A 55,218-nucleotide genomic window follows, 5' to 3' on the forward strand; every position below is an offset into this window, starting at 1 on the left:
CGCGATCCGCCGCTCCGGCATGGGCTGGACGTTCCTCCGCGACAACCTCTACCTCGACTTCCTGCCCGCGATGCTCGGCGAGGACGGCGCGATCCGCGGCGAATCGACCCCACCCCTCTCCCGTCGCGAGCTCCGCGAGCGCGAGCGCGCTCTGGCCCTCGCCTCCGACGTCTCGCTGGCGAGCGGCTCCGATGACCTCCTCGCGGCTCCCACGGCGGAGCAGCTGCGCGAGGCGGAGCGACGCGTCGCCTCGGTCCGCAGCGCCCCGGCCCCCGTCCCCGCACCGCGCGCGACGCCGCTCCGGCCCGTGCGCCGGGCCCGGGTCGGCGGACTCGTCGCCCTCTCGTTCGTCGCGGCCATCGTCGCGGCGACGTCGCTGCCGGCCACGTCGCTCCTGACCGCGGAGGACGTGCAGGCGCAGGGCCTCTCGACCCCCTTCGGCGCCGACGCCCGCCGCGGCGCGCAGTCGTTCGTCGCCGGCGAGGTCAGCGCCGAGACGGTCGCCCGCGACGGGTTCGGCGTGCAGGAGCGCAAGACGCAGACCAACGTCGCCGACATCGTCCGCACTTCCGACACCGGCTTCACGAACGATCCGAACGCGTCGATCCAGTGGCCCTTCGCCGTCGGCGTGCCGGTGGGCGACCGCTTCGGCTACCGCAACTGCGCGGGCTGCTCGGTGAACCACGGCGGCACCGACTTCAACCCGGGCGACGGCTCGCCCATCCAGGCGATCGCCGACGGCGTCGTGCGCACGGTCATCGACGGCGAAGGCTCGCTCGGCGTGCACGTGATCGTCGACCACGAGATCGACGGGCAGCTGGTCTCGAGCGTGTACGCGCACATGCAGCACGGCTCGGCGGCCGTGAACGAGGGCGACCCGGTCAAGGTCGGCCAGCTGCTCGGGCTGGTGGGCACGACCGGCATGTCGACCGGCCCGCACCTGCACTTCGAGATCCGCCTCGACGGCGTGACGAAGGTCGACTCCTACCTGTGGCTGAAGGCCAACGCCGGGCGCTGACGTCGGCAGGACTCGCGTGCGGTGTGCAGGGCCGTGTGCGGTCTCGCGTGCGGTGTGCAGGGCCGTGTGCGGTCTGCAGGTGATCTGAGCGTGATCGTCCGCATCTCCAGCCGCGCCGCTCGCTGAGGCGTTCTTCCCCTGCAGACGGCACCGCTGCTTCCTGCAGACGGCACCGCCTCGTGCAGATGGCACCACATCCTGCAGACGGCACCGCATCCTGCAGACGGCACCGCTGCCTCCTGCAGATGGCACCGCCTCCTGCAGACGGCACTCTCTCCTGCAGTCGGCACGGCCTCCTGCAGATCGCACGCAGCCCCCGCGGAGCCGACGCGCCGGCTACTCCGCGCGCAGCCAGACCGTGGTGTCGGCGGGCAGCGCCGGCTCGTGCAACTCCTCCGAGCACAGCACCACGGAGCCGACGGGCAGCTCGACCGGAGCCTCGCCGAGGTTCGCGATCACCGTGACGGCTCCGTTGCGGAACGCCACGACGTCCTCCGGGTAGCCCTCGAGCCACTCGACGGCGCCCGAGCCCAGGTCCTCGGCGCGGCGCACGGCGAGCAGGGACCGGTACAGCTCGAGCGTCGAGCCCGCGACACCGCGCTGGCGGTCGCGGGCGAGCGGCGCCCAGTCGCCGGGCTGCGGCAGCCAGGAGTCGCCGGAGCCGCTGAAGCCGTACGCGGGCGCGTCCGCCTCCCACGGGATCGGCACCCGGCAGCCGTCGCGGCCGTAGCGCTCGCCGCCGGTGCGGAACCAGGTCGGGTCCTGACGCGCCGAGTCCGGCAGGTCGATCGCCTCGGGGAGCCCGAGCTCCTCGCCCTGGTAGACGTAGGCGGATCCGGGGAGCGCGAGCATGAGGGCGGTCGCGGCGCGAGCGCGGCGCAGCCCCAGGACGGGGTCGGGGAGTCCGGGCGTGCGCGGGCCGATGCCGTAGCCCTGCGGGTTGTCGGACGTCAGGGCCAGGCGGCTCGCGTGGCGCACGACGTCGTGGTTCGACAGCACCCAGGTCGACGGGGCGCCGACCGCGGCGAAGGCTTCGACGGAGGAGTCGATGATGTCGCGGAGGGCGGGTGCGCTCCACGGGGTCTCGAGGTAGGCGAAGTTGAAGGCCTGGTGCATCTCGTCGGGGCGGACCCAGCGGGCGAGCTTCGAGAGCGGCTGCACCCACGCCTCGGCGCAGAGCACGCGGTCGTCCGGGTACTCGGCGAGCAGGGAGTGCCAGTCGCGGTAGATCTCGTGGACGCCGTCCTGGGCCCAGTAGGGGGCGGTGGCGGGCTCCGCGCCGTCGGCGGGCGCGACTCCGCCCATCGACCCGCTGTCGGCGGGCGGCGTGTAGTCGGGCAGACCCTCGGCCTTGATCATCCCGTGCGCCACGTCGACGCGGAAGCCGTCGACGCCGCGGTCGAGCCAGAAGCGGAGGACCTCGCGGAAGCGCTCGCGCACCCACTCGTTCGTCCAGTCGAAGTCGGGCTGCGAGGTGTCGAAGAGGTGAAGGTACCACTGACCGGCCGAGCCGTCGGGCTCCATGACGCGGGTCCACGCGGGGCCGCCGAAGACCGACTCCCAGTTGTTCGGGGGCAGCTCGCCCGACTCGCCCCGGCCGTCGCGGAACAGGTAGCGCGCCCGCTCGGCGCTGCCCGCGGGAGCGGCGAGCGCCTCCTGGAACCAGCGGTGGGCGCTGGAGGAGTGGTTGGGGACGAGGTCGACGATGATCCGGATTCCCAGGGCGTGAGCGCGGGCCAGCATCGCGTCGAAGTCGGCGAGGGTGCCGAAGAGCGGATCGACGTCGCAGTAGTCGGCGACGTCGTAGCCCGCGTCCTTCTGCGGCGAGGTCATGAAGGGGGAGAGCCAGATCGCGTCGACGCCGAGCTCGGCGAGGCTCTCGAGGCGCGAGGCGATCCCGGGCAGGTCGCCGATGCCGTCGCCGTCCGCGTCCGCGAAGGAGCGCGGGTAGATCTGGTAGATGACGGCGGTGCGCCACCACTCGGCTCCCCGGCGGTGCTCGGCCTCGGAGTCGGGGCCGGGGGAGTTCTCGGGCGCGCCGGAGAGAGCGGAGTCCAGGGTCATGGGCCGAGTTTATCGGGCGGCCCGGGGGCGCCGGGGGCACGCCCCCCGCCGTCCCGTACAGTCGACGGGTGATGGATGAGACGCCGGACGAGGCCCGGGCCCGACGCCGACGGGCGCTGCTGTGGGTGGTGCCGGTTCTGGTGCTGCTCGTCGGCGGCCTGGTCGCCGTCACCCTCGCGATCGGCGGATTCGCCCTGCGCAGCATGACCGGCGCGACCGCCGTGCAGCTCGTCCTCGCCGCCTAGGCGGTCGCGGCCGGGCCGTCCTCGTCCTCGGGCGGCGGTGCGGAGGAGGTCCGTGCCCGCTCCTCGGACGCGTGCGCGGTCTCGGGCCCGGTGGCGCGGGCCTGCTCGTCGGCGCGGGTGACCGCCTCGGCGAGCTCGTCGGCGACGAGGTGGCCGGGGGAGACGGCCTCGGCCCGGTAGGCGGCCCGGCCCACCATGTGCGCCGAGACGGGCACGGTCAGCAGCTGGAAGCCGATCACCAGCACGATCGTCCCCGCTGCGGCGAAGCCGGGGTTCCGGATGGCGACCGCGAGCATCACGCAGATCAGGCCGAGCACCTGAGGCTTCGTGCCCGCGTGCATCCGGGACAGCAGGTCGTCGAAGCGCAGCAGGCCGATGGCGGCGACGAGCGAGAGCAGGGCGCCGGCGACGAGCAGCACCGCGGTCAGGACGTCGAAGAACAGGTCCATGTCAGTCCTCCTCGCGGTTGGCCATGAACTTGGCGACGCTGATCGAGCCGAAGACGGCGAAGAGCGCGAGCCCGAGCACGACGGGCAGGGTCCGCGCGTGGTGGTTGACGGCCATCTCGGCGCCGATCCCGCAGATGATCGTCGCGACGAGCACGTCGGCCGCGACGACGCGGTCCAGAACGGAGGGTCCACGGAGGATCCGCACGAGTGCGAGCAGGCAGGCGGCGCCGAACACCGGCACCAGGATCCAGATCAGCCAGTCGATCACCGGACCACCCCCGCCCCGGCCTCGATCGGCCGGTTCACCCTCTGCACGTCCTCGCGGGAGCCGATGGCGCGGACGATGCGGGCCTCGGTCTCGAGGACGGTCCGGCGCACCTCGTCGATGCGCTCGCCCTCGTCGTGGAGGACGCCGAGCACGTGCAGGTAGAGCACGTTCTTCTGGGGGTCGACGTCGATCACGAGCGAGCCGGGGACGAGGGTCACCGCCTCGGTGGTCCAGACCAGCATCCCCTCGGAGCGGCTCCGCAGGTGCACGGCGACGATGGCGTTGTGCACCGGCACCGGCAGGGTGAGGATCTGCCACGAGACCCGGACCGAGGCGACCGCGATGTCGTAGACGAGCCGCGCGAGGAAGACCAGCACGAACCACGGGTTGATGCGGTTCGAGAACTCGACCGGCGGCAGGTAGAACACCCGGGTGATCAGCAGGGCGACCAGGAAGCCGGTGACGATCGACAGCACTGAGACGTCGTCCCAGAGCAGCACCCAGATGCCGACGAGAGTCACGAACATCGCGACGCGGTTCCAGATGTCGACGCGGCGGCGGGGGCTCATCGCGGCCCCTCCTCTCCGAAGGACGAGTCGCGGTAGACGGTCGCGATGTAGGTCGCGGGGTCGGCGACCGCGGTCGCCGCGCGCTCGCTCGCGTCGTAGAGGGGACCGGCACCGACGGTCAGCACGACGCCGACCACGACCATCCCCGCGGTGGCCAGCACCATCATCGGCGGCGAGTGGCGGGTGCGGATGCTGCCCGTGTCGTGGGGGTCCTCCTGCAGCTGGTCGATCAGGGGCGACTCGTAGCCGGGCACCTCCTCCTGGCGGCGCCAGAAGACCATGTTCCAGACGCGCGCGACGGCGTAGAGGGTCAGGAGCGAGGTCACGGCCCCGGCGGCGATGACGGCCCAGATCAGCCATGAGGGCTGATCGACGGCCGACTCCGTGCCGGCGACGAAGAGCCCCACCTTGCCGAGGAAGCCGGTGAACGGCGGGATCCCGCCGAGGTTCATCGCGGGGATGAAGTAGAGCAGCGCCAGCAGCGGCGAGGCCTTGAGCAGCCCGCCGAGGCGCAGGATCGAGGTGGTGCCGCCGACGCGCTCGATCAGGCCGGTCGCGAGGAACAGCGTCGTCTGCACGGTGATGTGGTGGATGACGTAGAAGATCGTCGCCGCGTAGCCGGCCGGGGTGCCCACAGCGATCCCGAACACCATGTAGCCGATGTGCGAGACCAGCGTGAAGGACAGCATCCGCTTGATGTCGGCCTGCGCGACCGCGCCGAGGATGCCGACGATCAGCGTCAGCAGCGCCACTACCAGCAGCACCTCGCTCAGCCTCCCGCCCGGGAAGAGCAGGGTCTCGGTGCGGATCAGCGCGTACACGCCGACCTTGGTGAGGAGTCCGGCGAAGACGGCGGTGACCGGCGCCGGCGCCGTGGGGTACGAGTCCGGGAGCCAGAACGAGAGGGGGAACACGGCCGCCTTGATCCCGAAGCCCAGCAGCAGCACCACGTGGAGCACCAGCTGCACGTCGGCGGGGAGCTCGGCGATGCGGATCGAGAGCTGCGCCATGTTGACCGTGCCGGTGGCGCCGTAGAGCAGGCCGATGGCCGAGAGGAAGAAGACGCTCGAGACCAGGCTGACGACCACGTAGGTCGTGCCGGCGCGGATCCGCGGCGCGGTGCCGCCCAGGGTGATCAGCACGTAGCTCGCGGCCAGCAGGATCTCGAAGCCGACGTAGAGGTTGAAGAGGTCGCCCGCGACGAAGGCGTTGAGGATGCCCGCCGAGAGGATCAGGTAGGTCGGGTGGAAGATCGTGACCGGCGTCTCGCGGTTGCCGTCGACGAGGCCCTGGCCGACCGAGAACAGCAGGACGCCGAGCAGGGTGATCGAGGTGATCACGAGCATCAGCGCGGCGAGCGGATCGACGACCAGCACGATGCCCCACGGCGGCTCCCAGCCGCCCACGTAGACCGCGCTGCCGCCTCCGTCGCCGGTGAGGACCAGCACGAGCATCACCGAGGAGATCACCAGCACGCTCGAGAGCGTCACGATGTTCACGGTGATCTGCGCGCGCCGGTGGCGTCCGAGGATCAGCGCGACGGCCGCTCCCAGGAGGGGGAGGGTGACGACGAGCGGGATCAGGGCGTTCATCGGTCCTCCTTCCTGTCGTCGGTCATGGCGCTCTCCCCGTGCTTGGCGGCGGTGCCCTCGTCGCTGGACTCGAGCAGGACGTCGAGCGCCCGGTCGTCGGCGGTGGTCTGGGCCGAGATGCCCGCAGCGTCCTCGCGGACCGAGGCGTCGGTCTCGTCGTCCTCCACCTGGTCGGCGTTGGCGAGGCGCCAGCGCCGGTAGATCATCGCGAGCAGGAAGGCGGACACCCCGAAGGTGATCACGATCGCCGTGAGGATCAGCGCCTGCGGCAGCGGGTCGGCCATCTCGGCGGCGATCTGCTCGTAGGAGCGCCCGTCGTCGGTGACGAACGGCGCGATGCCAGAGCGGCCGGCCATCAGCAGGATGAGGATGTTGGTCGCGTTCCCGACGAGCAGGAACCCGATCAGGATGCGGGTGAGGCTGCGCTCGAGCATCTGGTAGACGCCGGCCGCGTACATCACCGCCATCACGACGACGAGGACGAGGGTGATGCTCATGCGCCGTCCCCCCTGCCCGGCCCGCCGACGACGGTGGCGCCGGTGGGGAGCGAGGTCTCGAGCCCGTCGACGGTGCCCTGGCCGGGGCCGGGGGTGCTGTCCGTCGAGTGCGTGACGCCGTCGCCCGAGGGGGAGCCCTGCTCGGCCTCCTCGCCGTGGCGGTCGACCTCGCCGCCGAGGCTGCGGAGGATGTCGAGGGCGAGGCCGATCACGATCAGGTACACCCCGATGTCGAAGAGGGTGGACGTGCCCAGGTGGAGCTCGCCCAGCACCGGCACCTCGAGGTCGAGCCAGCTCGACTCGAGGACCTCGAGGCCGAAGGCCAGGGAGGAGACGGCGGTGCCGACGGCGAAGAAGAGCCCGAGTCCGAGGACCTTGCCGGCGTCGATCGGCGCGGCCTCGCCGAGCTCGAAGCGGCCGCCGGCGAGGTAGCGCGCGACGAGGGCGAGTCCGGCGAGCAGACCGCCCGCGAAGCCTCCGCCCGGGGTGTTGTGGCCGGTGAAGAGCAGGTAGACCGACACGATCATCGCGGGGTGGAAGAGCAGGCGCACCAGCACCTCGAGCACGATCGAGCGGTTCTCCGGCCGCAGCGTGCGTCCGGCGACGAGCCAGGAGCCGCGGTCGCCGTCGCGCTCGGCGTCGGCGGAGGAGGCGGTCAGGTCCATCGCGCGCTCGCGGCGGTCGTCCGCGCTCTGCGACTCGAGGCGGGGTGCGCCTCCGGCCCGGCTGGAGAGGAAGATCAGGCTCGCGACGCCGGTGGCGACCACGACGAGGACCGAGATCTCGCCCATCGTGTCCCAGGCGCGGATGTCGACGAGCAGGACGTTGACGATGTTGCGGCCCTTGCCCTCCTCGTAGGCGAGGCGGGGCAGCTCGGCCGAGATCGGCGTCGCGGTCCGGGCGCCGAGGGCGATGGTGGCGGCGAGGGCCATGACCGCTCCGACGGCGATGCCGATGACAGCGCGCAGGCGCTTGCGCATCGGCTGGTGCTTCGCGGCGATGCGGGTCGGGAGGCGGCGCAGGACCAGGACGAAGACCACGAGGGTCACCGTCTCGATCAGCGCCTGGGTGAGGGCGAGGTCGGGCGCGCCCTGCAGGGCGAAGAGGGCGACCATCCCGTAGCCGGTGGCGCCGGCGAGCAGCACGGCGGCGACGCGGTTGCGGGCGATCGCGCACAGCACCGCTGCGAGGATCATCACGGCCGCGACCGCGAGCTGGCCCGGGCTGTCCCAGAAGACGAGGTCGCCCGGCCAGGTGCGGTTGAGGGCGGCCGCACCGCCGACGCCGAGGACGAAGACCGCGAAGATCACCGTCAGGTAGCGGGGAAGCGAGCCGCGCTGGACGAACTCCGTGACCGTGCTGGCGACGCTGTCGAGCCAGCGGACGGTGGCCCAGTAGCCCTCGGCGGAGTCGATCCGGTTGGGCAGCATCGACTGGGCGCGCGCGACGGCGACGCGCTTGGCGAAGAGCAGGAGTCCGACGGCGATCACGAGGGCGCTGAGTGCCAGCGCGGGCTCGAAGCCGTGCCAGAGCGCGAGGTGGTAGCCGCCGTGGTCGGAGGCCTCCGCTGCGGCGGCCGGCTCCGGATCGGCGTCCGGGGCGGCGGAGCGGAGGGTGTCCGCGTAGACGGCGACGAGCGGGTCGAGGACGGAGGCGGCGATCCCGCCGATCACGCTGGCGGCCGCCAGCAGCACCGGGGCGGCGGTGAAGGTCCACGGCTCGGCGTGCAGGTGCGTGTCCTCGAGCCCCTTCTTGCGGGCGAAGGCGCCCCAGAAGAAGCGGGCGGAGTAAGCCGCGGTGAGGATCGAGCCGAGGACGAGGCCGACGAGCGCGACCCAGGCCCAGAACGAGCCCTGCTCGATCGCCGAGATCAGGCTCGTGAACACGGCCTCCTTGGCGACGAAGCCCAGCAGCGGCGGGATGCCCGCCATCGACAGCACGCCGACGAGGGCCGCGCCCGCGAGCACCGGCGCCTGCCGGCCCAGGCCGCTGAGCTTGCGGAGGTCGCGCGTGCCGGCGCGGTGGTCGACGATGCCGACGGTGAGGAAGAGCAGCGCCTTGAAGAGGGCGTGGGCGACGAGCAGGGTCAGCCCGGCCAGCGCGGCGTCGCGCGAGCCGAAGCCGACGGCGACGGTCAGGAAGCCGAGCTGGCTGACGGTGCCGTAGGCCAGCACGAGCTTGAGGTCGTACTGCCGGAGCGAGCGCCAGCCGCCGACGAGCATCGTCCAGACGCCGACGCTCACCACCACGGGCAGCCAGACGGAGTCGTCGGCGAAGCCCGGCGCTAGGCGCGCGACGAGGTAGATGCCCGCCTTCACCATCGCGGCGGCGTGCAGGTAGGCGCTGACCGGCGTCGGAGCGGCCATCGCGGCCGGCAGCCAGAAGTGGAACGGCACCAGGGCCGACTTCGAGAACGCGCCGAGCAGCACGAGCACCAGCGCCGTCGACACGATCGGGCCGGAGGGGGCGGCGGCGACGATCCCGGACAGGCTGGTGGTGCCGGCCTGCACGATCAGGACGATGATCCCGACCAGCATCGCCAGCCCGCCGAGAGTCGTGACCAGGAGCGCCTGGAGCCCGGCGCCCCGGCTCTCCTTGCGCCCGCTGTAGTGGCCGATGAGGAGGTAGGAGAGGACGCTCGTCGCCTCCCAGAAGACGAAGAGGATGATCACGTCGTCGGCCGTCACCAGCCCGTACATCACTCCGGCGAACGCGGACAGGAGCGCGGCGAACCGGCCCAGCGAGGGCTCGTCGCGGCTGAAGTACGTCGCGCAGTAGGCCAGGACCAGGGCGCCCACTCCGCTGACCACGAGGGCGAGGACGATCGAGAGCGCGTCCAGGCGGAAGGAGAGGGCGATGTCCAGCGCGGGGATCCACGGCACGGTCTCGCGGATCTCGCCGCCGTCGAGGATCGTCGGCAGGGCGGTCGCGGTGGCGGCGAAGCTCGCGGCCGGGATCAGCGCGAGCGCGTAGAAGGTCTTCGGCCCGAACCGGTCCACCAGCCAGGGGGTCACCACGGCGATCGCGAACGAGATCACGAGGATGAGGAGCATCACATGTTCCTCCCAAGGTGTACCCAGCGCATAAGTCGGTCAAGAATAACGGAGCGCCCTCACGCGGAACCTGAGTACGCGGAGGCTTGACGGCCCCGTCGCGATCCGCCAGGGCCCTAGCGTGGGGAGCATGGCCCGCTCCCTCCTGCCCGACCAGCTCTGCCGACTCCGCGTCCACGACCTCGGGACGGGGGAGTCGACGACCGTCTTCGAATCCGACTCCGTCCTCGTGGAGGCGCCGAACTGGACCCCGGACGGCTCCGCCCTGATCGTCAACGGCGACGGCGGCCTCTTCCGGCTGCCGCTGGAGGGGACGGCAGCGCTCGAGCCGATCCCGCTCGACGGGGTGCCGGCCGAGCTCAACAACGACCACGTGCTCGCCCCGTCCGGCGGGCTCGCCTACGTCTCGGCGCGCGACGGGCACCTCTACGCGGTCGAGCTCGACGGCTCCGCCCCCGCCCGCCGCCTGACCGCCGAGCGCGAGGGCGCACGCTTCAAGCACTACCTGCACGGCGTCTCGCCCGACGGGGCGACCCTCGCGCTGATCGGCGGCGGCGACGCCTCCGGGCGGTGGCGGACCGACGTCTACACGATGCCGGCCGGCGGAGGCGCGCTGACCGCCCTGACCGACGACGAGCCCGCCGACGACGGCGTCGACGTCTCGGCCGACGGCCGCACCCTGGTCTTCAACTCCGAGCGGGCCGGAGGAGGGGCGCAGCTCTTCCGCCTCGGCCTCGACGGCTCCGGGCTCTCCCGCCTGGTCGAGTCGGACACGGTCGACTGGTTCCCGCACGAGTCGCCCGACGGCGCGCACCTGCTCTACCTCGCCTATCCGGAGGGGACGGCCGGGCACCCCGAGAACGTCGACGTCGAGCTGCGGCTGCTCGACCTCCCCGGGCGCGCGACGCTCGAGCCCGGCCGCGTGCTGGAGCGCCTCCACGGCGGGCAGGGGACGATCAACGTCTCCGGCTGGGCGCCGGACTCGACGCGCTTCGCCTACGCCGACTACCCGCGGCGCTGAGAGTCTGAGTCCTTGCCGCGCATGCGCGGGAGGGGGATCGATCGGGGCGGGGAGCGGGTCTTGAATCGGGGGATGAGCATCGACAGCGCAGCATCCTCCTCCGTCACCCGCTCGCCGCTCGGCGACTCCGGCATCGACGTCTTCCCGCTCTCGCTCGGCGGCAACGTCTTCGGCTGGACCGCGGGGCGGCAGACCTCCTTCGACGTCCTCGACGGCTACACGGCCGCGGGCGGCGACTTCATCGACACCGCCGACGCCTACTCCGCCTGGGTCCCGGGCAACACGGGCGGCGAGTCCGAGACGATCATCGGCGAGTGGCTCGCTCAGCGCTCCGGGAACCGCGACGACGTGGTGATCGCGACGAAGGCGGGCCGCCACCCGCAGCTCACCGGCCTCGCGCCCGACATCGTGCGCGCGGCCGCCCGCGCCTCCCTCGAGCGCCTCGGGACCGACCGGATCGACCTCTACTACGCCCACTTCGACGACGAGGCCGTGCCGATGGCCGACATCGCCGCCGTCTTCTCCGAGCTGGTCGACCAGGGCCTGGTCCGCGCGATCGGAGTGTCGAACTTCAGCCCCGAGCGCGTCGCGGAGTGGCTGCGGGTCGCGGGCGAGGAGGGCCTGCACGCGCCCGTCGCCCTCCAGCCGCACTACAACCTCGTGGAGCGCGTGATCGAGGCCGACCTGCTGCCCCTCGCCCGCGAGGCGGGGCTGGCCGTCGTCCCCTACTCCGCTCTGGCGTCCGGCTTCCTGACCGGCAAGTACCGCGACGGCTCGACCCCCGAGGGCCCGCGCGCCGACGGCGCCTCCCGCTACCTCGACGGCCGCGGCCGCCGGGTGCTGGCGGCGCTCGACGCGGCGGCGGAGGCGCACGGAGCCGAGGTGGCGACGGTGGCGCTCGCGTGGCTCCGCTCGCAGCCCGGAGTGGTCGCGCCGATCGCCAGCGCCCGCGTGATGGAGCAGCTGCCGGCGCTGATCGATTCGGCCTCCCTCGAGCTGAGCGCCGAGGAGCTCGCCGCGCTCGACGAGGCGAGCCGGGCGTAGCCGCAGACGGGCGGCCGCGGGGGCGCGTCCCCCGCGGTCATCGACGCTCCGCGGAGGTGCTATCGTCTAACGGTGCCAAATCGCGGGCACGTCCCGAGAGGGGCTGTCAGACCCGCGGGTGCGCCCCCTTAGCTCATTGGTAGAGCACTTCCTTGGTAAGGAAGAGGTAGTGGGTCCGATTCCCACAGGGGGCTCCGTTCCCCGCAGGCCAGGCCTGCGAAGAACGCGCGGCGGGGTAGCTCAGGTGGTTAGAGCACACGGCTCATAATCGTGGTGTCGCGGGTTCAAGTCCCGCTCCCGCTACAGCGAGAAGGCCCCGGTTCGCGCGTCGAGTCGGGGCCTTCGGCGTTCCCGGACCCGCGGACCGCGCGGCCCGCTCAGAGCCAGCCGTTCCGCTCGGCGATCCGCACGGCGTCGGCCCGGTTGCGCGCTCCGGTCTTGCCGATCACCGCCGAGAGGTGGTTCCTGACCGTCCCGGGGGAGAGGTGCAGCATCCGCGCGAGGTCGGCGATCGATCCGCCGGTACGCGCGGCGGCGAGCACATCGGCCTCCCGCTCGGTCAGCGGTGTGCCCCCCTGCGCCAGCGACTCCGCTGCGAGGGCGGGGTCCACCACGCGCAGCCCCTGCCCGACCCGGCGCACGGCGTCGGCCAGCCGGGCGGACGGGGTGTCCTTCACCACGAAGCCCGAGGCCCCCGCCTGCATCGCCCGGGTGAGGTAGCCGGGGCGGCCGAAGGTCGTCACGATCAGCACGCGGCAGGACGGCAGCGCATCGCGGAGGAGTGCGGCGGCGGCGATCCCGTCCAGGCCCGGCATCTCGATGTCGAGCAGCGCGACGTCCGGCGTCGAGGCGATCGCCGCCGCGACCACCTCGTCTCCGCGGCCGACCTCCGCGACGACGTCGATGTCCGGCTCCAGGGAGAGCAGAGCGGCGAGGGCGCCCCGCACCAGCGCCTGGTCGTCCGCGATCAGGAGCCGCAGGGCGCTCAACGTCCGCCTCCTGGGAGCGATGCCGTCAGGCGGAAGCCGCCGAGCTCGCTCCGTCCGACGGAGAGCCGTCCGCCCGCCGCCTCGACGCGCTCGCGCAGCCCCGCCAGCCCGGTCGAGCCGGTCCCGGCCGCCTGAGGACCCGCTCCGTCGTCGGCGATCTCGACCTCGCAGGCGGTGAGACGGATGCGGCAGCGCGAGGCTCCCGAATGGCGGACGACGTTGGTCGCTCCCTCCCGGATCACCCAGCCCACCAGCTCGCGGTGCTGCGGGAGCACGGTGTCGGTGGAGGAGGGCAGCTCGGCGGTGATCCCCGCTGCGGTCAGAGCGCCGCGCGCGGCCGCCAGCGCCCCGCTCGCCGTCGTGGCGCGGAAGCCCGAGACGGTCGCGCGGACGTCGGCGAGGGCGCCCCGGGCGAGGGTCTCCACGTCCGCGATCTCGGCGCGGGCCCGTTCGGGGTCGGCGTCGAGGACGCGTCCGGCCAGCTCGGACTTGACGGTGATGACCGTCAGCGAATGCCCCAGGATGTCGTGGATGTCGCGGGCCACCCGGCTCCGCTCGCGCTCGGCCGTCAGCACCTCCAGCTCGGCCCGGGTCTCACGGAGCTGGTTCACGGTGGCGATCGTGCGCGCGAAGGTGGCCATCATCAGCGAGATGGAGAGGATGATCACGGGCACCACGAACGCGGTCTCGGTGACGCCGTCGCTCTCGAGGCGGACGGCGAGCGTCACGAGCGCGAGAGCTCCGACGAGGACCACGGTGAGGCGCCAGGTGAACACGCACATGCCCACGAGGACCCCGACGTAGGTCCAGAGCCCGGTCACGTCGCGGCCGAGCCACGGGAGGAGCGTGAAGGAGAAGGCGAGCAGCCCGAGGCAGATCAGCAGCCGGCCCCGGGTCGCCAGGGTCCAGGCGAGCGGCGGGGCGACGAGGAACCCGGCGCTGAACGCGGCGATGAGGACGACGCCGGCGACGCGGCCGGGCCACTCCGGGTCGTCGAGGACCGACGGCACGGTCGAGTACACCCAGAAGAGCGAGAAGACGGCGCCGGTGTACCAGCGCAGCGCTCGCGGCGTCCACAGCGCCGTGCGCAGGGTCGCGCCCGGATCGGCGCCCGCCGCGGCCGGGCGGATCGGCCAGCCGGGCTCGCCGTGTCCGGAGGCGGTGGTGCTGCTCACGCGCTCACCCTAGGACCGAGGCGGCCCGCGCCGCGCATCCCTCATACCCGCTTCGTGTCGCGGCGGAAGAAGAACACCGTGCCGCCCAGGAGCAGACCGAGCCAGACGAGTGCGTCGACCAGGGCGCCCAGGTCGAACCCCTCGCCGGTGAGCGGCGCCCGCGCGAGCTCGCTGATCCCGTAGACCGGGGTCAGGGCGGCGATGCTCTGCATGAATCCGGGCATGCTGCTCACCGGGTAGAAGAGGCCGCCGAGGAACGCGAGGACCACGATGACCAGGCTCGTGATCTGCGCCGCGTTCTCGCCCGGCACCATGTAGCCGACCATGAGGCCGAGCGTCGTGAAGACGGCGCTCGCGAGCAGCCAGCCGGTCAGTCCGGTCGCGACCCACTGCACCGCCGAGAGCTCGATGCCGCTGGCGGCGCCGACCGCGAAGGTGGCGACGACGGCGAGCAGGCCCAGCACCATCCCGGCGATCATCTTGATCAGCACGTTGACCACGGGGTTCAGCGGGGTGAGCCGCAGCTGCCGGCTCCAGCCCTGCGCGCGCTCGACGGCGACGGCCGCCCCGGTCTGCGTGGCGGACATCATCGCCCCGTACATCGCCATCGACACCATGATGAACGCGGCGACCGAGACGCCGCCCGCCGCGATCGGGGTCGCGGTCAGCGGCTCGTCGCGGAGCGGATAGCCGACGATGAAGAACATCAGCACCGGGAAGAGGAGGGTGAAGAAGAGCGTCCGGCGGTTCCGCAGCCGCCGCAGGATCTCGATGCGCAGGTAGGTCGTGGTGAAGCCTCCCAGCGCCGGCGAGCGGCGGTCGAGGCGGACGCGGTCGGCGGCGGGGGTCGTGGCGGTCATGCGGACGCTCCTTCGGAGGTGAGGGCGAGGAAGACGCTCTCGAGGTTCTGGGCGGTGATCTCGACGTCGCAGGCTTCGGTGCGGGTGAGCAGGTGCCGGGCGAGAGCGTCGGAGTCGTCGGTGTGCACGGCGATCCGGTCGCCCTGCGCCTCGACGCTGGAGACCCGGGGAAGGGCGGCCAGGGCGGCGAGGTCGGCGCCGGGGAGGGTCGCGTGCACGATCCGGCCGGAGACGAGGTTCTTGATGCTGCTCGTCGTCCCGTCGGCGACGATCCGGCCGCGGCTCATCAGGACGATGCGGTCGGCGTACTCGTCCGCCTCCTCGAGGTAGTGCGTCGCGAAGAGCACGGTGCGCCCGCGCGCCGCGTCGGTGCGGATGGCGTGCCAGAACGCGCGGCGCCCCTCGACGTCCATGCCCGTCGTCGGCTCGTCGAGCAGGAGCAGGCCGGGATCCGGCAGCAGCGCCATCGCGAACCGGAGCCGCTGCTGCTGGCCGCCGGAGCACAGCCCCACGCGGCGGGAGGCGAGCTCGGCGATTCCGGCGCGCTCCAGCACCTCGTCGATCGGCCGGGTGTCCGCGAAGAGGCTCGCGGTCAGCTCCAGGGTCTCGTGGACGCTGAGGTCCTTGAGCAGGCCGCCGGTCTGCAGGACGGCCGAGACGAGTCCGTGCGCGACGGCCGTGCGCGGCGGGCGCCCGAACACCGTCACCTCGCCGGTGTCCGGGGCCGAGAGGCCCAGGAGCATGTCGAGGGTGGTGGTCTTGCCCGCGCCGTTGGGGCCGAGGAAGGCGACGATCTCGCCGGGGCGGACGGTGAGGTCCACCCCGGCCACAGCAGCGACGGAGCCGAAGCTCTTGGTGAGGGCGGTCGCCTGCACGGCGAGGTCGGTCGAGGTCATGTCCTCAGCCTGCCGAGGCGCCCGCCCGAGTGCCCCGGTCCTCTGTCACCGATGGGGCGTGACATCCGTCACCCCTCGTCCCGGCTCGGGCGCTGGGGCGGGCCCGGCCGGCGGGCAGCGGTCAGACCGCGCAGCCCGCGAAGAGCACGTCGTCGGAGGAGACCAGGTCGTGGAGGGTCAGCAGCCGGTCGAGGTCGTGCCCCGCGGCCAGCGCGTTCGCGCGCTCGGCCGAGGTCTGCGGGGCGAGGCGCCCCTCCATGACGCCGCCGAGGGCGCGGACGGCGCACGCGGCGACCACTCCCTCCGGGGTGCCGCCGATGCCGAGGACGAGGTCGACCCGGCCCGCGGGGTCGGCCGCCTCGATCGCAACCGACACGTCGCCCTCGCCGCGCAGCTCGAGCGCGACTCCGGCTCCGCGCAGAGCCGCGATCAGCCCGGCGTGGCGCGGCTTGTCGAGCACGACGACGACCAGCTCCGCGACGGGCTTCCCGAGCGCCGCCGCCAGCCGTGCGGCGTTCTCGGCCGGAGGGAGATCGAGCGAGACGGCGCCCCGGCCCGGTCCGGAGCAGACCAGCTTGTCCATGTAGAACACGTCGCGCGGGTCGAACAGCGTGCCGCGCGGGGCGAGCGCGATCACGCTCACCGAGCCGGGGAGCCCCTCCGCCGTGAGCCGGGTGCCGTCGAGCGGATCGACCGCCACGTCGCAGGAGGGAGCGGAGGCGCGGCCGAGGCGCTCGCCGTTCGCGAGCATCGGGGCCTCGTCCTTCTCGCCCTCGCCGATCACGACGACGCCGTCGAACGGAGCGTCGGCGAGCACGGCGCGCATCGCCGCGACCGACGCCTCGTCCGCCGCGACCTTGTCGCCGCGCCCGTACCAGCCGCGCGCCGCCTCGGCCGCCGCGCGCACGGCGGCGGCCACGGCCTCCTGCAGCTCGGCCGGGTAGGCGGGCGACGCGATCAGCCGCAGGCCGTTCATGCGCGGGCGGGCTGGGCGGTCGCGGTGCGGACCAGCCGCTCCAGGGTGCGCAGACCGTCGGAGGAGAGCACCGACTCCAGGTGCCCCTGCACCGACGCGACGTGCTCGCCCCGCAGGGCGTTGACCACTCCCGTCTCCGGGTCGACCGAGACCTCGAGCCCCAGCCGGGGCGTGCGCGCGACGCCGGGGGCGACGGAGGAGAAGGTGTTGTAGAAGCCGATGGCCGCGTCCTCGCCGAACACGTCCACCGCCAGGCGCACGCCCTGGCGGGGCGCGGGCAGCGGCTCGACCGGGAGGCCCGCCAGCAGCGACAGCATCTGGTGGCTGAGGCAGACGGCGAGCATCGGCCGCTCCGCCTCGAGGCGCGCGGTCATCAGCGCGCGCAGGTGCGCGATGCGCGGCTCGGAGGCGTCGCGGGGGTCGCCCGGGCCGGGACCGAAGACGACGAGGTCGTCGCTCAGCACGTCGGCGACCTCGGACCAGCGCTCGACCCGGGCGTCCATCCCGAGATGGCGCAGCTGGTGGGCGAGCATCGTCGTGAACTGGTCCTCGTTGTCGACGATCAGCGCGGTGTGCCCGGCGAGGCCGGCGATGTGCTCGGGCGCCTGAGGTCGGAGCCAGAACGAGGCGAGCCGCTCGTTGCGCGCCTCGAGCGCCTCCTGCACGCCCGGCTGCGCGTTCAGATCGATGGCCGGGGGCACGTCGCGGTGCGGCAGGAGGCCCAGGGCGGAGAGGACGCCCGACGCCTTCGCGCGCGTCTCGGCGACCTCGCCCTCGGGAGTGGAGTGGCGGACGAGGGTCGCGCCCGCCGGCACGGTGAGGCGGCCGTCCGCGCGGAGGTAGGCGGTGCGGATGAGGATGGGGGCGTCGACCGTGTAGCCGTGCTCCTCCGGCTCGAAGAGGGCGAGAACGCCGGAGTAGTAGCCGCGCGGCTCCTTCTCGTACTCGGCGATCACAGCGCACGCGTTCTCCATCGGCGAGCCGGTGACCGTGGGCGCGAACATCGTCAGCCGCAGGACCTCGCGCACGTCGAGTCCGGTGCGGCCCTCGAGCAGGTACTCGGTGTGGCTGAGCCGCGACATCTGCTTGAGGAACGGGCCGAGGATGCGGCCGCCGTCCGGGCAGACCGCGCTCATCATCTTCATCTCCTCGTCCACCACCATGAAGAGCTCCTCGCTCTCCTTGACGTCGGCGAGGAACGCGAGCACCTCCTCCCCGGTGGGCCCGGCCGCGGGGTGGCGGAAGGTGCCGCTGATCGGGTTCATCATGGCGACGCCGTCGCGCACCGAGACGTGGCGCTCGGGCGTCGCGCCGACGGCGGTGACCGTCTGCGCGCCGCCGACGCCGGGCGTGTGGATAGCGAAGGTCCAGTACGCGCCGGACTCGTCGGTGAGCAGGCGGCGGAACCAGGCCAGGACCGCCTCGACGGGCGGCGCGTCGGTCTGCGCGACGAACGCGCGGTTGATGACGAAGTTGGCGCCCTCACCGCGCCCGATCTCGTCCTCGATCACCCGGCGGACGATGTCGGCGTACTCGTCGTCCGGCACGTCGAAGCCGCGCTCCTCCACCGGGATCTCCCGCTCGGGCAGCAGCCGCAGCACCTCCGCCAGCGGGACGCTCTCGCGCTCGCGCACCACGAGGTTGCGCAGCGGGGCTCCGTCGTCCTTCGCCGCGAAGCCGCGCTCGCGCACCTGCCGGTAGGGCACCAGCGTCAGCACGTCGTCGCCGTCGAGCGGGATGTCGGCCAGGCCCTCGACGTCGAGCACGTCGCCCGTGAACACGTCGACGGCGTCGCGGCCCTGGCGGAGGACCACCGCGAACGGCAGCGTCCCGTCGGAGGCGAGGATACGGGAGAGGAGCGAGGTCATCGTGGTCCTTGAATCGGGTCGTGCCCCACCCGGGCCCTGACATGCAGAACGACCGCCCGGAGGAGGCGGTCGCGTGCGAGGGGTCTGCGCGTCGGTCCGCCTAGGAGGCGGGCCACCAGGGGCTTCGGATCGACGTGCGCACGCGGCGAGTCTAGGGGAGAGCCGGGCGGCGGCCAAGCGGTGTCAGGCGGCCGGACGCTCGGTCGGCTCGCCCCGCAGGGTCCGGAGCAGGAGGGTCGCGCCGGCCGTCGCAGCGGGGGTGGCGACGACGGCGCCCCCGGGGATGAGGAACGCGAGGTAGACGGCGATGCCGAAGCCGAGGGAGACCGCGCGGTGCTCGCCGAGGAGGCGCCGCCGGTCGCGGAGGGAGAGGCCGCGGGCGTCGCCCGCGAACCCGGTGAGCTCGAGCGCGAGGGCCCTCCCGCCGACCAGAGCGCCCGCGACGAGCCCGACGATCGAGCCGACCAGCGGCACCAGGCCCAGCAGCACCAGGACCACGCCGATCCCGAGGGAGGTGGCGACCAGCACGGCGGAGTCGCGGAGCCCGCGGCCGACCCCCTGCCAGAAGGTGCTCTCGCGCTCGTCGGGCACGCCGCCGAGGTCGTCCTCGACCCGCCGCCAGATCCGCTCGTAGAAGGGGTCGCCGACGAGCAGGGTCACCGCGGCGAAGAGGACCACCCCGAGGGCGAGCACGGCGCCGACCACCGCGATCGAGAGCACCAGGCGGACGGTGGAGGCCGTGCCCTCGTCCCAGCCGTCGGCGAACGGGGTGAGCGCGGTCACCGCGTCCTGCACCCGCGTGAGCACCAGGACCAGCACGCCGACGAAGACCAGGCCGACGATCAGGGGCGGGATCGCGCCGAGGAGCATCGCCCGCGGCGAGCGGACCCAGGTGCGGAAGCCGCGGAGGAAGAGCCGGGCACCGAGGCCGAGATCGCGGAGGACGCTCATCCCCTGATCCTCGCAGGTGGGCCCGGAGCGGTGGTCCGGCAGGACGCCCGACCGCACGGACCGGCGCGGAGCCTCACACCCGCTCGAACGGAGCGAGCAGTCCCGCCATCGCCTTCGTCCGCGGCGCCGCGTACTCGTCGCGCCGCGAGGTGCTGACGCCCATCGCGACGAGCCCCTCCACCAGGCGCACCGCTGAGGCGACTCCGTCGATCACGGGCACTCCCAGCTCCCGCGAGAGGTCGCGGCACAGGTCCGCCATCCCGGCACAGCCCAGCACGATCGAGTCCGATCCGTCGACGGCCAGCGCCTCGGCGCACTCCGCCAGGATCGCGCGACGGGCGCCGGAGCGGGGGTCGTCGAGCTCGAGCACCGGGATGTCGCAGGCGCGCACCTGACGGCAGGCGTCGCCGAACCCGGCACGGCGGGCGATGTCCCAGGCGCGGCCGCTGGTGCGCGAGAGCGTGGTGACGACGCTGAAGCCCCGGCCGACGAGCGCGGCCATGTGCATGGCCGCCTCGGCGATCCCCACGACCGGGCCGCTCGCGATCTCGCGCGCGGCGTCGACGCCCGGGTCGCCGAAGCACGCGATGACCGCGCCGTCGCTGCCGACCGCCTCCGCCCGGGCGATCTCGTGCAGGACGCCGGGGACGGCGAGCGCCTCGTCGTAGTGGCTCTCGATCGACGCCGGACCCATCGGCGGGGTGACGGCCGTGATCTCGGTGCCGAGCGAGGCGACGGAGCGGGCGGCCCGGCCGATCGCCGCGGTCATCGCGGTGCTGGTGTTCGGGTTGACGACGGTGATGCGCATGGCGGTTCCTCGGTTCGGGTGCCGGGAGGGGGGAGGGACCCGCCCGGCCGCCGGTCCGCGCGGTGCGGAGCGGACGGTGCGGATCCCTCCTCCGTTCCGATCGTTCAGACGGTCGAGCCGTCGCTGACGTTCTCGAGGTCCTCGTCGAGGCGCCCGATCCGCGGCGCGCGCCGCTCGAGCACGGCCATCGCGACGAACCCGAGCCCGCAGCCGAGGAACCAGCTGTAGTCGCCGAGCCAGGTGAACTCCGCGCCTCCCGCCTCCGCGATCCAGCGCGGCACGAGCACCGAGGCCACGGAGGGCACTCCGCCGATCACGGTCGCCCAGACGGCGTTGGGGTTGAAGCCGCGCGAGAACCAGTAGCGGCCCTTCTCGCTCATCGTGTAGAGGTCGTCGACCCAGACGCGCTGGCGGCTGATCAGGTAGTAGCCCGCGATGAGGACGCCGAACAGCGGTCCGATCAGCGCGCCGAGGATGCCGAGCGTGTAGTGGATGGCGGTGTCGTTCGAGTACCAGTTCCACGGAGTGAGCAGCACCGAGCCGACGGCGGCGATCATGCCGCCCATCCGCCAGCTGATCTTCTTCGGGTTGACGTTCGAGAAGTCGAACGCGGGGGAGATGAAGTTGGCGACGATGTTGATGCCGATCGTCGCGATGACGAAGGTGAGCCCGCCGAGGAGCACGGCGAACCAGGTGTCGATCCGCTCGACGGTCTCGATCGGGTCGGTGATCAGCTCGCCGAAGACCGGCACGGTCGCCGACGCGGTGATCACGGTGAGGAGGGAGAAGAAGAGGAAGTTGATCGGGAGGCCGAGCAGGTTGCCGCGCTTCACGGCGCCGTAGCTGCGGGCGTACCGCGAGAAGTCGCCGAAGTTGAGCATCGGGCCCGAGAAGTAGGAGACGACCAGGGCGACGGCCGAGATCATCACCGGCACCGCGGCGGCGAGGTCGAGCGGCTCGCCGGAGCCGAGGGTGAGCGAGATGTTCTCCCAGCCCGCCTGCGACACCAGGTAGACGGCGAGCACGAGCATCACCACGTAGACCGCCGGTCCCGCCCAGTCGATGAAGCGGCGGATCGACTCCATCCCCCGCCAGAACAGCGCGGCCTGCGCGACCCAGAGGATCGCGTAGGAGAGGTAGCCCAGAGCCGAGAGTCCGAGGAACGACGCCTCGGGCGTGTTCAGGGCGGCCATGCCCGGGAAGAACTTGAGGAAGACGATGTTCAGCGACTGCGCCGCCAGGTAGGTCTGCACGCCGTACCAGGCGATCGCGATCAGTCCGCGGATGATCGCGGGGATGTTCGCGCCGCGGACGCCGAAGATCGCGCGGTTGATGACGGGGTAGGGCACGCCGGTGACCTGGCTGGGCTTGGCGACCAGGTTGCAGAAGACCTGCACGATCACGATCCCCACCACCAGGGCGACGAGCACCTGCCAGCCGGCCAGGCCCAGCGCGAAGAGCGAGCCCGCGGTCACGTACCCGCCGACGCTGTGCACGTCCGACATCCAGAACGCGAAGATGTTGTAGCTCGACCAGCGCTGCTTCCGGAGCGGGGCGAGGTCCTCGTTGGAGAGGCGGTCGTCGTAGCCGGCGCTCGCCGCGGCGGCGGGATCCGGATCGACGGGGGGAGCGGTGACTCGGGGTGCGGTGACGCGGTCGGACATGGGTGGATCCACCTCTCGGGCGGTCGTGCGCGGAGCGGCACGGAGCGGATGTGTCAGGGTGGTCGGGGCGACCGGCCGAGGAGGCGGGGCGTCGCGGGGAGCGTTCCGAGTGAAGTGATCACTTCACGCGGGCCACGCTACGAGTCGGGAGGCCGCCGCTCGTTTCGGCTCCGTTACGGCTGTGTGACGATCCGCGAGAGGGGACGGGCGATGCCCTCCGACGACATCGCGCCCGACGAGGCGGCCGCCCGCGCGATCGCGGACGGGGCCGGACTCGGTGCCCGGCTGCGGGAGCTGCGGCTCTCGGCGGGCCTGTCACTGAAGGCTCTCGCCGGACGGCTCGGCATCTCCGTGAGCGCCGTCTCGCAGATCGAGCGCGGAGCGATGCAGCCCTCGGTCGGCCGGCTGATCGCGCTCGTGGACGCGCTGGGGGTCCCGCTGTCCGCCGTGTTCGACCAGGGCGCGTCGGCGCCGGTCGAGACCGCGGTCGTCCGGGCGCGCGAGTCGGCGCCCGTGGCGCTCGAGGGCGGAGTGCTGTTCCGCCGGCTGGCGCCGCGTCCGCTGGACGCCGTCGACTTCTTCGAGTCGACCTACCCGCCGGGCTCGACCTCGACGGCGCACCGGCAGCTGCTCCGCCACGACGGGTTCGAGATGGGGACGGTGACGCTCGGGGAGCTGACGGTGGAGTTCGAGGACGAGACGGTCGTCCTGGGGCCGGGCGACGCCATCACGTTCCCGTGCGAGCGGCCGCACCGCATGGTCAACACGGGCTCGACCACGGCGATCGCGACCTGGCTGATCGTCCACCGCTGACACCGCGCCGGTGCTTCGCGCCGGACCCCTGGTGGCACCATCTGGGTATGGGACTCTGGTCCTCGCTCCTCCACAACGGGCGGACGACCGTCTCCTGTCCACACCCCGGTCGGGATCGGGGCGCGCCGGGCCCTCGGTGTCGGTACCGCCTGGTGGGCTGGTCTCCTCGACCGAGGGGTGCGGAACGTGGAGGACCGGATGGACGGCAGGAACGACGAGGGGTGCCCGCGCTGGTGCGCGGGCGAGCACGACGAGCTGGTCGCGGCGGGGGAGCGTCTGCACCGCTCCGCGGCGAGCTCGCTCCCGGTGGTGCTCTGGGCGGGCGGAGACGGGGCCGCGGGTGCGACGGTGCACGTCTCCCTGTGCCGCCCGGGGGAGTCGGGGGAGGACAGGCTCCGCCTGGAGGCCGACGGGCTCGGCGAGGTCGACCTCGATCTCAGCTCGGGGTCGCGGCTGGCCGGCGCGGTGCTGCGGCTACTCGGCGCCTCGTGAGGTGCGCGGCGGGTCGGGCGGGAGGAGGTCCGTCAGCTCGATCTCGAGCGCCTCGCAGAGCGCGAGGAGGGTGTGCAGCGTGGGGTTCGCGGGCGAGCCGGGCTTCGACTCGCCCTTCTCGAACTTCTGGTAGGTGTAGCCCGCGAGCCCCGCCGCGTGGGCGATCCGCTCCTGGCTGGCGCCCTTGGCGATGCGGGCCCGGTGCATGTTGGTGCCGAGCTCGCGGGCGTAGGTCGCCCAGTCGCGCTCGGGAGTGGGTGTCGACATGCCCGCCAGCTTCGGAGAAGTTCGGCCGCGGGTCAGCCATACAGGGATGGGAAATTCGCGGTGGTCATACCCGGGTGGCCACCGGCGGGGCCTCCGGAGCCCCGAGGGCCCGCTGGCGGCAGCGCCTAGTATGGCCGGGTGCCAGTGAACCCCGAACTCGTCGGGCGCGTCTTCGCGCCCACGGAGCCCTACCAGGTGGGGCGCGAGAAGGTGCGCGAGTTCGCCCGCGCCGTCTCCGCGACCTCCCCCCTGCACCACGACGTCGAAGCCGCCCGCGCCGCCGGGCACCCCGACCTCGTCGCTCCGCCCACCTTCGCCGTCGTCGTGCAGGAGTTCACGCTCCAGCAGCTGCTCGCCGAGCCCGACGGCGGGATCGACTTCAGCCGCGTCGTGCACGGCGACCAGCGCTTCGTGCTGTCCCGTCCGGTCGTCGCCGGCGACGAGCTGACCGCGACACTCTCGGTCGCCGCCATCAAGAAGCTCGGCGCCCACTCGATGGTCACCACCGAGTCCCGCATGGTCGACGCGAGCGGCGAGCACGTCGTCACCGCGATCTCGACCCTCGTGGTCAGGGGAGACGAATGAGCACTGCACTGCCCGCCCTCGACGAGCTGAGCGTCGGCCAGGTCGTCGCCGAGAGCAGCTTCCCGATCGACCGCGGCACCCTGGTGCGCTACGCGGGCGCCTCGGGCGACTTCAACCCCATCCACTACCGCGACGACGTCGCCGCCGAGGTGGGCCTGCCCGGCGTGCTCGCGCACGGCATGCTCACGATGGGCACGGCGGTGCAGGTCGTCGTCGACTGGGTCGGCGACCCCGGACGCGTGGTCGACTACCAGGTGCGCTTCACCCGCCCCGTCGTCGTGGACCCGCGCGACGGCGCCGCGATCGACGTGGTCGCCAAGGTCGGCGCCGTGAACGCCGAGGAGGGCTGGGTCCGTGTCGACCTCGCCGTCTCGGTCGAGGGCCAGTCCGTCCTCGGCAAGGCCCAGGCCCGGGTCCGACTCGCGTGACCTCCGCGCCGCGGCTCTCCGCCCTGACCACCCTCCGCGTCGGCGGACCCGCCGAGCGACTCGTCGAGCCCGCCACCGAGGCGGAGCTGGTCGAGACGCTCGTCGGCCTGTGGTCGGACGACGAGCCGTGGCTGCTGCTCGGCGGCGGCTCCAACCTCCTCGTGGGCGACGACGGGGTCGAGGGCACGGTCGTGCGCGTGCGCACCACCGGCGTCGAGCGGCTCCCCGCCGACGAGCCGGGGCGCGTGCTCCTGCGGGTGCAGGCGGGCGAGTCCTGGGACGGCCTCGTCGAGACGACCGTGAAGCGCGGCTGGGCGGGCCTCGAGGCCCTCAGCGGCATCCCCGGCACCGTCGGAGCGTCTCCGGTGCAGAACATCGGCGCCTACGGCCAGGAGCTCTCGGACACGCTGGTCGCGGTGGACTTCCTCGACGAGGGCGCCCGCGAGCCCGTCCGGCTGACGGCGGAGGAGCTGCAGTTCGCCTACCGCACCTCCGTGATCAAGCAGGGCCGCCGCGGCGCGGTGCTGGCCGTCGAGTTCGCGCTCGAGGAGGTCGGCGCCGAGGGCGACGGCACTCCCGTCGCCTACGGCCAGCTGGCGTCGGCGCTCGGAGTCGCTCTCGGCGACCGCGTGCCGCTCGCGCGGGTGCGCGAGACCGTCCTGGCGCTCCGCGCGGGCAAGGGCATGGTCCTCGATCCGGAGGACCCCGACACCGCGAGCGCCGGCTCCTTCTTCACCAACCCGCTCGTCACGAGTGCGTTCGCCGACTCCCTGCCGCCCGAGGCGCCGCGCTGGCCGGTCGAGCCGACGGCGGAGGCGCCCGTCATCACTCCGCTCGCCGCGGTCGAGGCCGGAGCGCCCGTCGGGCTTCCCGTGCCTCCCCGCGCCGACGGTCTGGTGAAGCTCAGTGCCGCGTGGCTGATCGAGCACGCCGGCGTCTCGCGCGGGTTCGCCCTGCCCGGCTCGCGGGCCGCCGTGTCGAGCAAGCACACCCTCGCCCTGACCAACCGCGGAGGAGCGACGGCCGAGCAGGTCGCCGAGCTCGCTCGGTACGTCCAGGGGCGCGTCCTGGCGGAGTTCGGCGTGCTGCTGCACCCCGAGCCCGTGGTGGTCGGCATCGCGGTCTGAGCCCGCGGGGTCTGCGAGAGCAGGCCCCGTGCTCCTGAGGACGCGCGCTCCTCGGCCGCGGCCTCCTCCGCCTCAGCTGTCGCGGCGGATCCAGCGGAAGCCGAAGCGGCAGGCGACGAGTCCCACGACGAGCCAGATCCCGAGCACCAGCGCGACGCCGCCGAGGTCCCACGACCCGTTGACCTCCGCCTCCTCGAACCCGCTCGGCAGGAACACGGCGCGCATGCCCTGCGCGATCCACTTGAGCGGGAAGACGCTGGCCGTGTTCTGCAGCCAGTCCGGCAGCGTCGTGAACGACAGGTACGACCCGGAGATGAACTGCAGCACGAGCAGCGGCGGCACGATCACCGCGGTCGCGCTCTTGCCCGAGCGGGGCAGGGCGGAGACGGCGATGCCGAGGATGGCCGACGTCGCGACTCCGGCCAGGTAGACCCAGGCGAAGGTCGCCCAGCGCCCGCTGTCGGTGGGCAGCGCGACCGAGAACACCGTCGCCGCGACGAGGAGCAGCAGGGCCGTCTGCGCGAGGCTCGTCACGAGCACCTGGCCGAACTTGCCGATGAAGTAGCTGAAGACCGGCAGCGGTGCTCCCGCGAGGCGCTTGAGCGTGCCGTCGCCGCGCTCGACCGCGATGTCGACGCCCAGGTTCTGGACGCCCGAGAGCAGGATCCCGGCCGCGGCCAGGCCCGGCACGTAGTACTCCGCCATCGGGATGCCCGGGTCCTGGGGGTTCGCCTGCATCACCGCGGTGTCGCCGAACGCGACCGAGAAGATCGTCAGGAGCAGCACCGGGAAGAGGAAGGTGAAGAACACCTGGTCCGGAGCGCGGAAGTACGAGCGGATCTCGTAGCGGGCCCGGGCGAGTCCGAGGCGGACGGTGCGTCCCGGACCGGTGGAGAGGGTGCGGGGGCGGGTGGCGGCGGCGGTCACGCGGGCTCTCCGATCAGGTCGACCGCGTCGCGGTCCTCGCGGATGAGGTCGAGGTAGATGTCCTCGAGGCTGGGGCGGACGACCTCGAGGGCCGTCGGCTCCCCGATCCGGGAGTGGAGCTCGGCGACGGTCCGGGCGGGCTCGGTGGTGCGCAGCCGGTGCAGCACGCCGTCCTCGCGCCACTGCACGATGGGGACGCGCGCCTCGTCCCCTCCGATCGCGCTCATCGGGCCGAGGGCCAGGAGCCGCCCACCGGAGATCACGGCGGCGCGGTCGCCGAGGCGGGCGGCCTCGTCGAGGTAGTGCGTGGTGAGCAGGATGGTCGTGCCCTCGCTCTTGAGCAGGGCGATCAGGTCCCAGAAGGAGTGGCGGGCCTCGGGGTCGAAACCTGTGGTGGGCTCGTCGAGGAACACCAGCTCGGGGCGGCCGATGATGCCGAGGGCGACGTCGACGCGTCGGCGCTGGCCTCCCGAGAGGCGGCCGATGCGCGAGCGAGCCTTGGACGTCAGTCCGACGGCCTCGATGGTCTCGTCGACGTCGCGCGGTCGCGGGTAGAGGCCGGCGAAGTGCGCGATCTGCTCACGGACCGTCGCGTTGCCGGACTCGCCGCTGGACTGCAGGACGATGCCCAGTCGCGCCTTCCACGCCAGGTCGCCGTGGCGCGGGTCGACCCCGAGGACCGAGACCTCGCCGCCGGAGCGGTCACGATAGCCCTCGAGGATTTCGATCGTCGTCGACTTGCCGGCGCCGTTCGGGCCGAGGAGCGCGAAGGTCTCGCCCCGGTGGATGTCGAAGGAGACTCCCGCGACCGCCGGAGCGCCCCCGTAGTCCTTCCGCAGGTCGCGGACTCGGACGGCGTGGTCTTCGCTCATCGTCACAGCGTGCCCTGTCGAACCCCTCCGGCGACAGTGATCCCTGATTTCCGCCTCCCTCTTGCCCTGCCCGCCCCGAGATGGCAGGCACCCTTCATCTGTCGGACAGGCCGGGGGCAGTCCCCGCGATCACCGTGCGAGCGGTGACCGGCGATCCGCGTGTCAGCGGATCGTCGTCCGCGGTACGCATCCCGCTCTCTGCGACGCTCCTGCGTCGTCGAGCCGACCGCGGCCGATCGACGACGCAGGAGGAGAGGGTCTAATCGGTGCCGAAGAGCTTCTGCAAGCGGCGCACGCCCTCGAGGAGCGCGTCGTCGCCGAGGGCGTAGGAGAGGCGGAGGTAGCCGCTCGGTCCGAAGGCCTCGCCGGGGACGGTGGCGACCTCGGCCTGCTCGAGGATGAGGTCGGCGAGCTCGAGGGAGGTCGTCGGGGTGGTGCCGTTCCACTCGCGGTTCAGCAGTCCGTTCACGTCGGGGTAGACGTAGAACGCGCCGCCCGGGGTGGGGCACTCGATCCCGTCGATCGCGTTCAGCTCGGCGACGATGGTGCGGCGGCGGCGGTCGAAGGCCAGGCGCATCTCCTCGGCCGGCTCCTGCGGTCCCGTGAGGGCGGCGATCGCGGCGCGCTGCGAGATGTTCGAGACGTTGCTCGAGAGGTGCGACTGGAGGTTGGAGGCCCCCTTGATCGCGTCGGCCGGGCCCACCATCCATCCCACGCGCCAGCCGGTCATCGCGTAGGTCTTCGCGACGCCGTTGACGAGGATCGTCCGGTCGCGCAGGGCGGGCACCGCCTCGACGATGGAGGTCGCGCGCTCGAGCGGGCTCGCGTCGTCCTGGTCGCCGGTGGAGTAGACGAGGTTCTGGTAGATCTCGTCGGCGATGATCCAGAGGCCGTGCTCCTCGGCCCACTCGCCGATCTCGCGGGTCTGCTCGGCCGAGTAGACGGCGCCGGTGGGGTTGGAGGGGGAGACGAACAGGAGCACCTTCGTGCGCTCGGTGCGCGCGGCCTCCAGCTGCTCGACCGTGACCAGGTACCCCTGGTCGGCTCCCGCGAACACGTCCACCTGCACGCCGCCGGCCAGCTTGATCGCCTCGGGGTAGGTGGTCCAGTAGGGGGTCGGCACCAGCACCTCGTCGCCGTCGTCCAGGAGGGTCTGGAACGCCTGGTAGACGGCCTGCTTGCCGCCGTTGGTGACCACGACCTGCGACGGGTCGACGGCCCATCCGGAGTCGCGCGCCGTCTTCTCCGCGATGGCCGCGCGGAGGTCGGGGAGGCCCGCGGCGGGGGTGTAGCGGTAGTTCCTCGGGTCGAGCACGGCGGCCGAGGCGGCCTCGACGATGTGCTCGGGAGTGAGGAAGTCGGGCTCGCCGGCGGCGTAGGACACGACCGGTCGGCCCTGGGCCTGGAGGGCCTTCGCCTTGGCGTCGACCTTCAGAGTGGCGGACTCGGCGATGGCGGCGATGCGGGCGGAGATGCGCGTGGTGGAGGACACGACGGCCAGCGTATCCTGCGCGCGCACGGGGCTCCGAGGCCCCCCGCCGCTCGGCTGGACACGCCCTGCGGGTCCACGTACACTCGTCCGAGGTAGTCGATCTCTGCCCTCATCCACAGCGCCCGCGAGGGTCGCGGCGGTGGGGCGGCGGGTCGGTCTCCTCCTCGGATGCTCGCAACGGCATCCATAGGGCGGTGGCTCAATTGGTAGAGCAGCGGTCTCCAAAACCGCAGGTTGCAGGTTCGAGCCCTGTCCGCCCTGCACATCGATGCCCGTCGCACGCGGTCCCCGCGACGCTGCGGTCATCGGTCCAGGGCCGCCCATGACGGGCGGTCGGCCACACCGGAGGTTCCGGTGCGGGAAAGGTGCGTGCAGGTGGCCGGGAAAGCAGTCGACGAGCCGAGCGAGGACGTCGTCGCGATCGCCAATCAGCAGCGAGCCGCGCGGCGCAACCCGTTCGCGCGCATCGCCCTCTTCATCCGGCAGGTCATCGCCGAGCTGAAGAAGGTCGTGACGCCCACCCGCAAGGAGCTGGGCAACTACGTCGTGGTCGTGCTGATCTTCGTCGTCATCATGATGGCGCTGGTGTCCTTCCTCGACTGGGTGTTCGCCCTGGCCGTGACCTACGTGTTCGGCACACCCGCCGCCTGACCCGAGAGCATCCGGGCCGCGCGAGCGGAGGGTGCCGGCGACAGCGGGACGCGCCCCGAGGGGCGCGACCGATCGATCGAGAGAGAGTTGTGACGAGTGTCTGACAGAAACCGCGACGACGTCGACTGGGCGACGGCTGCCGAGCAGTCGTCGGAGGTCGAGGAGGAGCAGGAGGGCGACGTCCAGTCGCAGGCCGAGGACGCCGTCGAGCCCGCCGAGCAGGGTGCGCTGAGCATCATCGACGAGAACGAGTCCGAGGACGACCTCGCCTCCGACCTCGAGGCCGCGCTGGACGCCATCGGCTCCGTCGACGACCCCGAGGCCGACTCCGCGGTCGACGAGGCCGCGCACATCGACACCGTCGAGGAGGCCGAAGCGGCCCTCGAGGCCGTCGAGGACGAGGCCGAGGTCGCCGCCGAGGACGCCGAGTCCGCCGGAGAGGACCTCGCCGACATCGACCCGTACGAGGCCTTCCGCACCGAGCTGCGCGGCAAGCCGGGCAAGTGGTACGTCATCCACTCCTACGCCGGCTTCGAGAAGCGCGTGAAGTCGAACATCGAGAACCGCAAGGTCTCGCTCGAGGCCGAGGACTACATCTTCGAGGTCCAGGTCCCGATGGAGGACGTGGTCGAGATCAAGAACGGCCAGCGCAAGATGGTCACCCGCGTGCGCATCCCCGGCTACGTGCTGGTGCGCATGGACCTCAACGAGGACTCGTGGTCGGTCGTCCGCCACACCCCTGGCGTCACCGGCTTCGTGGGCAACGCCCACAACCCGACCCCGCTGCGCTTCGAGGAGGCCTTCACGATGCTGAAGAGCCTCGTCGAGATCAAGGACGTCGCCCCCTCCAAGACCGCCGGCGCCAAGGGCCAGAAGCAGGCCCAGCGCGTGCTGCCCGCCGAGGTCGACTTCGAGATCGGCGAGACCATCACCATCAAGGAGGGCTCGTTCGCGGGTCTTCCCGGCTCGATCAGCGAGATCAAGCCCGAGAGCGGCAAGCTCACCGTGCTCGTCTCGCTCTTCGAGCGCGAGACCCCGGTCGAGCTGTCGTTCGACCAGGTCACCAAGCTCTAGTCCGTCGGACCCGCGTCGACGCCCTCTCCGCTGCGGCGGAGGGGGCGTTCGTCGTCTGCGGCGTCGTGCCCGGAGCCGCCCGCGCGACCTGTGGTGTGTGCGATCTGCAGGTGTTCCGCGCGACCGGTGCGATCTGCAGGCGTTCCGCGCGACCGGTGCGATCTGCAGGCGTTCCGCGCGACCGGTGCGATCTGCAGGCGTTCCGCGCGTGGGAGCGCTTTCCTCCGCCTGAACGGTCAGCCGTGGTCGAGATCCCCTGCACACGGCACAGCCAGCCCCCTGCAGATCGCCCACTTACCTGCAGATCGCACGCACTCCTGCAGATCGCGCGCACCCCTGCGGATCGGACAGTTGCCCGCGGAGGGCGCCGCGGGCGGACGGTGCCCGCGCCCTGTCGGGGGTGGCCCCGCTCGTGTAAGCTCGTACGGGTTTTCGTGTCGGCGCCCGCCTCTGTGCGCGCCGGACGACCCTCCTCCACCGCGATCCGGCACCGTCGGATGCGCGGGAGAGCGGCCGGGAGCCCCCGACCGCTCGAACCCTGAGAAAAGGAATCAGAATGGCCCCCAAGAAGAAGGTCACCGGCCTGATCAAGCTCCAGATCAAGGCCGGCGCGGCCAACCCCGCGCCCCCGATCGGTCCGGCGCTCGGTCAGCACGGCGTCAACATCATGGAGTTCTGCAAGGCGTACAACGCGCAGACCGAGTCGCAGCGCGGCAACGTCATCCCCGTCGAGATCACCGTCTACGAGGACCGCTCGTTCACCTTCGTGCTGAAGACCCCGCCCGCGGCGGAGCTCATCAAGAAGGCCGCCGGCGTCGCCAAGGGCTCCTCGACCCCGCACACCGTGAAGGTCGCGAAGCTCACGCAGGCGCAGGTCCGCGAGATCGCCGAGGCGAAGCAGGTCGACCTGAACGCCAACGACATCGACGCCGCCGCGAAGATCATCGCCGGCACCGCCCGCTCGATGGGCATCACGGTCGAGTAGCGCGAAGCGCTGCTCGACGGCGGCAACCCCGCGCTCACCAGCGTGGACTCGCCGCGGAAGCCTCGAGAACGCGACCGCGACCCCTCACCGGTGTCGCGCGCTGCACCTCGAGGACCTCTGCGCACGCTCCGCCTCCCGCGAGCAGCACTCACGGCCGCGATCGCGGCACCACCAGAACTCCATCACCCCCGTGGGAGAGCCCGCCAGGCTCTAGAACCACATTCTCGTTTCAAGGAGAAACAACATGGCACAGAAGTCGAAGGCCTACCGGGCCGCCGCGGCCAAGCTCGAAGAGGGCAAGTTCTACACGGCCGACGAGGCCGTCGCGCTCGCCCGCGAGACCGGTTCCGCCAAGTTCAACAGCACCGTCGAGGTCGCCCTCAAGCTCGGTGTCGACCCCCGCAAGGCCGACCAGATGGTCCGCGGCACGGTCATCCTGCCCCACGGCACGGGCAAGACCGCCCGCGTCATCGTGTTCGCGACCGGTCCGGCCGCCGAGGCCGCGCTGGCCGCCGGTGCCGACGAGGTCGGCGGCGCCGAGCTCATCGAGAAGGTCGCGGGCGGGTACACCTCGTTCGACTCCGCCGTCTCGACCCCGGAGCTCATGGGCCAGGTCGGCCGTCTCGGAAAGGTGCTCGGCCCCCGCGGCCTCATGCCCAACCCGAAGACCGGCACCGTGACCCCGGACGTGGCGAAGGCCGTGACCGAGATCAAGGGCGGAAAGATCGAGTTCCGCGTCGACAAGCACGCCAACGTGCACCTCGTCGTGGGCAAGGCCGCGTTCACCGAGGAGCAGCTCCAGGAGAACTTCAAGACCGCGCTCGACGAGATCCTCCGCCTCAAGCCGTCCTCCTCGAAGGGCCGCTACATCCAGAAGGCCGCCGTCTCGACGACCTTCGGCCCCGGCATCCCGCTGGACGTCAACGTCCTGGCCTGAGCCCGACACGCACCGACGTGAGGAGGGGGTCCGCTTCGGCGGGCCCCCTCCTTCGTCGTCCCGGCATACTGGTCCGGTGATCCGCCTCTCTCCGCCGCGCCTCGCGTGACCGTCCGCCGGGCGTCTCCCGCCGATGCCGCCGCCCTGGCCGAGCTGGCCGCCGCGACCTTCCCGCTGGCCTGCCCGCCGCACACGACGGAGGAGGCCAAGGCCGAGTTCATGCGCACGGTCCTGTCGGTCGAGCGCTTCCGCGACCACCTCGTCGACCCGCTCCGCTCGCTCCTGGTCGACGACGACTCCGGGGTTCTGACCGCGTACGCGATGCTCGTGCGCGGGGAGCCCGCCGATGCGGACGTCGTCGCGGCGATCCGGGTGCGTCCCACCGTCGAGCTCAGCAAGTTCTACCTCCTCCCCGGCAGGCACGGCTCCGGAGCGGCCTCCGCGCTGATGGGTGCGACCCTCGACGAAGCGCGTGCGCACGGAGCCGCCGGCACCTGGCTCGGCGTCAACGAGGAGAACGCGCGCGCTCAGCGCTTCTACGCCAAGCACGGTTTCGAAGTCGTCGGCCGCAAGCGCTTCCTCGTCGGCGCCCGCTGGGAGGACGACTTCGTCCTCGAGCGCCCGCTCGCCTGACCCCCTCCCGGCGAGATGCCACTTCGGTACGCGACACGCCGAGCTCAGCGTGCTGAAGTGGCATCTCGCGGAGGACGCGGAGGAGGGGGAGGAGCTCAGCCCTCGGAGACGGTGAGGACGATCTTGCCGCGGGTGTGGCCCGTCTCGAGCTGCTCGTGAGCCTCGCAGGCGCGGGCGAGGGGGAAGATGCCGTCGATGAAGACGCGGACGTCGCCCGACTCGAGCAGGCGCGAGACCACGCCGAGGGTCGCCCCGTCGGGTGCGACGCGGTAGGTGGAGGCGCGCACGCCCGCTGCGGCCGCCTCCTCGAAGAACCCGGGCCAGCTCCCGGTGGGCGCGTTCACGATCAGGCCCCCGGGCCGGAGGACACTCAGCGAGCGCGAGCCCGTGTCGTCGTGGACGTTGCCGACCAGATCGATGACCACGTCGACGCCGGACAGCAGCTCGTCGAAGCGCTCCGCCGTGTGGTCGATCACCTGCGCGGCGCCGAGCTCGCGCAGCCACTGCAGGTTGCGGGTCGAGCCGGTCGCGATCACCGAGGCGCCGAAGTAGGCGGCGAACTGCACGGCGAAGTGGCCGACTCCGCCCGAGCCGGCGTGGATCAGGATCCGCTGACCCTCGTGCGCCTTGGCGAGCTCCACGACCATGCCCCAGGCGGTGAGCGCCGCGAGCGGGACGCCGGCCGCCTCCACGTGCGAGAGCGTCGACGGCTTCCGCGCGATCGAGACGCTCGGCACGCTGACGTACTCCGCGTAGGAGCCCGAGTAGCGCGGCACCATGACGAAGCCGTACACCTCGTCGCCCGGCCGCAGCGGATGCGCCGGGTAGGGGCTCGAGACGACGACGCCCGAGAAGTCGTGGCCGAGGACGGCCGGATAGGAGGCGATCTGCGAGGCGACCCCCTGGCCCGCGCGCGTCTTCGCATCGAGCGGATTCACGCCGGCCGCGACCACCTTCACGGTGAACTCGGCGTTGATGGCGGAGGGGGTCGGCACGGTCGCCAGGTGCAGGGCGGAGGCGTCGCCCGGCGCATCGATCACCGCCGCCGTCATCGTGTCGGGGAGGACGACCTCCTCCGGGATCTCGCCGATCGCGAGGCCGTGCCCGAGCGCGCTGGTGTGCATCGTCGCCTTTCCTGTCGCTGAGGCGTGCGGGTGGAGCGTGCCGAGGACGTCGCCCCCGATCCCGCATCCGACGCCGCGTCCAGTCAACCGAGGCAATGAGTCGGCGCTGTTACGGGGGTGTCACCCTCGGGAGAAGATTGGCGCGCGGAGTCGCGGGCGCCCGGTCTGGCACGATGAGGGGATGCGACGCCGACGTTCCCTGCTGGTCGGCGGTGCCCTCCTGGTCCTGGCCGGGCTCGTGGTCCTCCTGGCCGCGCGGATCAGCATCGGCACCAGCCGCTGGGTCTACGTCAGCGAGATGGGCGCGCCGGACCTGCCGACGGCGGGCGCCTTCGAGGTCGCGCTGCTGCTCGTGGCGGCCGGCGGCGCGCTGATCGCCGCGGGCGCCTGGGCGGTGCGCGCCCGCCTGCTGCCCGCCCTCCGCCCGGCCGCGGCGATCCTCCTGGCGGCCGCCTGCTTCGCGCTCGCCTCGCAGGTGACCTGCACGGCGGGCTGCCCGCTGCCGGTCGGGCCGGCCTTCCAGTGGCAGGACCTGATCCACACCTCGGCCGCCGTGCTCGGCTTCGGCGCCGCCTGCGCCGCGATGCTCCAGCTGGCGACGGTGCGGGGGCGCCCGGCGGTCGCGCGCCTCTCGCTCGCCGCCGGGATCTCGGTGGCGGTCGTCGCCGGGACCGGCGGGATCCTGTCGCTGCTGCGCGTGTGGCTGCGGCTCGGCGGGACGCTCGAGTTCGTGGCGACGGCGATCGCGGTGCTCTGGCTCGCGTTCGTCGGCCTGGTGCTCGCGCTCGAGGACCTCAGCGCCGAGCGAGCCAGTCGCGGACGTGCCCGCGGATCCGGTCCTGCTGGGCGGCGAAGCCCTCGTCCCGCGACGGCACCCGCTCGCAGTCCGCATCCGGAAGAGCCCTAGCCCACGCCTCCGCGACCTCGACCGGATGCACGGGGTCGCGCTCCGCCGCGATCACCAGGGTGCGCGCGATGACCTCGCCCAGCTCTGCGGAGTCGCGGTAGGCGGCGTTCCGCGGGATCTGGGCGAGCCGGACGGCACGCTCGGCCGCCCGCGGGGAACGGAACTGCAGCGTCAGCGCCTCCGCCGACGCGGGGGACACCTCGGCGGCGCGCGCGAACAGGCCCGAGGCGCGGAACATCCTCTCGCCGCGCTTCGCGCCGTGGTCGTGCAGGAGCTGCGCGATGACGGGGAACACGGTGAGGTTGTCGGGAAGCGGCTCGGCGGTGAAGGCGGGACGCACGAAGACGGCGCGGTCGATCGGCAGCACGCGTCGGACGGCGAGGCGCAGGGCGATCGCGGCGCCCATCGAGATGCCGAGCACCGTGAGCGGCTTGTGCGCGGCTCCGGCCCGCACGACCTCCTCCGTCACCTCGTCGGCCAGCGCCTCGAGCGCGAAGTCGCCGGGCGCGCCGAGCAGCTCGGAGGCGCCGTGGGCGCGGACGTCCGGAGCGATGACCTCGCTGCCGGCGGGGAGGGCGGAGCGCAGCAGCCCCAGCGGCTGGGAGCGGTCGCCGCCCAGGCCGTGCAGGAGGAGGACCGTCACCGGGCGCGCGTCCGCTCGTGCAGCTCGGCCATCAGCATCCCCGCCAGCCGCACGAGGATGTGGATCTCGTCCTCGTCGCGGTCCACCCAGCGGGAGTTCGGCTCGCCCTCGATGGGCACGAAGTCGCGGTGCTGCTCCCAGACGACGAGCGTGCGCTCCGCGCCGAGGACGTACTGCTGCCAGAAGACCTGCCGCAGGTAGTGGCGCGGGATGCTCCGCCACGGCTTCGTCGTGGTCTTGATCTCGCACAGTTCGAGCCGGCCGTCCTCGCGGAGGCCGATGCCGTCGGGAGTGGCGAGGTGGCGCCGCTCCTGACTCGCGTGGAAGAGGGTGCTGCTGGGCTCGATCGCGTGCTCGCTCCGCACCCAGGCGGCGATCTCGGGTTCGCGGGCGCGGCCGTGGTCGGTGAAGGCGTTGCCGCCGAAGCCGGTGCCGTAGAGCTTGTCGAGCGCAGCCCTGCCGATCGCAGCGGGGGAGGAGAGGCGGGCGACGTCGGTCGCGGTGATGCCTCGCGAGCGGGCGCGGAGCCAGGCGACGCGGTCCGAGGAGTCGGCGACGACCCTCCGGAGGTGCGGGGGCTCGGCGTCCGTGAAGACGGGCTGCGTCTCCCAGGGGAAGGAGAGCTGCAGGTCGGGCACCGATTCATTCTCTGCCCCCTGCGGCGCCCGGTCGAATCGGCACGCCGACGCGCGGCGTCCCGCCGGTGCGGGACTGCTCGCGACAGCGGCTCAGGCGTCGAGGAAGGCGTCGACGTGCGCGGGGGAGAGGAGGTGGCGCCGGACCATCAGGGCCGCACCGCGGACGCCTCCGCCCTGGGCCGCGGCCTGCACGATGTCGAGCGCGCGGGTCGCCAGGGGGAGGGAGCGGCGGTAGACGACCTCGCGGACCCCGGCGAGGACCTCGTGGCTGGCCTGGGCGATGCTGCCGCCGACGACGATGACGGAGGGGTTCAGGAGGTTCACGCAGGTGGCGAGCACCTCGCCGATGTCGCGGCCCGCGGCGCGCGTGAGCTCGACGGTGGTGGGGTCCCCGCCGGTCAGCAGGGTGACGACGTCGGAGGTGCTGGCGGCGTCGATCCCGGACTCGGTCAGACGGCGGGCGATGGCCGAGCCGCTCGCGATCGCCTCGAGGTCGGCCTCGCCGCGGTCGCCGGGGACCTGCACGTGGCCGAGGTCGCCCGCGGCGCCGAGGGCTCCGCGCTGCAGGGCGCCGCCGCTGACGATCCCGGCTCCGATGCCGGTGGACACCTTCACGTAGAGGAGGTCGTCGACGTCGGCGTAGTGGTCGGCGTGCTCACCGAGCGCGAGCAGGTTCACGTCGTTGTCGACCAGGACGGGCACGGGGAGGCGGCGGCCGACGAACTCCGGGATGTCGAAGCGGTCCCAGCCGGGCATGATCGGCGGCTTCACCGGGCGGCCCGTCGCGTGCTCGACCGGGCCGGGGACGCCGACGCCGACTCCCGCGAGCGGGCCGGCAGCCGGAGTCCGGCCGAGCAGGGCCGCGGCGACGTCGAGGGCGTGGCCGAGGACGGCGAGAGGGCCGTCGGCGATGGCGATGCTCTCGCGGCGGCGGGCGAGGACCGTGCCGTCGAGGTCGGTCAGGGCCACGACGGCGTGCGCCGCGCCCAGGTCGACGGCGAGGAGGCTGCGCGCGCGGGGGTCGAAGGCCACGCGGGCGGCGGGGCGGCCGCCGGAGGAGGGGGCGTCGTCCTGCCGGGCGACCAGGCCGGAGGCGGTCAGGACGTCGAGCTGGGCGGAGACGGCCGCGCGCGGCAGGCCTGTCTCGGCGACCACGTCTGCCCGCGTCCGGGGCGCCCCGTCGGCCAGCAGGAGCAGCAGCTCGCCGACCGCGCTGACGGTGATGCGGCGGCGCGGGGACATGGCCAGAGTCAACCACAGCGCCCGCGCTTCTGCGCGGTGGGCGCCCGACTCGGCGGGCGTGCAGGGCTAGTTTTGCTTGTCCGTGAGCAAAAGTCCGCGTAGGGTTCGAGGCACACCTTCCGATGCGATCAGGAGCCCCACCGGTGGCCACACCCTCAGACCTCTCTGTCCAGCTCTACTCGGTGCGCGAGCCGCTCGCGGCCGATCTGCCCGCCACCCTCGACCGCCTCGCGGCGATCGGCTTCACCACGGTCGAGCTCTTCGGGTTCGTCGACCTGGCCGACGCCTACCGCGCGGCACTGCCCGCCAGCGGACTGCGCGCTCCCAGCGCCCACGCGCGCCTCCTCGGCCCGCAGGGCGACGCCACCGTGGACGAGATCCTCGACACGGCCGCCTCGCTCGGCGTCGAGACCGTGATCGACCCCTTCGTCGATCCGACCCGCTGGACCACCGCGGACGACGTCGCCCGCATCGCCGACGAGCTGAACGCGCTGGTCGACTCCGCAGCCGCCCGCGGCCAGGTGCTCGGCTACCACAACCACGCGTTCGAGTTCGAGAACCGCGTCGACGGCCGCAGCGCCTTCGAGCACCTCGCGGGCCTGCTCGACCCGCGCATGGTCCTCGAGCTCGACACCTACTGGGCGGCCGTCGGCGGCGACGACCCGGTCGAGGTGCTCGGACGCCTCGGCGGCCAGGTGCGCTTCCTGCACGTGAAGGACGGACCCGTCTCGGCCGACACCCAGGAGCAGCTGCCCGCGGGCGAGGGCGCGATGGACGTCCCGGCGATCCTCGCCGCCGCTCCGCAGGCCCTGCCCGTGCTGGAGTTCGACGCCTACGCCGGCGACATCTTCGAGGGCCTGGAGTCGGCCCACCGCTACGTCTCGGGGCTCGGCGCATGAGCGGCACCGGCCGCGTGGGCGTCGGCGTCATCGGCGCCGGCAACATCAGCACCCAGTACCTGACCAACCTCTCCGTCTTCCCCGACCTCGAGGTGCTCTTCGTCGCCGACATCGACCTCGAGCGGGCGAGGACCCAGGCCGAGGCGTTCGGCGTCCCCGCCTCTGGCACCGTCGAGGAGCTCCTCGCACACGAGGGCATCGAGATCGTCGTGAACCTCACGATCCCGGCCGCCCACGTCGAGGTCGCGCGCCGCGCGGTCGAGGCGGGCAAGCACGTGTGGACCGAGAAGCCCTTCTCGCTCGACCGCGACAGCGGGATCGAGCTGCTCGCGCTGGCGAAGGAGAAGGGGCTGCGTGTGGCGACCGCTCCCGACACCTTCCTGGGCGCGGGCCTCCAGACGGCGCAGCGCGTGATCGAGAGCGGAGCCATCGGCACGCCGCTCTCCGCCCTCACCCTCTTCCAGGGCCCCGGCCCCGAGTCGTGGCACCCGAACCCGGAGTTCTTCTTCGCCGAGGGCGGTGGGCCGCTGCTGGACATGGGCCCGTACTACATCACCACGCTCGTGCAGAACCTCGGCCCCGTCGAGAGCGTCACCGCCGTCTCGTCCCAGGCCCGCGCCACCCGCGTGGTCGGCTCCGGCCCGAAGGAGGGCACCGAGTTCCCGGTGACCATCCCGACGCACATCGGCGGGCTGCTCCGCTTCGAGTCCGGGGCCTCGGCCCAGGGCGTGTGGAGCTTCGAGTCGAGCCTGCCGCGCACCGGCTTCGTCGAGATCAACGGCTCCGAGGGCACCCTCGTCCTTCCCGACCCGAACCAGCACGACGGCGAGATCACCCTGCACCGCCGCGGGTCCGCCGAGCCGGAGGTCCTCGCGGCGACCGGCTCGACCGCCTCCCGCGGCACCGGCGTGCTCGAGCTCGCCCGTGCGATCCGGGCCGACCGCCCCGAGGCCGCCTCCGGGGACCTGGCGTACCACGTCACCGACGTGATGCTCTCGCTCCTCGAGGCCGCCGAGACCGGCGAGAAGGTCCTCGTCACGAGCTCCGTGACGCCCCGCCCCGCACTTCCCGAGAGCTGGGACCCGACCGAAGCGACCCTCTCCTGATGCCCGCACCCCTGCGCGTCGGCGTGCTCGGCGGCGGCTTCATGGCGGCCGTGCACAGCCGCGCGGCCCGGAGCGCCGGAGCGGTGCTCGCCGGCGTCGCCTCCTCCACCCGCGAGAAGGGCGAGCGGGCGGCGGCCGAGCTCGGCGTCGAACGCGCCTACCCGGACGCCCGGGCCCTGATCGAGGACGACAGCATCGACCTCGTGCACGTCTGCACCCCGAACGCCACGCACGCCGCACTCGCGCTCGCGGCGATCGAGGCGGGCAAGCACGTGGTCTGCGAGAAGCCGCTCGCCGCGACGCTGCGGGAGGCGGAGTCGCTCGCCGCGGCCGCGTCCTCCGCCGGCGTGGTGGCGACCGTCCCGTTCGCCTACCGCTTCCACCCGATGGTGCGCGAGGCCCGCGCCCGTGTCGCCTCCGGCGAGACCGGCCGTCTGGTCACGGTCCGCGGGAGCTACCTCCAGGACTGGCTGCTGGGCGCCTCCGACGACAACTGGCGCGTCGACCCGGCCGCCGGCGGCCGCTCGCGGGCCTTCGGCGACATCGGCTCGCACCTGGTCGACCTGCTGGAGTTCGTCACCGGCGACCGGATCGACTCGCTCGCCGCGATCACGAGCACGGTCCACGCCGAGCGCGGCGGCCGCCCGGTGCGCACCGAGGACGTGGCCGGCCTGATCGTCCGGCTCGAGGGCGGCGCCGTCGGCACGCTCCTCGTCTCGCAGGTCACCGCGGGCCACCGCAACGAGCTGGTGCTCGAAGTCTCCGGGCTGGAGGAGTCGCTGCGCTTCGAGCAGGAGCTCCCCGAGACGCTGTGGGTGGGACGGCGCGACAGCGCCCTGCTGGTGCCGCGCGACGCCTCGATCCTCGCGCCCGACGCCGCCCGGCTCTCGATCGTGCCGAGCGGCCATCCGATGGGCTACCAGGACGCCTTCACGGCGTTCGCCCGCGACACCTACGCCGCCGTGGCGGGCGCCGACGTCGAGGGTCTGCCGACCTTCGACGACGGCCTCCGCGCGGCGCGCATCACCGAGGCCGTGCTCGACGCGGCCGAGACAGGCGCCTGGGTGACCGTGCCCGCCGCCGACGACCGGACGGAGATCGCCGCATGAGCGACGAGAAGACCTACCCCGCCACCCGTCCCGTGACGCTGTTCACCGGGCAGTGGGCCGACCTGCCCTTCGAGGAGGTCGCCCGCCTCGCCGCCGAGTGGGGCTACGACGGACTCGAGATCGCGGCCTCGGGCGACCACCTCGACCTCAAGCGCGCGGACGAGGACGACGCCTACGCCGCCTCGCGCCTGGAGGTCCTCGACCGCTACGGCCTCGAGGTCTTCGCGATCTCGAACCACCTCACCGGCCAGGCCGTCTGCGACGACCCGATCGACTTCCGCCACAAGGCCCTCGTGCGCGACTACACCTGGGGCGACGGCGACGCGGAGGGAGTGCGGCAGCGCGCCGCCGAGGACATGAAGCGCTCGGCGCGGGTCGCCCGCAAGCTCGGCGTGGACGTCGTCGTCGGCTTCACCGGCTCGAAGATCTGGCCCTACGTGGCGCAGTTCCCGCCGGTGCCGGCCTCCGTCATCGACGAGGGCTACGAGGACTTCGCGACCCGATGGAACCCGATCCTCGACGAGTTCGACGCGAACGGCGTGGTCTACGCGCACGAGGTGCACCCCTCCGAGATCGCCTACGACTACTGGTCGAGCGTGCGCACCCTCGAGGCGATCGGGCACCGCCCGGCCTTCGGCTTCAACTGGGACCCGTCGCACATGATGTGGCAGGACATCGACCCGGTCGGCTTCATCGTCGACTTCAAGGACCGGATCTACCACGTCGACTGCAAGGACACCCGCCTGCGCGCGAAGAACGGCCGCGCGGGCGTGCTCGGCTCGCACCTGCCCTGGGGCGACCCCCGCCGCGGCTGGGACTTCGTCTCGACCGGTCACGGCGACGTCCCGTGGGAGGACGCGTTCCGGGCGCTGGAGTCGATCGGCTACTCCGGCCCGATCTCCATCGAGTGGGAGGACGCCGGGATGGACCGCCTGCACGGCGCGAAGGAGGCCGTCGGCTTCATCCGCTCGCTGCTCTGGAAGACCCCGACCGCGTCGTTCGACGCGGCGTTCTCGAACCAGTAGCCGGCGGCCCTGCTCGGAGGGACGCCGCCTCGATCCGCAGCGCACTGCGCGGACCCTGGCGGCGTCCCTCCGACGAGGAGAGGGAGCGTCAGCCCGCGGCCTTGGCGGCGCGCTCGGACTTGATGCGGGCCTGCTCGCGGCGGACCTCCGCATAGCGGTTCTGCTCGACGCGCAGCCACTCGGGGACCTCGTCGAGCAGGGCCTGGATCTCGGGAGTGGTCAGCGCCTCGGTGACGCCGCCGCGGGCGAGCCCCGAGATGGAGACGTTCAGCCGCGAGGCGATGACGGAGCGGGGGTGCGGCCCCTCCTCGCGCAGCTGCACGAGCCAGGCGGGCGGGTTCGCCGCGAGCTCGTCGTACTGCTCCCGCGTGATCGCCGACTCCTGGAACTCCTCCGGGGTCGCGGGCAGGTAGACCTGCAGCTTCTTCGCCGCGGTCGCAGCCTTCATCGTCTGTGTCGCCTTGGCCATGCGGCAACCCTACCGGCGCGGCGCGGACCACCTACCCTGAGGGGATGAGCGAGCAGCCCGAGACCGTCGACCCGCAGGCCGCTCCCGAGGCGGAGGGGCGTCCGGAGGGCGCGGCGGGCGCAGTGGACGCGGTCGGCGCCGAGCCGGACGACGCCGACGTCGAGGACGCCGACGTCGAGGACGACGACGCCGAGGACGCCGACGCCGTTCCCGCCGGCCCCGTGCTCGCCGTCGCCCTCGTGCCCGGCGTCACCCCCACCAAGTGGACCCGTGTCTGGGGCCAGCGCCGCTCCGATCTCCCGCTGCGCATCACCGTCGTCGCCGAGCGCGAGCAGGAGCGGGCGCTGCTCGAGGGCCGCGCGCAGCTCTCGTTCGTCCGCGGCGACGTCTCCTCCTCCGCCCTCAGCTCCATCCACCTCTACGACGAGCAGCCCGTCGCCGTCCTCGGCCGCGAGCACGCCCTGGCCGCCGCGGAGGAGCTCGACATCGCCGAGCTGGCCGGCGAGCACCTCCTCCAGGACCCGGAGGACGTGCCGGAGTGGGCCGCGGTCGCCGAGGAGCTCGCCGACGGCTCGCGACGCCCGCTGCCGCGCATGGCCGGCCTCGACGACGCGGTCGAGCAGGTCGCGGCCGGCGTGGGCGTGCTGATCCTGCCGCAGTCGGTGGCGCGCGTGCACAGCCGCAAGGACGTGACCGCGGTGCCGGTGACCGGCGTCGCTCCCTCCTCCGTCCGCCTGGCCTGGGTGACGGACGACAAGGGCGACGACGTCGAGGACTTCATCGGAGTCGTCCGCGGACGCAGCGCGAACACCACCCGCGGGACCGCCGCGACACCGAAGGTCGAGTCGCGCGCGAAGGCCGCCAAGGCGAAGGCGCGGGAGGCGCGCGAGAAGGCGGAGAGGGCCGGAGGCGGCAAGAAGAAGCCGGCACGCGCCAAGGCGGCCGCGCCGGCCGTGCGGCGGACCCGCAAGCCGCGCGGCCGCTGACCGTGGCCGACGACGCCGGCTGGTCGCTCCGCCCCGCGACCGCGGAGGACGCCGCGGCGATCGCCGAGCTGCGCGCGGTCGTCATGCGCCCGTCGCTCGAGACGCTCGACCGCTACGACGAGCACCGCGTGCGGCACCGCTTCCTCGACGGCTACCGGCCCGAGCTCACCCGGGTGATCGAGCTCGACGGCGCCTTCGCCGGGAGCATCGCCGCGCGGGTCGAGCCGGACGCGGTCTGGATCGAGCACTTCTACCTGGCGCCTCAGGTGCAGGGCCGGGGGATCGGCGGCGCCGTCCTCCGTCGCGTGATGGCGGAGGAGGCGCGGCCGGGACTGCCCTTCCGCCTCGACGTGCTGAAGCGCAGCGACGCCCGGCGCCTCTACGAGCGGCACGGCTTCCGGTTCGAGCGCGCTCTGGAGTGGGACGACATCCTCGTCGCGCCGCCCGTCTCCTGACCCCTGATCGGGGAGGGCGACGGGGCGCGGACCGCCGCTAGCATGAGCGCGATCCCCTCCGCCGGGTCGGCCGCAGGGCGACCTCCTCCTGGAAGCAGGCACTCCGCCGTGTCCCCGCTCGTTCTGAGGTCCGCCGCCTCCGCGGTCCTCGTCGCCGCCCTGGCGATCACCTCCAGCCCGCTCGCCTCCGCCGCACCGGCCGCCGCGCCGTCGGTCGCCTCCGTCGCCGCCTCCGACGCGCCCCGCTCGATCGTGCTCCCCGAGGGGCAGCCGCTCTGGCAGCCCAGCGCCGAGTCCCCCCTGCCCGCCGCGCCCGACCAGGCGCCGAGCGCCGCCCGCGCGAGCGCTGCCGCGTCGATCAGCGGCCGAGTCGTGGTCGAGGAGGCCGACGGCTCTATCGCGACCACCACCCCTCGTGGCGCCCTCCTGAACGTCGAGGTCTGGTCGAGCGAGGCGGGGCTCCTCGGGAACCGCTCCGTCGCCGGCGACCTCACCTTCAGCATCGACGGGCTCACCGCCGGGCAGACCTACTACCTGCTGATCAAGGACAACGCCGACCTGTACGCCGACCTCTGGTCCGGCGGCAGCGCCGTCGCCCGCAGCGCCGAGCCGCTCCAGGCCCCTGCGGCCGGCGTGCAGCTGCGCACCGCACGGCTGGGCTCACTCGAGGGCCGCCTGAGCGGCGTCGCGGGCGACCAGCGCGTCGACATCTGGTACCGCGACCCGGGCACCGACGGCTACTTCCGCACCGGCGAGCTCGATCTGATCACGGGCGGCGACAACCCGTACTCGTTCCAGCAGGTCGTCCCCGGCGACTACCTCGTCCGGGCGTCGAGCCAGAACGACGTGATCGACGACAGCTACTGGGACCACGTCCTGCGCTCCGGCGACGCGGGCGACGTGCGCGTCCCGGTCGGCGGATCGGCCGCCGGGATCGACCTCTCGCTGAGCAGCGACTACCAGCAGTACACCGGCCGCCTCGCCGGATCGGACCGCTACGCGACCTCGGTGGAGGCGACGAGCTACTTCTCCCCGGGCATCCCGGTGCTCTACGTGGCGAGCGGGGCGAACTGGCCGGATGCGCTGAGCGCCGGCCCGGCCGCCGCCGCCCTCGGAGGCGCGCTCCTGCTCACCGATCCCGACCGGCTGCCGCGGGTCGTCTCCGACGAGATCCGCCGCCTCCGCCCGGAGCGGGTCGTGGTCGTCGGCAGCGAGCTGAGCGTGAGCGCCGGGGTCCTCTCCGCGATCCGCTCGATCGTCGGCGGCACCGAGCGCATCGGCGGGACGGACCGCTACGACACCTCCCGCCGGATCGTCGCGGACGCCTTCGGCACCGGCCCCTTCTCGAACATGTTCGTCGCGACCGGCACGAACTTCCCCGACGCCCTGTCGGCCGCGCCGATCGCCGGCTGGCGTGCGCAGCCCGTCCTGCTGGTCGACGGAGCGACCTCGAGCGCCGACTCCGCGACCGAGACCGCAGTGCGGGACCTGGCCCCGGAGCACGTGGAGTTCCTCGGCGGCGACCCCTCCATCCGGGACGCGTACGTGGCGGACTTCGCGCGTCGCGGCCTCGCCCCCTCGGTCTCGAGGATCGCCGGACGCGACCGCTACGAGACGAGCGTCGAGCTGAACAGCGCCTACCCCCAGTCGCTGCTGCAGGACAGCGTCTTCCTCGCCGCGGGGTCCTCCTTCGCCGACGCCCTCTCGGGAGCGACGACGGCGGCGGCCCTGGGCTCGTCCGTGCTGCTGACCGAGCGCGACTGCGTGCACGACTCGACGCTCGCCTTCATGGCCTCCAGCTCGAAGAACTACGCGTTCCTGCTCGGCGGGGAGCCGACGCTCACCGAGGACGTGGCGAACCTCCGCAACTGCGAGTACGACTTCTGAGACGCGTGCTCCCGGGGTCCGGGGCTAGGGTGCGAGCATGCCTACGAGCGATGAGACCTGGACCCTGGCCGAGCACGACGTACCGGTGTACCGCAGCGGTGAGGGCGGCCGGGCGCTGATCCTGATCCACGAGGTCTGGGGGGTCGACGGGCACATCCGCTCGGTCGCGGACCGCTACGCGGCCGAGGGGTACAGCGTCGTCGCTCCCGAGCTCCTGGCCGACAGCGGCCTGCTCGAGCAGCTCGACGAGGAGCAGCGCGCGGACTACGACCACCCGGTGCGGCGCCTGCCGCGCCAGGTCGAGCTGCGCACCTTCTTCGCCCCCGTCTTCACCCCGGAGCACGCGACGCGCACCGTCGCGATCCTCCGCGCCCTCGTCGAGCGGCTCCTGCGGCAGGAGGGCGCGACCAGTGTCTCCGTCACCGGGTTCTGCTACGGCGGCACCTTCTCGTGGGCGCTCGCGCTCGCGGAGCCGCGTCTGGCGGCGGCCGTGCCCTTCTACGGCCACGTCACCGCCTCCGCTGAGGAGCTCGGCGCTCTGCAGGTGCCGGTGCTGGCCTTCCTGGGCGACCAGGACGCTCCCCTCGTCGAGCAGGTGCCGCGCCTCCGCGAGGCGACCGAGGGCAAGGACGTCGAGGTCGTCGTCTACCCCGGCGCGGGCCACGCCTTCTTCAACGACGCGAACGAGCAGACGTACCAGGCCGAGGCGGCGACCGACGCCTGGCCGCGGGCACTCGCGTTCCTCGGAGCGCACGCGGGCTGAGCGGACTGCGCGGCCCTGCCTGGCGCGCGGTCAGGCGGCCTCGCGCAGTCGCCCTCCGGCGAGGTGCAGGTGTCGCTGCGCACGGCGGGCGACGGCGGAGTCGTGGGTGACGAGGATCAGGGTCAGCCCGCGCTCCCACCACAGCTCCTCGAGCAGCAGCATGATCTCGTCGCGGGTGCCCTCCTCGAGCGCGCCGGTCGGCTCGTCGGCGAGGAGCACGCGGGGAGCCTCGACCAGTGCCCGGGCGATCGCGACGCGCTGCTGCCGGCCGCCCGAGAGCTCGGCGGGGAGGTGGTCGACCCGGTCGCCGGGACCGACGGGCACGAGGGCCGCCCGGGCCCGCTCCGCCCTCTCGCCGGCGCGGACCCTCTGTAGGGCGAGGGCGGCCTCGACGTTCTCGAGCGCCGTGAGGGTGGGGATCAGGTCGACGTTCTGGAACACGATTCCCACCTCCGTCCCGCGCACGGCGGCGAGGGCGCCGTCCGGTGCGGAGGAGAGCTCCCTGCCGTCGAGCCGGACCGAGCCGGACGTCGGCCTGTCGAGGGCGCCGAGCAGCTGCAGCAGAGTCGACCTGCCGCCGCCGGTCGGGCCCTGAACGGCCACCATCCGGCCGTCGGGGACGGTGAGGGTCACGTTCGCGAGCACGGTGACCGCGGTCTTCGCTCCCTTCCGAGGTGGGCGAGCGCGGATCGCTCGGCTGCCCCGACCGGAGGGAGGCCTCCTCTCCGGAGCGTCGCCGCCCGCTGTGCGCTCCAGATGAGCGGTGCCCTCTCCTCCGGGGGCAGCCCTCCTCCCGGGGCGGCCCCCTCCTCCCGGGGACACCCGCTCTTCCCGAGGCGGTGCCCGCGGTCGTAGGCTCGCGCACATCCGCAACGGGGGAGGGGCCGACGATGACCGCCACGAGAGAGACCGCCGCCCCACCCGAGCTCAAGCGGGTGCTCGGCCCCAAGCTGCTGCTGCTGTTCGTGGTCGGCGACATCCTCGGCACCGGGATCTACGCGCTCACCGGGCAGGTCGCGGCCGAGGTCGGCGGGGCCGCGTGGCTCCCCTTCGTGATCGCGTTCGTCGTCGCCACCCTGACCGCCTGCTCCTATCTGGAGCTGGTGACGAAGTACCCGCAGGCGGCGGGCGCCGCGCTCTACGCGCACAAGGCGTTCGGGATCCACTTCGTCACGTTCCTCGTCTGCTTCACCGTGATGGCGAGCGGGATCACCTCGGCCTCCGCCGCCTCGGGCGCCTTCGCGAGCAACTTCGCGATCGGGTTCGGCCTCGGCGACGGTGCGGGGACGCGCCTGAGCATCGCGCTGGTGTTCATGGTCTGCATCGCCCTGGTCAACCTGCGCGGTGTCGCCGAGAGCGTCGGGCTGAACGTGGTGCTCACCCTCATCGAGCTCTCGGGCCTGCTGCTGGTGATCTTCGTCTGCTTCTTCGCGGTGTTCGGCGGGCAGGCCGACTTCTCGCGGGTGGTCGCGTTCGAGGCACCGGAGGACAAGTCGCTGCTGCTCGCGGTGAGCACCGCGACCTCGCTGGCGTTCTTCGCAATGGTCGGCTTCGAGGACTCGGTGAACATGGCGGAGGAGACGAAGGAGCCCAGCCGCATCTTCCCGCGCGTGATGCTCACGGGTCTCGGCATCACCGCCGTGGTCTACGTGCTCGTGTCCACACTCGCCGTCGCGATCGTTCCCGTGGGGGAGCTGGCCGGCAACGACACTCCGCTCGTCACGGTCGTCGAGGCCGCGGCGCCCGACTTCCCGATCTCGACGCTCCTGCCCTTCATCTCGCTCTTCGCCGTGGCCAACAGCGCGCTGATCAACATGATGATGGCCAGCCGCCTGCTCTACGGGATGAGCCGCCAGGGCGTGCTGCCGCCGTTCCTGCAGAACGTGCTGCGCGGACGGCGCACGCCGTGGGCCGCGATCCTCTTCACGACGGTGATCGCCCTGCTCCTCACCGCCTACGTGTCGCGGGACCCCTCCGACCCCATCGCGGTGCTGCTGGGCGGGACGACCTCCCTCCTCCTGCTGGCGGTCTTCGCCGTCGTCAACGTCTCCGTTCTGGTGCTGCGGCGCCAGCCGGTCGAGCACCGGCACTTCCGGACCCCCACCGTGCTGCCGGTGCTGGGCGCGATCGCCTGCGTCTACCTGGTGCTGCCGATCACCTCGGGACGCGACACAGCCCAGTACGGGATCGCGGGGGTTCTGCTCGTGATCGGCGTCCTGCTCTGGGCGGCGACCTTCATCGACCGACGGGTCCGCGGCTACGCGCGCACGGCCGCGATCGCTCCGGAGGAGCTCGACGCCGATCCCGCCGAGGACTCATCGGGAGCGCACAGCGACGGCATCGGCCGGTCATAGCCGATCCATAGGGAACTCCCGATACTGGAGTCATGAGCACCCCGGCCCCCTCGAAGCACCTCGCCCCCGCGCAGCGCACCCGCCTCAAGCGGGCCGACGGGACGCCGATCCGCGTCCTCGTCGTCGACGACGAGAGCACCCTCACCGACCTGCTCCAGATGGCGCTGCGCTACGAGGGCTGGGAGGTGCGCACCGCCGCCGAGGGCCGCGCCGCGATCACCATCACCCGCGAGTTCCGGCCCGACGTGATCGTGCTCGACGTGATGCTCCCCGACATCGACGGCCTCCAGGTCCTGCAGCGGGTCCGCGCCGACGGCAGCGAGACCCCGGTCCTCTTCCTCACCGCGAAGGACGCGCTCGACGACCGGATCGCCGGGCTCACCGCCGGCGGCGACGACTACGTCACCAAGCCCTTCTCCCTCGAGGAGCTGGTCGCGCGGATGCGCGGGCTCATCCGCCGCAGCACCCTGCTCGCCAACGACGCGGACGACCCCGAGGTCGTCGTGGGGGACCTGGTGCTGAACGAGGACAGCCACGAGGTCCGCCGGGGCGGCGACGAGATCGAGCTGACCGCCACCGAGTTCGAGCTGCTGCGCTTCCTGATGCGCAACCCGCGCCGTGTGCTCAGCAAGGCCCAGATCCTCGACCGGGTCTGGTCGTACGACTTCGGCGGCAAGTCGAGCGTGGTCGAGATCTACATCTCGTACCTGCGCAAGAAGATCGACGCCGGCCGCTCGCCGATGATCCACACGGTGCGCGGCGCCGGCTACCTCCTGAAGCCCGCCGACCAGTGAGCCGCCCCGGCCGCCCGTCGCTCGGCGACTTCGCGACCCGCTCCGCCCTCCGCCGCTCCCGCCACGGCCGGCGCGCGCCGTGGACCCTGCGGCGGCGGATGGTCGTCGCCGTGGTCGCGCTCGTCGCGGTGACGGCGGGCGTCGTGGGAGCGGTCAGCGTGCTCTCGGCGCGCTCGATCCTCTACGGCAGCACGGATGCATCGCTCAGCCAGTCGATCACGCGCCTCCAGGACTTCGACGGGCCGAGCCGCTTCGGCGGGTCGAGTGCGATCGAGCAGGCCACGACCTGCCCGAGCGGATCCTTCGGGAGCGGCCCGAGCCAGAACCTCAGCACCATCACCGCCGTCCAGGGCTCGGACGGCTCCTTCATCGGCGCCTACGTCGATGCCGACGGGGTCTGCCGGCAGTTCTCGGACCCGGCCGACTCGGTGCTCGCGGCCGCCGTCGCCGCGGGGGGCGAGGAGGCGACCATCGAGCTGTCCGGGAGCCTCGGGACGTACCGCGTGCGCGCGGCCGCGGTCGAGGGCTCCCTGGTCGTCGTCGGCGTCCCCCTGGGCGAGGTCGCCGAGACGCTCGCCTCCCTCACCTGGGTGGTCGTCGTGGTGGTGCTGCTGGCGATGCTGCTCGTCGCCCTCGTCGCCACCGTGATCATCCGCGTGGCTCTGCGGCCCCTGGAGCGCGTGGAGGCGACGGCGACCCGCGTGGCCGAGCTGCCGCTGGACCGCGGCGCCGTCGAGCTGGTCGAGCGGGTCCCGGAGGAGGACGCCGACACCCGCACCGAGGTCGGCCGCGTCGGCGCCGCCTTCAACCGCATGCTCGACCACGTGACCGGTGCTCTGGAGTCGCGGCAGGCGAGCGAGGACAAGGTGCGGCAGTTCGTCGCCGACGCCTCGCACGAGCTGCGCACCCCCCTCGCGGCGATCCGCGGCTACGCGGAGCTGCCCCGGCGCGGCGGGACCGAGCTGCCGGAATCGGCGGCCTACTCCCTCGACCGCATCGAGTCCGCCGCCACCCGCATGACCTCGCTGGTCGAGGACCTCCTCCTGCTCGCCCGCCTCGACGAGGGCCGCGACCTCGAGAAGGAGCCGGTGGATCTGACACTGCTCGTGATCGAGGCGCTCTCGGACGCGCACGCCGCGGGCCCCGACCACGAGTGGGACCTCGAGCTCCCCGAGGAGCCGATCGAGATCCGCGGCGACGCCTTCCGGCTGCACCAGGTGGTCGCCAACCTGCTGCGGAACGCGACCGTGCACACGCCCCCCGGCACCCGGATCGTGGCAGCGCTCGCCGAGGAGGTGGCGGAGGGGCGGCCGATCGCTGTCGTGACGGTCACCGACTCCGGCCCGGGCATCGCGCCGGAGCTGGTGCCGGTGCTGTTCGAGCGCTTCGCCCGCGGCGACTCCTCCCGAGCCCGCACAACCGGATCGACGGGGCTGGGCCTGGCGATCGTGGCGGCGGTCGTCGACGCCCACGGCGGGCGCGTCCTCGTCGCGTCCGAGCCGGGGCGCACGAGCTTCCGCGTCGAGCTGCCGGCGGGCTGAGGGCCGCTGTGCGGTCTGCAGGCGACTGTGCCGTCTGCAGGGGACTGTGCCGTTTGCAGGGGACTCTACGGGTTGCAGGCGACTGTGCCGTTTGCAGGCGATCGTGCGGCCTGCAGGGGATCGTGCCGTCTGCAGGGCATCCGAGCGAGATGCCTCGTTCTGCGAGCAGAACGTCTCCGGACTCGGCCGATCCCCTGCGAATCGCACCTGCGAATCACCCAGCGTCCTGCAGATCGCACGCCCACCTGCAGATCGCACACCTGCAGGTCGCACGCGCTCCTGCAGGTCGCACGCCCACCTGCAGATCGCATACACGCCTGCAGATCGCACACCTGCAGATCGCACGCACACCTGCAAATCGCACACCTGCAAATCGCACACACACCTGCAGATTGCACACATGCCTGCAGATCGCACGCGCTCCTGCGCACCGCACCCGCCCCGGCAGTCCGAGCTGAGACCCCGGCCCGCCCCGCCTTACACCGAGACGCCGAGCCGGCGGCGCGCGTCGTCGAGGGTCCGCACCACGGCGACCACCTCGTCGAGCGGGTGCAGCGGCGACTCGCTGCGCCCCTCCGTCACGTACTGCGCGACGTGCAGCGCCTCCCAGGCGAGGCCCTCGCCGCCCTGGAGCGGCGTCCGGTCGATCCACGATCCGCTCTCGGAGCCGCGGGTGAGCGTCACGCCGCCCGGCGTCCAGAACGACGGATGCACGTCGATCCGCCCCGCGCGCCCCGCGACGCTCGCCGCGTGCCGGGTGTCGGCCAGCACGGTCGAGGTGGCCACCGACTGCACCCCGTGCGCGTGGCTGCCGACGATCGTCGCGGTCGCGTCGACGCCGGTCGAGGTCAGGCTGCCGGCGACGACGGTGCTCTGCGGGGTGCCCGCCACCATGGAGACGAAGGAGGAGGCGTAGACGCCGACGTCCAGCAGGCCGCCGCCCGCGAGCGCCGGGTCGAAGATGCGGCTGGAGGGGTCGAAGTCGAAGGCGGCGCCGAAGTCGGCCGAGACGACAGCGGGCGCGCCGACCGCTCCGTCGGCCAGCAGCTGCCGCACGACGTCCATGTGCGGCAGGTAGCGCATCCACATCGCCTCCATCGCGAACACTCCGGCGTCGCGCGCGGCGTGCACGATCATCTCGGCCTCGCCCGGGGTCGGCGCGAACGGCTTCTCGACCAGGATGTGCTTGCCCGCGGCGATGGCGAGCAGCGCCTGGCGGGCGTGCTCCGAGTGCGGGGAGGCGATGTAGACGACGTCGACCTCCGGATCCTCGACCACGGCCTCGTAGCCGGCCGAGGCCCGCTCGATCCCGAACCGGCTCGCGAACCGCTCCGCGCGCTCCAGCGAGCGGGAGCCGACCGAGACCACGCGCTGCCGGGTGTGCTTCTGCAGCGCCTCGACGAAGGAGCCGGCGATCGAGCCGGGGGCGACGACGCCCCAGCGCAGGACGGGGGAGTCGAGGAGGGAGGGGAGTCGGGGCTCGGGGAGCGTCAGTGCCATGCGTCCACGCTACGGCCCCGCGCCCGGCGGGGGCGAGGGGGTGCGCGGCGGTCCCCTAGGGTGTGACGGCACGCGCAGTCGCGGGCGGAGGAGGACGTCATGCCCGAGTGGTACACCCTGGGCGTCGTCGCCCTCGTGATCGTCGCGGTGGTCGTCGCGATCGTGCGCTTCCGGTTCAACCCGGTGCTGGCGCTGGCCGTCGGAGCCGCTGCGATCGGCCTGCTCACCGGTCTCGGCCCCGTCGACACCGTCTCCACGATGACCACCGGCTTCGGCGAGGTGATGATGGAGGCGGGCCTCCTGATCGGGTGGGGCGTGCTCATCGGCGCGATGCTCAACGAGATGGGCGCCGTCGTCCGGCTCGTCGAGGGCCTGATGCGCGTCTTCGGCCGCCGCGGCATCCCCTACGCGCTCGGACTCTCCTTCGCCACCTACCTGCAGACGATCTTCGTCGACGCGCTGATCGTGATCGCCGCCCCCCTCGCCCGGCGGATCGCACCGCGGCTGGGGCGGGCCGGCACCGGCATCGTCGCCGTCACCTTCGCCGTCGGGCTCGAAATGGGCATCGTGATGATGGTGCCGGGCTTCGCCGCCGTCGCGCTCGCGGGGCTGCTCGGAGTCCCCCTGGGCGTGATGATGCTCGGCGGGTTCGCGGTGGTGGCGCCGACGGTCGTGGTCACGATCCTGCTGATGTCGCTCGCGTTCCGCCTCGGCTTCTGGGACCCGGCCCGCGACGAGCAGCTGGTCGTGCGCGACGATACGACGGGCCTCGCGACCGTGGAAGCGGGATCCTCCGCGGAGTCCGCTCGGCTGCCGACGTTCGGCGCGAGAGCGCTGCCCGGGGCGTCCTCGGGCGCACCAGGAGGGGCGGTGGACGCGTCGCACGACGACTCGGACGGAGGGAGCCCGTCCCCCGCCGAGCCGGACGGCGCTCGCGAGCGCCCGCTCCTGCTCCTCTTCGCTCCCATGCTCCTCGCCCTGCTGCTCATCGCCGCGCAGGCGGTGCTCACCGTCTCCGGGATCGAGCTGCCGGTGCTGCAGTTCCTCGGGAACCCCGTCATCGCGCTCCTCCTCGCCGTGATCGGCACCGGAGTCGTCGGCCGGTCCACCGTGGGCACTGCGCGGATGGAGAAGGCGGTCGCCAAGGGCTTCCAGGACGGCGGGCAGATCTTCCTGCTCACCGGCGTCGGCGGGGCGCTCGCCGCGGTGATCGCGCAGGGCGACCTCGGCGAGATCCTGAAGGGCTACTTCTCGACCTCGGCGACCGCGCCGCTGCTGCTCGTCTGGGTGATGGCGGCCGTGCTGCACATCGCGGTCGGCTCGGTCACCCTCTCGGCGATCACGGCCGCCGGAGTCGTCGCGCCGGTCGCCGCCACGCTCGGCCTCGACCCGCTGCTGATCGCGCTCGCCGCGGGCTCCGGCGCGCTGTTCTGCATCCACGTCACCTCGAACACCTTCTGGCTGCTGCAGAGCTTCCTCGGCCAGTCGGTCCGCGGCGCCCTCAAGTCGGTGACCGTCGGCGTCTCCCTCGCCTCCGTCCTCGCACTCGGCGCCACGCTCGTCCTCTCCCTCTTCCTCTGACCGGACCGGCCGTCCTCCCTCCGCGAGATGCCAGTCCGGTATGCGACACGCCCGCCGAGGCGTACCGATGTGGCATCTCGCGGACCTGACCCGGCCGACACGCGACGGAAACATGGAGCCTCTATCTTCCTGAGAGGGTTCACATCCGATTCGGAGATCCAGACGCCGACGGGGGCCCGATCCGTTCCGTCACGCCTCGACAAGGGAAGAACTCCGCTTGAGATCTCGAACCGCCCTCGCCTCCGGATGCGCCGCGCTCGCGCTCGCCGCCGGCGGCCTCCTGGTCGCGCCGCCCGCGACCGCCACGACCGCGGCACCCGCCGACTACACCCGCGTGGACATCGTGCGTCCGCCGTCCGCCCCGATCGCGGTGCCGACCAGCTACCCGCAGCAGACCCCGCTGACCGAGGTGCCCGTCGACCCGACCGACGCCTCGCTCCTGCGCGGAGTCACCCCCTACGACGCCATCGCGCCGCAGCTCAACGCGCTCGCCGCCCGCTCCGACCGGGTCTCGACCCAGGTGGTCGGGAAGTCCGGCCTCGGCCGCGACATCTATCTGGTCACCGTCACCGCTCCCGAGACCGAGGCCGAGACGGCGCAGCAGGCCGAGTGGCGCGACCGGCTCGAGTACGAGCCCGCCGCCGCGGCCGCCGACGTCGAGCTGATGGACGGGTACAAGGTGCCGGTCTGGTTCAACGGCAACATCCACGGCAACGAGTGGGAGGGCAGCGACGCGATCCTCGAGTACATCGAGGGCGTCGCCACCGCTGAGGACGCGGAGACGGAGGCGCTGCTCGAGGGCAACCGCCTCTACTTCACCGTCACGAACAACCCCGACGGCCGCGCCCTCGGCCAGCGCGCCGTCGCCGCGGGCTACGACCCGAACCGCGACATGATCACCGGAG

55 protein-coding genes and 3 tRNA genes (1 of these 58 only partly in view) are annotated in these 55,218 nt (G+C 72.8%); 31 read left to right on the forward strand and 27 right to left on the reverse strand.

The features are described from left to right. A partial coding sequence (locus C5D44_RS14080) for a M23 family metallopeptidase (protein WP_104282033.1) occupies positions 1–1,018 on the forward strand: 1,018 nt, incomplete at its 5' end. 336 nt (positions 1,019–1,354) lie between these two features. Here the strand turns inward: C5D44_RS14080 and C5D44_RS14085 are convergent. Further along, positions 1,355–3,082 carry a glycoside hydrolase family 13 protein gene (locus tag C5D44_RS14085; protein ID WP_104282034.1) on the reverse strand — a complete coding sequence of 576 codons (1,728 nt, stop codon included), beginning with the start codon at positions 3,080–3,082 and terminating at the stop codon, positions 1,355–1,357. A gap of 68 nt (positions 3,083–3,150) precedes the next feature. Here C5D44_RS14085 and C5D44_RS18145 point away from each other — a divergent pair, with 68 nt between their 5' ends. Next, positions 3,151–3,327 carry a hypothetical protein gene (locus tag C5D44_RS18145; protein WP_181110031.1) on the forward strand — a complete coding sequence of 59 codons (177 nt, stop codon included), beginning with the start codon at positions 3,151–3,153 and terminating at the stop codon, positions 3,325–3,327. On the opposite strand, the gene mnhG is transcribed toward C5D44_RS18145, so the two are convergent. From mnhG to C5D44_RS14115, 6 genes are read right to left on the reverse strand one after another with little or no spacing between them, the layout of a single operon-like run. Then, entirely contained in the window at positions 3,324–3,776 is a 453-nt protein-coding gene (gene mnhG / locus C5D44_RS14090; protein ID WP_104282035.1) for a monovalent cation/H(+) antiporter subunit G, read from the reverse strand. The two genes, C5D44_RS18145 and mnhG, sit on opposite strands and share 4 nt — an antisense overlap. Before the next feature lies 1 nt (position 3,777). Then, entirely contained in the window at positions 3,778–4,044 is a 267-nt protein-coding gene (locus C5D44_RS14095) for a monovalent cation/H+ antiporter complex subunit F (RefSeq protein WP_308470821.1), read from the reverse strand. Then, positions 4,041–4,613, reverse strand: coding sequence for a Na+/H+ antiporter subunit E (locus C5D44_RS14100; RefSeq protein ID WP_104277348.1), 573 nt, complete (start codon positions 4,611–4,613; stop codon positions 4,041–4,043). Before C5D44_RS14100 ends, C5D44_RS14095 begins: the two co-directional genes overlap by 4 nt. After that, positions 4,610–6,205, reverse strand: coding sequence for a Na+/H+ antiporter subunit D (locus tag C5D44_RS14105; RefSeq protein ID WP_104277349.1), 1,596 nt, complete (start codon positions 6,203–6,205; stop codon positions 4,610–4,612). Before C5D44_RS14105 ends, C5D44_RS14100 begins: the two co-directional genes overlap by 4 nt. Then, positions 6,202–6,702, reverse strand: coding sequence for a Na(+)/H(+) antiporter subunit C (locus C5D44_RS14110; protein ID WP_104223614.1), 501 nt, complete (start codon positions 6,700–6,702; stop codon positions 6,202–6,204). The genes C5D44_RS14105 and C5D44_RS14110 overlap by 4 nt, the downstream gene beginning before the upstream one ends. Further along, the gene (locus tag C5D44_RS14115; protein ID WP_104282036.1) at positions 6,699–9,755 is read right to left on the reverse strand and encodes a Na+/H+ antiporter subunit A; all 3,057 of its coding nucleotides are present in this window, start codon (positions 9,753–9,755) and stop codon (positions 6,699–6,701) included. The genes C5D44_RS14110 and C5D44_RS14115 overlap by 4 nt, the downstream gene beginning before the upstream one ends. Before the next feature lie 130 nt (positions 9,756–9,885). On the opposite strand from C5D44_RS14115, the gene C5D44_RS14120 reads away from it, so the two are divergent. The 4 genes from C5D44_RS14120 (at position 9,886) to C5D44_RS14135 (ending at position 12,123) form a co-directional block, all read left to right on the forward strand. Continuing rightward, a complete protein-coding gene (locus tag C5D44_RS14120; RefSeq protein WP_104282037.1) occupies positions 9,886–10,776 on the forward strand; it encodes a PD40 domain-containing protein in 891 nt (296 codons plus the stop codon). 72 nt (positions 10,777–10,848) lie between these two features. Next, on the forward strand, positions 10,849–11,820 hold the full coding sequence (locus tag C5D44_RS14125) for an aldo/keto reductase (RefSeq protein WP_104282038.1): 972 nt from the start codon (positions 10,849–10,851) through the stop codon (positions 11,818–11,820). Between the two features lie 122 nt (positions 11,821–11,942). Next, positions 11,943–12,014 (forward strand) — tRNA-Thr (locus C5D44_RS14130). A 35-nt stretch (positions 12,015–12,049) separates the two neighbouring features. After that, positions 12,050–12,123: transfer RNA gene (locus tag C5D44_RS14135), tRNA-Met, on the forward strand. A 74-nt stretch (positions 12,124–12,197) separates the two neighbouring features. On the opposite strand, the gene C5D44_RS14140 is transcribed toward C5D44_RS14135, so the two are convergent. From C5D44_RS14140 to C5D44_RS14180, 9 genes are all read right to left on the reverse strand, one after another. After that, positions 12,198–12,809: a response regulator gene (locus C5D44_RS14140; protein WP_104277353.1), complete on the reverse strand. Its 612-nt coding sequence runs from the start codon at positions 12,807–12,809 to the stop codon at positions 12,198–12,200. Further along, positions 12,806–13,984 (reverse strand): sensor histidine kinase, encoded by a 1,179-nt coding sequence (locus C5D44_RS14145; protein ID WP_258065116.1) that lies wholly within the window; start codon positions 13,982–13,984, stop codon positions 12,806–12,808. Before C5D44_RS14145 ends, C5D44_RS14140 begins: the two co-directional genes overlap by 4 nt. Before the next feature lie 41 nt (positions 13,985–14,025). Continuing rightward, the gene (locus tag C5D44_RS14150) at positions 14,026–14,844 is read right to left on the reverse strand and encodes an ABC transporter permease (protein ID WP_104282039.1); all 819 of its coding nucleotides are present in this window, start codon (positions 14,842–14,844) and stop codon (positions 14,026–14,028) included. After that, positions 14,841–15,740 (reverse strand): ABC transporter ATP-binding protein, encoded by a 900-nt coding sequence (locus C5D44_RS14155; RefSeq protein ID WP_104282040.1) that lies wholly within the window; start codon positions 15,738–15,740, stop codon positions 14,841–14,843. Before C5D44_RS14155 ends, C5D44_RS14150 begins: the two co-directional genes overlap by 4 nt. Before the next feature lie 121 nt (positions 15,741–15,861). Continuing rightward, on the reverse strand, positions 15,862–16,716 hold the full coding sequence (locus tag C5D44_RS14160; protein ID WP_104282041.1) for a fructose-bisphosphatase class II family protein: 855 nt from the start codon (positions 16,714–16,716) through the stop codon (positions 15,862–15,864). Continuing rightward, positions 16,713–18,584 (reverse strand): anthranilate synthase family protein, encoded by a 1,872-nt coding sequence (locus C5D44_RS14165; RefSeq protein WP_104282042.1) that lies wholly within the window; start codon positions 18,582–18,584, stop codon positions 16,713–16,715. Before C5D44_RS14165 ends, C5D44_RS14160 begins: the two co-directional genes overlap by 4 nt. Positions 18,585–18,767: 183 nt before the next feature. Beyond that, positions 18,768–19,535 carry an EI24 domain-containing protein gene (locus C5D44_RS14170; RefSeq protein WP_104277359.1) on the reverse strand — a complete coding sequence of 256 codons (768 nt, stop codon included), beginning with the start codon at positions 19,533–19,535 and terminating at the stop codon, positions 18,768–18,770. Between the two features lie 73 nt (positions 19,536–19,608). Then, positions 19,609–20,343 carry an aspartate/glutamate racemase family protein gene (locus tag C5D44_RS14175; RefSeq protein ID WP_104277360.1) on the reverse strand — a complete coding sequence of 245 codons (735 nt, stop codon included), beginning with the start codon at positions 20,341–20,343 and terminating at the stop codon, positions 19,609–19,611. 104 nt (positions 20,344–20,447) lie between these two features. After that, positions 20,448–22,007: an NCS1 family nucleobase:cation symporter-1 gene (locus C5D44_RS14180; RefSeq protein WP_104277361.1), complete on the reverse strand. Its 1,560-nt coding sequence runs from the start codon at positions 22,005–22,007 to the stop codon at positions 20,448–20,450. Between the two features lie 210 nt (positions 22,008–22,217). Here C5D44_RS14180 and C5D44_RS14185 point away from each other — a divergent pair, with 210 nt between their 5' ends. Continuing rightward, the gene (locus C5D44_RS14185; protein WP_104277362.1) at positions 22,218–22,820 is read left to right on the forward strand and encodes a helix-turn-helix domain-containing protein; all 603 of its coding nucleotides are present in this window, start codon (positions 22,218–22,220) and stop codon (positions 22,818–22,820) included. 198 nt (positions 22,821–23,018) lie between these two features. Beyond that, complete coding sequence (locus tag C5D44_RS14190; protein ID WP_104277363.1) at positions 23,019–23,312, forward strand: DUF6907 domain-containing protein; 294 nt, start codon at positions 23,019–23,021, stop codon at positions 23,310–23,312. On the opposite strand, the gene C5D44_RS14195 is transcribed toward C5D44_RS14190, so the two are convergent. Beyond that, positions 23,295–23,579, reverse strand: coding sequence for a helix-turn-helix domain-containing protein (locus C5D44_RS14195; RefSeq protein WP_104223625.1), 285 nt, complete (start codon positions 23,577–23,579; stop codon positions 23,295–23,297). The two genes, C5D44_RS14190 and C5D44_RS14195, sit on opposite strands and share 18 nt — an antisense overlap. Positions 23,580–23,717: 138 nt before the next feature. Here C5D44_RS14195 and C5D44_RS14200 point away from each other — a divergent pair, with 138 nt between their 5' ends. Genes C5D44_RS14200 through C5D44_RS14210 form a run of 3 tightly spaced genes read left to right on the forward strand, consistent with a single transcriptional unit; the run spans position 23,718 to position 25,719 of the window. Continuing rightward, the gene (locus C5D44_RS14200) at positions 23,718–24,164 is read left to right on the forward strand and encodes a MaoC family dehydratase N-terminal domain-containing protein (protein WP_104227045.1); all 447 of its coding nucleotides are present in this window, start codon (positions 23,718–23,720) and stop codon (positions 24,162–24,164) included. Further along, complete coding sequence (locus C5D44_RS14205) at positions 24,161–24,592, forward strand: MaoC/PaaZ C-terminal domain-containing protein (RefSeq protein ID WP_104282043.1); 432 nt, start codon at positions 24,161–24,163, stop codon at positions 24,590–24,592. Before C5D44_RS14200 ends, C5D44_RS14205 begins: the two co-directional genes overlap by 4 nt. Further along, entirely contained in the window at positions 24,589–25,719 is a 1,131-nt protein-coding gene (locus tag C5D44_RS14210) for a UDP-N-acetylmuramate dehydrogenase (protein WP_104282044.1), read from the forward strand. Before C5D44_RS14205 ends, C5D44_RS14210 begins: the two co-directional genes overlap by 4 nt. A 72-nt stretch (positions 25,720–25,791) precedes the next feature. Here the strand turns inward: C5D44_RS14210 and C5D44_RS14215 are convergent, their stop codons facing one another. The 3 genes from C5D44_RS14215 to C5D44_RS14225 form a co-directional block, all read right to left on the reverse strand. After that, positions 25,792–26,646, reverse strand: coding sequence for an ABC transporter permease (locus C5D44_RS14215; protein ID WP_104277367.1), 855 nt, complete (start codon positions 26,644–26,646; stop codon positions 25,792–25,794). Then, positions 26,643–27,518, reverse strand: a complete 876-nt coding sequence (locus tag C5D44_RS14220; protein WP_104277386.1) for an ABC transporter ATP-binding protein — start codon at positions 27,516–27,518, stop codon at positions 26,643–26,645. The genes C5D44_RS14215 and C5D44_RS14220 overlap by 4 nt, the downstream gene beginning before the upstream one ends. 259 nt (positions 27,519–27,777) lie before the next feature. After that, positions 27,778–29,019, reverse strand: a complete 1,242-nt coding sequence (locus C5D44_RS14225) for a pyridoxal phosphate-dependent aminotransferase (RefSeq protein WP_374953942.1) — start codon at positions 29,017–29,019, stop codon at positions 27,778–27,780. Positions 29,020–29,198: 179 nt separating this feature from the next. On the opposite strand from C5D44_RS14225, the gene C5D44_RS14230 reads away from it, so the two are divergent. The 6 genes from C5D44_RS14230 to C5D44_RS14255 all read left to right on the forward strand — a co-directional run bounded on the left by C5D44_RS14230 (position 29,199) and on the right by C5D44_RS14255 (position 33,290). Then, positions 29,199–29,271: transfer RNA gene (locus tag C5D44_RS14230), tRNA-Trp, on the forward strand. 114 nt (positions 29,272–29,385) lie between these two features. Continuing rightward, a complete protein-coding gene (secE, locus tag C5D44_RS14235; RefSeq protein ID WP_068208793.1) occupies positions 29,386–29,661 on the forward strand; it encodes a preprotein translocase subunit SecE in 276 nt (91 codons plus the stop codon). Positions 29,662–29,757: 96 nt separating this feature from the next. After that, positions 29,758–30,735, forward strand: a complete 978-nt coding sequence (nusG, locus tag C5D44_RS14240; protein WP_104277368.1) for a transcription termination/antitermination protein NusG — start codon at positions 29,758–29,760, stop codon at positions 30,733–30,735. A 556-nt stretch (positions 30,736–31,291) separates the two neighbouring features. Then, positions 31,292–31,720 carry a 50S ribosomal protein L11 gene (gene rplK, locus C5D44_RS14245; protein WP_104223632.1) on the forward strand — a complete coding sequence of 143 codons (429 nt, stop codon included), beginning with the start codon at positions 31,292–31,294 and terminating at the stop codon, positions 31,718–31,720. A 244-nt stretch (positions 31,721–31,964) separates the two neighbouring features. Next, entirely contained in the window at positions 31,965–32,657 is a 693-nt protein-coding gene (gene rplA / locus C5D44_RS14250) for a 50S ribosomal protein L1 (protein ID WP_104223633.1), read from the forward strand. 105 nt (positions 32,658–32,762) lie between these two features. Beyond that, positions 32,763–33,290: a GNAT family N-acetyltransferase gene (locus tag C5D44_RS14255; protein ID WP_104282045.1), complete on the forward strand. Its 528-nt coding sequence runs from the start codon at positions 32,763–32,765 to the stop codon at positions 33,288–33,290. 95 nt (positions 33,291–33,385) lie between these two features. Here the strand turns inward: C5D44_RS14255 and C5D44_RS14260 are convergent, their stop codons facing one another. Continuing rightward, positions 33,386–34,414 carry an NADP-dependent oxidoreductase gene (locus tag C5D44_RS14260; RefSeq protein ID WP_374953941.1) on the reverse strand — a complete coding sequence of 343 codons (1,029 nt, stop codon included), beginning with the start codon at positions 34,412–34,414 and terminating at the stop codon, positions 33,386–33,388. Positions 34,415–34,595: 181 nt separating this feature from the next. Here C5D44_RS14260 and C5D44_RS14265 point away from each other — a divergent pair, with 181 nt between their 5' ends. Continuing rightward, complete coding sequence (locus C5D44_RS14265) at positions 34,596–35,321, forward strand: DUF998 domain-containing protein (RefSeq protein WP_104282046.1); 726 nt, start codon at positions 34,596–34,598, stop codon at positions 35,319–35,321. On the opposite strand, the gene C5D44_RS14270 is transcribed toward C5D44_RS14265, so the two are convergent. The 3 genes from C5D44_RS14270 to C5D44_RS14280 all read right to left on the reverse strand — a co-directional run bounded on the left by C5D44_RS14270 (position 35,209) and on the right by C5D44_RS14280 (position 37,844). Further along, positions 35,209–35,964, reverse strand: a complete 756-nt coding sequence (locus C5D44_RS14270) for an alpha/beta fold hydrolase (RefSeq protein ID WP_181118519.1) — start codon at positions 35,962–35,964, stop codon at positions 35,209–35,211. The genes C5D44_RS14265 and C5D44_RS14270 overlap by 113 nt on opposite strands. Beyond that, positions 35,961–36,593 carry a YqaJ viral recombinase family protein gene (locus tag C5D44_RS14275; RefSeq protein WP_104238303.1) on the reverse strand — a complete coding sequence of 211 codons (633 nt, stop codon included), beginning with the start codon at positions 36,591–36,593 and terminating at the stop codon, positions 35,961–35,963. The genes C5D44_RS14270 and C5D44_RS14275 overlap by 4 nt, the downstream gene beginning before the upstream one ends. A gap of 99 nt (positions 36,594–36,692) precedes the next feature. Further along, entirely contained in the window at positions 36,693–37,844 is a 1,152-nt protein-coding gene (locus C5D44_RS14280; RefSeq protein WP_104223637.1) for an ROK family transcriptional regulator, read from the reverse strand. Between the two features lie 143 nt (positions 37,845–37,987). Here C5D44_RS14280 and C5D44_RS14285 point away from each other — a divergent pair, with 143 nt between their 5' ends. The 4 genes from C5D44_RS14285 to C5D44_RS14300 are packed head-to-tail and all read left to right on the forward strand — an operon-like array spanning position 37,988 to position 41,983. Further along, positions 37,988–38,743: a sugar phosphate isomerase/epimerase gene (locus C5D44_RS14285; protein ID WP_258067996.1), complete on the forward strand. Its 756-nt coding sequence runs from the start codon at positions 37,988–37,990 to the stop codon at positions 38,741–38,743. Next, on the forward strand, positions 38,740–39,849 hold the full coding sequence (locus tag C5D44_RS14290) for a Gfo/Idh/MocA family protein (protein ID WP_104282049.1): 1,110 nt from the start codon (positions 38,740–38,742) through the stop codon (positions 39,847–39,849). Before C5D44_RS14285 ends, C5D44_RS14290 begins: the two co-directional genes overlap by 4 nt. Then, a complete protein-coding gene (locus C5D44_RS14295) occupies positions 39,849–40,958 on the forward strand; it encodes a Gfo/Idh/MocA family protein (RefSeq protein WP_104282050.1) in 1,110 nt (369 codons plus the stop codon). The genes C5D44_RS14290 and C5D44_RS14295 overlap by 1 nt, the downstream gene beginning before the upstream one ends. After that, on the forward strand, positions 40,955–41,983 hold the full coding sequence (locus tag C5D44_RS14300; protein WP_181118520.1) for a sugar phosphate isomerase/epimerase: 1,029 nt from the start codon (positions 40,955–40,957) through the stop codon (positions 41,981–41,983). The genes C5D44_RS14295 and C5D44_RS14300 overlap by 4 nt, the downstream gene beginning before the upstream one ends. Before the next feature lie 88 nt (positions 41,984–42,071). Here the strand turns inward: C5D44_RS14300 and C5D44_RS14305 are convergent, their stop codons facing one another. Further along, on the reverse strand, positions 42,072–42,452 hold the full coding sequence (locus tag C5D44_RS14305) for a DUF5997 family protein (protein WP_104282051.1): 381 nt from the start codon (positions 42,450–42,452) through the stop codon (positions 42,072–42,074). Between the two features lie 44 nt (positions 42,453–42,496). On the opposite strand from C5D44_RS14305, the gene C5D44_RS14310 reads away from it, so the two are divergent. From C5D44_RS14310 to C5D44_RS14325, 4 genes are all read left to right on the forward strand, one after another. Then, positions 42,497–43,438, forward strand: coding sequence for a LysR substrate-binding domain-containing protein (locus C5D44_RS14310; RefSeq protein ID WP_104282052.1), 942 nt, complete (start codon positions 42,497–42,499; stop codon positions 43,436–43,438). Positions 43,439–43,440: 2 nt separating this feature from the next. Continuing rightward, positions 43,441–43,893, forward strand: a complete 453-nt coding sequence (locus C5D44_RS14315; RefSeq protein ID WP_258065112.1) for a GNAT family N-acetyltransferase — start codon at positions 43,441–43,443, stop codon at positions 43,891–43,893. Between the two features lie 108 nt (positions 43,894–44,001). After that, on the forward strand, positions 44,002–45,780 hold the full coding sequence (locus tag C5D44_RS14320; RefSeq protein ID WP_104282053.1) for a cell wall-binding repeat-containing protein: 1,779 nt from the start codon (positions 44,002–44,004) through the stop codon (positions 45,778–45,780). 37 nt (positions 45,781–45,817) lie between these two features. After that, on the forward strand, positions 45,818–46,543 hold the full coding sequence (locus C5D44_RS14325; RefSeq protein WP_104282054.1) for a dienelactone hydrolase family protein: 726 nt from the start codon (positions 45,818–45,820) through the stop codon (positions 46,541–46,543). 30 nt (positions 46,544–46,573) lie between these two features. Here the strand turns inward: C5D44_RS14325 and C5D44_RS14330 are convergent, their stop codons facing one another. Continuing rightward, positions 46,574–47,176: an ABC transporter ATP-binding protein gene (locus C5D44_RS14330; protein WP_308471649.1), complete on the reverse strand. Its 603-nt coding sequence runs from the start codon at positions 47,174–47,176 to the stop codon at positions 46,574–46,576. A gap of 257 nt (positions 47,177–47,433) precedes the next feature. Between C5D44_RS14330 and C5D44_RS14335 the strand changes: the two genes are divergently transcribed. From C5D44_RS14335 to C5D44_RS14345, 3 genes are read left to right on the forward strand one after another with little or no spacing between them, the layout of a single operon-like run. Beyond that, complete coding sequence (locus C5D44_RS14335; protein ID WP_104277380.1) at positions 47,434–48,897, forward strand: APC family permease; 1,464 nt, start codon at positions 47,434–47,436, stop codon at positions 48,895–48,897. A gap of 32 nt (positions 48,898–48,929) precedes the next feature. Continuing rightward, positions 48,930–49,691 (forward strand): response regulator transcription factor, encoded by a 762-nt coding sequence (locus C5D44_RS14340; RefSeq protein ID WP_104223650.1) that lies wholly within the window; start codon positions 48,930–48,932, stop codon positions 49,689–49,691. Beyond that, positions 49,688–51,232, forward strand: a complete 1,545-nt coding sequence (locus C5D44_RS14345; protein WP_219815356.1) for a cell wall metabolism sensor histidine kinase WalK — start codon at positions 49,688–49,690, stop codon at positions 51,230–51,232. The genes C5D44_RS14340 and C5D44_RS14345 overlap by 4 nt, the downstream gene beginning before the upstream one ends. Before the next feature lie 477 nt (positions 51,233–51,709). Here C5D44_RS14345 and C5D44_RS14350 read toward each other — a convergent pair whose 3' ends face one another. Next, positions 51,710–52,732: a Gfo/Idh/MocA family protein gene (locus C5D44_RS14350; RefSeq protein ID WP_104282056.1), complete on the reverse strand. Its 1,023-nt coding sequence runs from the start codon at positions 52,730–52,732 to the stop codon at positions 51,710–51,712. Between the two features lie 99 nt (positions 52,733–52,831). Between C5D44_RS14350 and C5D44_RS14355 the strand changes: the two genes are divergently transcribed. Together C5D44_RS14355 and C5D44_RS14360 are read left to right on the forward strand one after the other, a co-directional pair. Next, the gene (locus tag C5D44_RS14355) at positions 52,832–54,313 is read left to right on the forward strand and encodes a GntP family permease (protein ID WP_104282057.1); all 1,482 of its coding nucleotides are present in this window, start codon (positions 52,832–52,834) and stop codon (positions 54,311–54,313) included. A 217-nt stretch (positions 54,314–54,530) separates the two neighbouring features. Continuing rightward, positions 54,531–55,218 carry the 5' end (the start) of a M14 family zinc carboxypeptidase gene (locus C5D44_RS14360; protein WP_104282058.1) on the forward strand. The gene runs 2,336 nt beyond the window's last position, so only the first 688 of its 3,024 coding nucleotides appear in the window; it begins with the start codon at positions 54,531–54,533; the stop codon falls past the right edge of the window.

The sequence above is a fragment of the Rathayibacter sp. AY1B5 genome, assembly GCF_002932795.1.
Lineage (GTDB): Bacteria > Actinomycetota > Actinomycetes > Actinomycetales > Microbacteriaceae > Rathayibacter.

Bases quoted from the DNA above. Each gene is read 5' to 3' on its own strand.
- C5D44_RS14085 (WP_104282034.1), bottom strand. From the start codon at position 3,082: ATGACCCTGGACTCCGCTCTCTCCGGCGCGCCCGAGAACTCCCCCGGC.
- mnhG (WP_104282035.1), bottom strand. From the start codon at position 3,776: ATGGACCTGTTCTTCGACGTCCTGACCGCGGTGCTGCTCGTCGCCGGC.
- C5D44_RS14100 (WP_104277348.1), bottom strand. From the start codon at position 4,613: ATGAGCCCCCGCCGCCGCGTCGACATCTGGAACCGCGTCGCGATGTTC.
- C5D44_RS14105 (WP_104277349.1), bottom strand. From the start codon at position 6,205: ATGAACGCCCTGATCCCGCTCGTCGTCACCCTCCCCCTCCTGGGAGCG.
- C5D44_RS14110 (WP_104223614.1), bottom strand. From the start codon at position 6,702: ATGAGCATCACCCTCGTCCTCGTCGTCGTGATGGCGGTGATGTACGCG.
- C5D44_RS14115 (WP_104282036.1), bottom strand. From the start codon at position 9,755: ATGCTCCTCATCCTCGTGATCTCGTTCGCGATCGCCGTGGTGACCCCC.
- C5D44_RS14120 (WP_104282037.1), top strand. From the start codon at position 9,886: ATGGCCCGCTCCCTCCTGCCCGACCAGCTCTGCCGACTCCGCGTCCAC.
- C5D44_RS14125 (WP_104282038.1), top strand. From the start codon at position 10,849: ATGAGCATCGACAGCGCAGCATCCTCCTCCGTCACCCGCTCGCCGCTC.
- C5D44_RS14150 (WP_104282039.1), bottom strand. From the start codon at position 14,844: ATGACCGCCACGACCCCCGCCGCCGACCGCGTCCGCCTCGACCGCCGC.
- C5D44_RS14155 (WP_104282040.1), bottom strand. From the start codon at position 15,740: ATGACCTCGACCGACCTCGCCGTGCAGGCGACCGCCCTCACCAAGAGC.
- C5D44_RS14160 (WP_104282041.1), bottom strand. From the start codon at position 16,716: ATGAACGGCCTGCGGCTGATCGCGTCGCCCGCCTACCCGGCCGAGCTG.
- C5D44_RS14165 (WP_104282042.1), bottom strand. From the start codon at position 18,584: ATGACCTCGCTCCTCTCCCGTATCCTCGCCTCCGACGGGACGCTGCCG.
- C5D44_RS14170 (WP_104277359.1), bottom strand. From the start codon at position 19,535: ATGAGCGTCCTCCGCGATCTCGGCCTCGGTGCCCGGCTCTTCCTCCGC.
- C5D44_RS14175 (WP_104277360.1), bottom strand. From the start codon at position 20,343: ATGCGCATCACCGTCGTCAACCCGAACACCAGCACCGCGATGACCGCG.
- C5D44_RS14180 (WP_104277361.1), bottom strand. From the start codon at position 22,007: ATGTCCGACCGCGTCACCGCACCCCGAGTCACCGCTCCCCCCGTCGAT.
- C5D44_RS14185 (WP_104277362.1), top strand. From the start codon at position 22,218: ATGCCCTCCGACGACATCGCGCCCGACGAGGCGGCCGCCCGCGCGATC.
- C5D44_RS14190 (WP_104277363.1), top strand. From the start codon at position 23,019: ATGGACGGCAGGAACGACGAGGGGTGCCCGCGCTGGTGCGCGGGCGAG.
- C5D44_RS14195 (WP_104223625.1), bottom strand. From the start codon at position 23,579: ATGTCGACACCCACTCCCGAGCGCGACTGGGCGACCTACGCCCGCGAG.
- C5D44_RS14205 (WP_104282043.1), top strand. From the start codon at position 24,161: ATGAGCACTGCACTGCCCGCCCTCGACGAGCTGAGCGTCGGCCAGGTC.
- C5D44_RS14220 (WP_104277386.1), bottom strand. From the start codon at position 27,518: ATGAGCGAAGACCACGCCGTCCGAGTCCGCGACCTGCGGAAGGACTAC.
- rplK (WP_104223632.1), top strand. From the start codon at position 31,292: ATGGCCCCCAAGAAGAAGGTCACCGGCCTGATCAAGCTCCAGATCAAG.
- rplA (WP_104223633.1), top strand. From the start codon at position 31,965: ATGGCACAGAAGTCGAAGGCCTACCGGGCCGCCGCGGCCAAGCTCGAA.
- C5D44_RS14260 (WP_374953941.1), bottom strand. From the start codon at position 34,414: ATGCACACCAGCGCGCTCGGGCACGGCCTCGCGATCGGCGAGATCCCG.
- C5D44_RS14265 (WP_104282046.1), top strand. From the start codon at position 34,596: ATGCGACGCCGACGTTCCCTGCTGGTCGGCGGTGCCCTCCTGGTCCTG.
- C5D44_RS14280 (WP_104223637.1), bottom strand. From the start codon at position 37,844: ATGTCCCCGCGCCGCCGCATCACCGTCAGCGCGGTCGGCGAGCTGCTG.
- C5D44_RS14290 (WP_104282049.1), top strand. From the start codon at position 38,740: ATGAGCGGCACCGGCCGCGTGGGCGTCGGCGTCATCGGCGCCGGCAAC.
- C5D44_RS14295 (WP_104282050.1), top strand. From the start codon at position 39,849: ATGCCCGCACCCCTGCGCGTCGGCGTGCTCGGCGGCGGCTTCATGGCG.
- C5D44_RS14300 (WP_181118520.1), top strand. From the start codon at position 40,955: ATGAGCGACGAGAAGACCTACCCCGCCACCCGTCCCGTGACGCTGTTC.
- C5D44_RS14305 (WP_104282051.1), bottom strand. From the start codon at position 42,452: ATGGCCAAGGCGACACAGACGATGAAGGCTGCGACCGCGGCGAAGAAG.
- C5D44_RS14310 (WP_104282052.1), top strand. From the start codon at position 42,497: ATGAGCGAGCAGCCCGAGACCGTCGACCCGCAGGCCGCTCCCGAGGCG.
- C5D44_RS14325 (WP_104282054.1), top strand. From the start codon at position 45,818: ATGCCTACGAGCGATGAGACCTGGACCCTGGCCGAGCACGACGTACCG.
- C5D44_RS14335 (WP_104277380.1), top strand. From the start codon at position 47,434: ATGACCGCCACGAGAGAGACCGCCGCCCCACCCGAGCTCAAGCGGGTG.
- C5D44_RS14340 (WP_104223650.1), top strand. From the start codon at position 48,930: ATGAGCACCCCGGCCCCCTCGAAGCACCTCGCCCCCGCGCAGCGCACC.
- C5D44_RS14350 (WP_104282056.1), bottom strand. From the start codon at position 52,732: ATGGCACTGACGCTCCCCGAGCCCCGACTCCCCTCCCTCCTCGACTCC.
- C5D44_RS14355 (WP_104282057.1), top strand. From the start codon at position 52,832: ATGCCCGAGTGGTACACCCTGGGCGTCGTCGCCCTCGTGATCGTCGCG.